This is a genomic window from Bifidobacterium myosotis, assembly GCF_002259745.1.
GTDB lineage: Bacteria > Actinomycetota > Actinomycetes > Actinomycetales > Bifidobacteriaceae > Bifidobacterium > Bifidobacterium myosotis.
On the sequence record NZ_MWWW01000025.1, the window covers coordinates 1 to 52,452 of the forward strand.

Consider the following 52,452-nt stretch of genomic DNA (forward strand, 5'->3'; position numbering starts at 1 on the left):
CCGGTTGGCAATCGGGTGTCGAGTGCAAGTGCACAAGGGAGCTTGACTGCGAGAGCGACGGCTCGAGCAGGGACGAAAGTCGGGACTAGTGATCCGGTGCCGGTGTACGGACGCGGCATCGCTCAACGGATAAAAGGTACCCCGGGGATAACAGGCTGATCATTCCCAAGAGTCCATATCGACGGGATGGTTTGGCACCTCGATGTCGGCTCGTCGCATCCTGGGGCTGGAGCAGGTCCCAAGGGTTCGGCTGTTCGCCGATTAAAGCGGCACGCGAGCTGGGTTCAGAACGTCGTGAGACAGTTTGGTCTCTATCCTCTGCGCTCGTTGGAATGCTGAGGAGGCCTGCCCATAGTACGAGAGGACCTGGGTGGACGAACCTCTGGTATGCCGGTTGTCACGCCAGTGGCACGGCCGGTTGGCTACGTTCGGGAGGGATAACCGCTGAAAGCATCTAAGCGGGAAGCCTGCTCCGAGATAAGCATTCCGTGGATCCCTCGAGATCCTGTACCCCCCATGGAGAACACGTGGTGGATAGGCCGGACGTGGAAGCCCCGCAAGGGGTGGAGCTGACCGGTACTAACGGGGGAACGGCAACACACACCCCAACCCCTAGGGTCGGGGAGCACGAACAACGTACTGCGCTTGGATTTCCGGACGGCATGGAGCATCCGGATGACCACAAGACCCAATATCGGCATTTCGCGTCCGCTATCCGGTCCCCGGACCATCACGGGAACCAATCCCCCACACCAACGCGTGTGGGACGTCTAATTGAAGATTTGCGGCGGTCATGGCCCAGGAGAGACGCCCGGCATCCATTCCGAACCCGGAAGCTAAGGCCTGGCACGGCGATGGTACTGCACCCGAGAGGATGTGGGAGAGTAGCACACCGCCGCACTACACACGTTAACAAGGGAGCCCCGATACCAACACGGTATCGGGGCTCCTCTCGTCTACCCATTCTCTCTCTCGACCGGAACACCAACCCCCGCCAGGGCCCCCAGCATTCCCACACACCCCGAAACAACAACACAACACACAAAACCACAACGACAACCCCCGGCACCAACACCAGGACACCCTTCGTTTACCCACATTTGACGGGAACCCAAACGCACGACGCCACGGGCGGCCGCACGATGACGGCAATATCAAAGCCACCACGAAAACCCCGGCACCAACCGGCACCAGAACTCCACACACTCACGCACTTGAGTCTCCACTCCGTCGTCATATCGGGACTGCCCTTTCCAGCTCCGCACCAACTCAGGGCACCTCGGATGGTTCCTTGTATGAAACACAATGGCGTGAGAATGATCGCATGAATTTCAATGAAACTATTCGTCATGCTACGATGAAGGATCTGGATGCGCTGACGGCTATTGAGGAAGCGTGCTTTCCGCCTGCCGAGGCGGCCAGTGCGTATGCATTGCGGGCTCGGCTGTCCGTGTATCCCGATTTCTTCTGGATATTGGCAGATGGGGCGACCATTATCTCGTTCATCAACGGATTCGCAACGAACCGTCCGGACCTGACGGATGACATGTACGAGGACGCTTCGTTGCATGATCCTGATGGCGAATGGCAGATGATATTCGGTGTAGACACCGATCCACGATTCCAGCATCTCGGTTATGCCAGTCGGCTGATGCGTGCGGTTATCGACGATACGCGTGCTGCCGGCCGCAGGGGACTGGTCCTCACCTGCAAGGAACGGCTCATTGGCTTCTATCAGCGGTTTGGATTTATCGACGAAGGCGTCTCCGCGTCCACTCACGGCAATGTCGTATGGCATCAGATGAGACTGACCTGCGACGCCGATTAGTATCGCGCGTCAATAAATTCGTTAACGAATTCACTACCCCCTCGGACCTGCTTCGCGGGCCAGTCCTGTAAGTATGGACGCGCTCCGTGCGTGTTCTGCTGGCTTGCCTGTCGGCTTGTACGTTGCCTACAAACAGCTCTGCTGTTTGCTTCACAGCAACATCCTAACAAGGGGAGCCAAAAATATAATCAACGAATTTCCGAGACGAACCGCTAGTATGCCGCGTCATTAATTCGTTGAATATATTTTTGGCTCCCCTTGTTAGGGGAACTGGCCCACGAAGCGGGTCTGCGGGGTAGTGAATTAATCAACGAACTTATGACGCGGCATACTAGTTTTTCGGTTCTGGATGCGCTGCGTGCGCGGTGAGTTGTCTTGGCCGTCGACTCGCACGTCACCTGCGAGTGACTCTGCCATCTGTCACGGCGAGATTCCGATGGGGAACCGAAAACTAACGAACAGCTGGCGCAAGATATCAAGCTGTCATGCGCCAGCTGAGTGCAATCAGAAATCGAAGTTGTCGGGGTCGGCGCCGTTGCGACGGCAGGTGTTCAGTGCATTGATGGCTTGCACATCATCATCGGACAGTACGAAATCGAACACGTCGAAGTTCTGACGGATGCGCTCCGCATGCGTGGACTTCGGCAGCACCACAATGCCGCGCTGGATGTGCCAGCGAATCACCACCTGTGCGGCGGACTTGCCGTACTTGGCGCCGATTTCGGCTAGCACCGGGTTGGACAGCAGGTTGCCGCCGGTACCGCCCAACGGGCTCCATGCCTCGACATCGATGTGCTTTGTGGCCAGGAAGTCAACAAGCTCCTCGTTGTCGAACTGCGGTGAGGATTCAATCTGATCGACGGCGGGCAGCACGTCGCTGTCCGCCAGCAGGTCGTCGATGTGATGCGCTTGGAAGTTGCTCACACCGATGGCCTTCGCCCGGCCGGATGCGTAGATATCCTGCATGGCGGCCCATGCCTCCTGCCAGCCGTCCACCGGCCAGTGGATGAGGTACAGGTCCACGTAGTCCACGCCGAGACGGTCCAGGCTTTCCTGGAAGGCGTCCTTGGCACGGCGGGCGCGGATATCATCGTTCCACAGTTTGGTGGTCAGGAAGATGTCGCCGCGCGGTACGCCGGAGCGACGGATGCCCTCGCCCACGGAGGTCTCGTTGCCGTAGATCATTGCGGTGTCGATATGACGGTAGCCGGCCGCCAGCGCCGCCTCTATCGCATTCACCGTGGTGTCGCCGTCCGGTGTCTGGAACACGCCCAGACCCACCTGCGGGATAACCGTGCCGTTGTTGAGCGTGATGGTCGATTGAATTGCCATGATGCCTCGCAATCCGAAAGTGGTATTCGTTCATCACCTACTCTAGAGAACGACGCCGATGAACACAGGTCGATGTCCAGGCTCGACTGACGGCTACGATGGGGAAGCGGCATGCAGGGCTCGGATGAGGGGACAGACCGATGAAGACGAAATACGCGGCCGTATTCGACGCGGGCACCACCGCGCTGAAAGGCGCCATGGTCGATGACGGCGGCAGGATCATCGCCAGCGCGAGCGAGAATCTGGATCTGCTCATTGACGGCGATGAACGGGAACAGGACCCGGGCCAATGGTGGCAGGCGTTCCGCAACGTCTCCCGGAGCATGCTGGAACAGGCGGCGGATGCGTCCGACGATCCCGGATTCGACGCATCACGCATCGCCGGTATCATCTGCAGCGGCCAGATGCAGGATGTCATCGCTCTGGACACCGATCTGAATCCGGTGCGCAACGCCATCCTGTATTCGGATGGCCGGGCACAGGAGCAGGCGTCACGTTTGGCGTCGGCGCTGGAAGGCGGCGAGCGTGAATTCCTTGATATCGTGGGCAATCGGCTTGAGGGCTGTCTGCCGCTGCCCAAACTCATGTGGCTGCGTGATCGCGCTCCCGAGGTCTTCGGGCATATCCGTCATGTGCTCATCAGCTCGAAGGACTATCTCATCGCTCGTCTGACCGGCGTCTGTGTGGGCGATGTGGCGGCATGCTCCACGGCCGGTGCCATGGATATCCGTGAAGGGCGTTGGGCTGCGGGATTATGTGCGGCGGCCGGGCTCGACAGGACATTGCTGCCGGAGCTGCATGCGCCGCAGGACCGCATCGGGGCGGTCACGCCGGAGGCCTCGGAACGTACCGGGTTCGTTGTGGGCACGCCAGTATATGCCGGCATCGGCGACGCCGGCGCCACCACGTTCGCCAGCGGGGTGAGCCGGCCCGGTCAGTACAACATCAACATAGGTACGTCCGGTTGGATCGCGACCATATCGCACGAACCGTTCACGGACAAGCCGGGCGCCGCCAACCTCGCATTCGGCGTCGGACCGGGATTCGTGAACGCCGTGCCGTTCCTCAACGCCGGGGACGTGCACCAATGGGCGACCCATGTGTTCGCCGGAGCCGACTACGAGAAGGCGCACGAGCTCGTGGAAGGGTCCGTGCCCGGCTCCCACGGCGTGCTGTGCCTGCCGTATCTGGTGGGGGAGCGGTTCCCGGTGATGAACCCGGATATCCGCGGCGCCTACGTGGGACTCTCCCCCGACACGACCAGCGCGGACATGATGCGGGCGGCGCTGGAGGGTGTGGCCTTCTCGATCCGCGAGGGGATGGGCAGCTTCGATGTCGCGCCCGTCTCGATATCGTTGATCGGGGGCGGCGCCCGCGAAAGCGCATGGTGCCAGATCCTCGCCGATGTGCTGGACCATCCGGTCGAAGTATTCGGCAACGCGGAGGTGCTGCCCGCCGTGGCGCTCGCCTCTCTGGTGTTCGGCGACGCCGATCTGGTGCACGCCATCCGTGAGAGCACGACGTATGCGCCCGACGCCGCGGCGACGCGGACCTACGAAACCGCCTACCGGCGTTTCCTGACGCTGTACCCGGCTTTGCGGACGCTGATGTGAGAGGGCTTGAGGATGAATATGACGAGTTCGAGGCATGCGCCGATGGACGAGGCATATGAACGTATGGCATCGGAACATGAGGCACGCAAGCATCGCGAGGAAGACAAGCACATGGTGCGTAGGCATATCGTCGTCACCGGCTTGGTGCAGGGCGTCGGCTTCCGGTATTTCGCCGTCATGAAGGCCCGTGACCTCGGGGTCGCCGGCTGGGTATGCAACCGGTTCGACGGTTCGGTCGAGGCCGAGGTGCAGGGCGACGAGGACGCCGTGCACGCATTCATCTGCGCACTGCGTCAGGGGCCGAGATGGGCTAGGGTGCGGGATGTGCAGGTCGAGGATATGGCATTGACCGACGAGACGCACGGCGACTTCCGCGTGCGCGGCTGACCAGGCGCCGCACGATAATCTCACGATACGGCTGAAAGTGGGCATTGCGCGAAGGTTCGTGAGCGCACGTTGCTACGATGGATAGTTATGAGCGAGAACATCATGCGAATCATTGATCTGCGCGGTAAGCACCTGACCCGCGCCGAACTGCTGGCCGCGATGCCGCGTGCCGCCATGGGAACCTCCGAGGCCACCGATCTGGTGCGTCCGATCCTCGAAGACGTCAAGGAGCGCGGTGCAGCCGCGTTGCGCGACTTCGAGGAGAAATTCGACCATGTGCGCCCCGAACACCTGCGCGTGCCCGAAGCGGCGTTCGATGAGGCGCTGGAACAGCTCGACCCCGAGGTGCGTGCCGCCATCGAGGAATCCGTGCGTCGCGCCCGCGCGGTCGCCAAGAACCAGGTGCCGAAGGACTTCCACACCGATCTGGCCCCCGGCGCTCGCGTCGCGGAGCGTTGGATTCCGATCCAGCGCGTCGGCCTGTACGTGCCCGGCGGCAAGGCCGTGTACCCAAGCTCCGTGATCATGAACGCCGTGCCCGCCCAGGCAGCCGGCGTCGAATCGCTGGCCATCGCCACTCCGCCGGCCCGTGACGACAGCAACGGTCTGCCGAACAAGACCATCCTCGCCACCTGCGCCATTCTGGGCGTCAAGGAGGTCTACGCGGTCGGCGGCGCACAGGCCATCGCCATGTTCGCCTATGGTGCCAAGGGCAGCGAACCCCAGGACGGCGAGGTGCTGTGCGATCCGGTCGACAAGATCACCGGTCCGGGCAACATCTTCGTGGCCACCGCCAAGTCGCTCGTCTCCGGATTCGTGGGCATCGACGCGGTCGCCGGCCCCACCGAAATCGGCATCATCGCCGACAAGGACGCCAACCCGAGCCTTGTGGCCGCCGACCTGATCGGTCAGGCCGAACACGACGAACTTGCCGGTTCCGTGCTGTTCACCGATTCGTCGGAATTCGCCGAGCAGGTGCAGGAGAACCTCAACTATCGCGTGCCTCGCACCGAGCATGCCGAGCGCGTCCACACGTCACTGTCCGGCACACAGTCCGCCATTGTGCTCACCGACAACCTCGATGAGTCCATCGATGCGGCCAACGCCTACGCGGCCGAGCATCTCGAAATCCAGACCGCCGACGCGGACGCCGTTGTCAAGCGCATCAAGAACGCCGGCGCCATCTTCCGCGGTCCGTACTCCCCGGTGCCGCTGGGCGACTACATGTCCGGTTCGAACCATGTGCTGCCCACCGGTGGCACCGCCCGTTTCGCCGCCGGTCTTGGCGTGCACACCTTCATGAAGCCGGTCGAAGTCATCGAATACGACGAGGAGGGCCTGAAGGAGCTCGCCGCGCGTATCAACGCCTTCGCCGTCTCCGAAGATCTGCCGGCCCACGGCGAGTGCGTACTGAGTCGTTTCGTCAAGGATCCGTACGACAAGGCCACGCTGCGCGAGCAGGAGAAGGAAGCCGGCCTGCTGTAATACAGGACGGCACCGAATCGCCGTGATGCGCCTGGCAAACAGGGGAATCCGGCGATATCCGGAATGATCGTGCAGGGGATGGCCATCACGATTCCGGCCATCCCCGTCATATGTCGTCGCACAGCCCATGCCGTCGAATGACGGCACCGCACTTGGGGGAGAGGAAAAGCAACAATGAGTGAGAACAACAGCAATGCGATCCCGGCCGATCTGCCGCTGCGCAACGATTTGATCGGCGAGGAGCCGTACGGCGCACCACAGCTTGACGTGCCGGTCTGCCTCAACGTCAACGAGAACCCGTACGCACCTGACCCCGAGGTGTGCGAAACCATCGCCAAACGCGTGCTGGAGATCGCCCCCACGCTCAACCGCTATCCCGACCGCGAGCATGTCAAGCTGCGTCAGGCGTTCAGCGACTATCTTGCCCGCGAATCCGGCACCCGACTCGACGTGGATGAGCTCTGGGGCGCGAACGGCTCCAACGAAATCATGCTCCAGCTGTTCCAGGCATTCGGCGGTCCCGGTCGTACGGCTCTGGGCGCCGACCCCACCTACTCCATGTACCCGGAGTATGCGCGGGACACGTTCACCGGGTGGAAGCTCGTCCACCGCAACGCCGACTTCACCCTCAACGTGGAGAAGACCATCGAAGCCATCCATGAGGTGAAGCCGTCGATGGTGCTGCTCACCAGTCCGAACAACCCGACCGGCACACCGTTGCCGATGGAGGACATCGAGCGTATCCTCGCCGCTTGCGAACGCGCCGAGGTGGAGGGTGCCCCCGCAGGTGTGCATCCCATCCTCGTGGTCGATGAGGCTTATGTCGAGTTCCGCAAGCCCGGCACGCCGAGCGCCGTTTCCCTGGTCAAGGACCATCCGAATCTGGCCGTCAGCCGCACGATGAGCAAGGCCTTCGCCTTCGCCGGCGCGCGTGTGGGATATCTTGCCGCCAGCAAGGGCATCATCGACTGCGTGCGTATCGTGCGCATGCCGTACCATCTCTCCGCCGTGACTCAGGCCGCGGCGCTCGCCGCCTTTGAGCACACGGACGAACAGCTGAGCCGGGTCGAGCATCTGCGCGAAACACGCGAGGCCACAGCGGCATGGCTCAAGGAACAGACCTACAAGGGCCAGCCGTTGGCCGTGGCCGAGTCGGGGTCGAACTTCCTGCTGTTCGGCGGGCATTTCGACGACCGCGATGCCATCTTCGACGAGCTGCTGAAGCGCGGTGTGCTCATCCGCGTGGTCGGCCCTGAAGGGTGGTTGCGCGTCTGCATGGGCACGGATGAGGAGATGGAACGCTTCCGCACCGCACTCATCGAATCGATGCGCGTGGTGGAGGCCCGGTAACGGACGGAAACGCATGGTGAAGCCCGCTCTCCTGTCGTGAGTCATGAGCAGCCCGCTGACGTCAGTCAGTTGCCTCTCAGACCCGCTTTGTGAGCTGGTTCCCCTTTATCAGGAGAGCCGCAAGCAGAGTCAACGAGTCACCGACGCGGGACGCCGAACCGAATTTACCGAACCGGACAATTCCGGCAGTACAACTGACACATACAGAAGACGTATTCGATGATGCGCCCTGCGAGGAAGGCCGCAATCGGCCGACTGCGGGGCGCACCGCAAGACAAGGAGCATCGTCATGGCGCGCACCGCGCACATCGTCCGCGAAACCAGCGAATCGCACATCGATCTGACCCTGGACCTCGACGGCACCGGTAAAACCGACATCGACACGTCCGTGCCGTTCTACAACCACATGATGAACGCGCTCGGCAAGCATTCGCTCATCGATTTGACCATCCACGCGCATGGCGACACCGACATCGACGTGCATCACACCGTGGAGGACACGGCCATCGTCTTCGGCGAAGCGCTGAAGCAGGCTCTGGGCGACAAACGCGGCATCCGCCGTTTCGCCGACGCCACCGTGCCACTTGACGAGGCGCTGGCCAAGGCCGTCGTCGATATCTCCGGACGCCCCTACGTGGTGTGCACCGGAGAGCCGGAAGGCTTCGAGTACTGCATGATGGGCGGCCACTTCACCGGCTCGCTGGTGCGCCATGTGATGGAATCCATCGCGCTGCACGCCGGCATCTGCCTGCACATGCAGGTGCTCGCCGGCCGTGACCCGCACCACATCGCCGAAGCCGAATTCAAGGCACTGGCCCGTGCGCTGCGTTTCGCCATCGAACCCGATCCGCGTATTCAGGGACTGATTCCCAGCACGAAAGGCAGCCTGTGATGTCGGGGAAGACGAACGGCGAACAGGATTTCGACCCGGACGAACCGCATTTCTCCGACGAGGAGCTGGAAGCGGCGCTGGCCGGGTTCGAGAAGGAATTCGCGGACGATTCCTCCAATCCGGCTGCATCGCCGGAGACCGGGCATGCGGCTGACGGGGAGGATGGCGCCGACGTCGATCGAATCGGTCAGGCTGGGCCGGCTGAGCAGACTCACCAGTCCGGTCAGATTCACCAGTCCAATCAGACCGGGCGGGATGGACAACAGGATGCCACCGGTGCCGATCAGGACGAGAAGGACGGACACCCCGCGCAGCCCGGCCAATCCGCGGATTTCGATGAGCAGGCGGCGGCGGATGCGGTGAACGAGGCCATGGCCGATGTCGTGGACCCCTCGCTCGGTTTCGACAACGAACTGGCCGGCCTGCTCGGCAACAAGGCCAAGGTGGCGCTGATCGTCACGCGTGTGGCCTCGGCGGAGCTGCTCGCCGCGTTCTGCCAGTTGTCGGACATCGCGGCCGAATGCGTCGGTTCCAATCAGGGCGCCATCGCCGTGCTGAAGAACCTGGACGGCGACGGCCCGGAAGCGGCCGCCAAGGATCTGACCACCGTGGTCTCCGGCATGGCCGTGGTGCTTGCGGTCAACCGTGCCGACAAACTCGAGGCCACGATGTATCTGCAAGGCGAGGCGGGACAGAGTTTCGCGCCGCCCGTGCTGTTCACCTCCACGCCGCGATTCGTCGAGGACATGATGCTCGGCATCGTCACCTTGGCGCAGCTCAAGACGCAGGGGTTTGAGGTGGTGGATTCCGCAGGTCTCACCCATGACGAAGCCATGCAGGTACTGGCCAACCACACCAAGCGCGGCCGTGGGGGACGCGGCACGCGCATCGAATAGACGGTCCGGGGCAACGGCGTTCGTGAACGCTCATGGACATCGTTCATAGATATGAAACGTTCATAGCAACGTGAAGGGAAGGCGGAATATGACCAAAGCGGTTGTCTTTGATTACGGATTCGGCAACGTGCGCTCCATGGTGCGTGCGCTCGCCAATCTCGGCGTGGACACCACGCTGACTTCCGATTACCGGCAGTCGCTTGAAGCCGACGGACTCGTCGTGCCGGGCGTCGGCGCATTCGCCGCATGCATGGCGGGCTTGAAGAAGGTGGATGGCGACCGGGTTGTCTACGACCGCATCCGTGCCGGCCGTCCGGTGCTCGGTGTGTGCGTGGGGGAGCAGATCATGTTCGAACATGGTCTGGAGCATGGCGACCATGCCGATGGTCTCGGTCTGATCGGCGGATCGGTCGACCTGCTCGATGCGGATGTGGTGCCGCACATGGGTTGGGACACCATCGAAGCCGATTCGGATTCCACGCTGCTCAAGGGCGTGGAGGGTGAGCGCTTCTACTTCGTGCACTCCTATGCCGCCATGGCCGTCACGGCCGCGGACACCGCGCCGTTCTCCATCGACCTGTCCGGCTATGACGAGCATGTGAGCTGGTGCCGGTACGGGCGCTCCCGTTTCGTGGCCGCATACGAGCGCGGACCGCTTTCGGCTACGCAGTTCCATCCGGAGAAGTCCGGTGATGCGGGCGCCCAGCTGCTGAGGAACTGGGTCGCCACGTTCTGACATCGCGAGATGCGAACAGCCTGCCGGTGCGGCGGGCCCAATACGAAAGGTAATGGTTATGTCATTGACTCTGCTTCCCGCCGTCGATGTGCGCGACGGCAAGGCCGTACGCCTACGCCAGGGCGAATCCGGTTCCGAGACCGACTACGGTTCGCCGTTCGACGCGGCCCGCACCTGGGTCGAGGCCGGGGCGGAATGGATACATCTGGTCGATCTCGATGCCGCATTCGGCACCGGCAACAACCGCGATCAGTTGCGCCGCATCGTCCATGAGCTGGGCGACAAGGTGAACATCGAACTGTCCGGTGGCGTGCGTGACGACGAATCGCTGGATGCGGCGCTCGAAGCCGGCGCGGCCCGTGTGAACATCGGCACCGCGGCGCTGGAGAATCCCGACTGGACCGCCTCCGTCATCGGCAAATACGGAGATCGCGTAGCCGTCGGACTTGACGTGCGTGGCCACACGCTGGCCGCACGCGGATGGACCCGCGAGGGCGGCGACCTGTTCGAGACCATGAAGTTCCTCGACTCCGTGGGTTGCTCCCGCTATGTGGTCACCGACGTGGCCAAGGACGGCATGATGTCCGGTCCGAACATCGAACTGCTTCGCGAGGTGGCCGAACGCACCGATGCCAAGGTGACCGCATCCGGCGGCATCTCCAAGTTGGACGATCTCAAGGCCATCAAGGAACTCGCCGATCTCGGCGTGGACGCGGCCATTCTCGGCAAGTCCCTCTACGCCCGCGCCTTCACGCTGCAGGAGGCCCTGGAGGTGGCGAAGTAGGCTTTTGGAAGTAGGCCTGCCCTATTCGGATGCAGTCCGAATCCGGGCCGGAATCCTACTGCATCCGGACTGATATTCATATCGAAAGACCCGTGTCGGCGGCCCTGCGCGTCATCGTTTGCAGGGCCACCGACACGGGTCTTCGCGTTTGACCCGCTGGACGGAGCCGTCACGGAGCCGCTGTGGAGCCGTAGCGAAGCAACCGCCCCCGCGAGAACCACTACGCGCAGGGCAGCTCACCGGATTTGAGCAGCCCCTTGAACACGGCGTAGTCCTCCTCGTTCTGCTCAGCATAGGATACGGCGAACGAGGCGATGGACTGGTCGAACTCGTCCGTGCCACCCATGTAGTTGGCGATGGCGATGGAATCGCCGGTTCGGGCATGCGCATGGGCCAGCGCCCATGCGCACATGCGGGCCAGATCGTTGAGCCCCGACGCATTGAGGTTGTCGATGTCGATGGACCCCTTGCCGTTCCACAGCTGCCGCACGTAGTAGTCGCGCTTGCGACCGTCCTCGGCCATGAAGCTGGACCAGCCGAGCAGCACGTCCGCCGTGGACTGGATGATCTTCTGCCCCTGCACCACGCGCTCGCCGTGCGTGGCGTACTTCGAGGCGCCACAGTAGTGCTCCAGCACGGAATACGTGGCCTCTTTCATCTGGATCATCATCGGGTCGTCCATGTCGCGTGCGATCCAGATGGACGTCCATGCGCGTTGGCCCACCGATCCGACGCCCACGACCTTGCGGGCGGCGTCCTGATAGCGCAGATGGTCGAACACCATGCGGCGGTCATCGTACAGCGAATGCCGGTAGCTTTCGAACAGCGTATCGATTCGGGCCTGCAGGGCCTCGACGTCGGCGTAGTCGTCAAGCTGGTTGATTGGCACCAGTTCCGGTGGATTCGATTTGAACCGCAGCTTGCCTCCCTCATAATGGCATAGCTTGGCCGCGGCCGCGTCATTGTCCTTGAGCAGTGCCTTCATGGCGGCCTCGCGCAGCACATGGCTGTGGGAGGAACCGTCGTTCTCGAACCGGTCCAGCGTCTCCTCCACGTCCAGATGCTCGTACCAGGCATCCAGATAGTCCATTTCGGAGAACCACTTCATCCGCGTGCGGTAGGTCTCGACGCAGTTGATCACCGCATCCCGGCGGTCGCGCTCCTTGAGCTTATTGGCCCGGCCGCAGATCTCCACGGAGACCGCCAGACGTTTGAGATCCCACTCCCAAGGGCCAATCGCCGTTTCGTCGAAATCGTTGATGTCGAACACCAGGCGGGCGGAGGGGGAGCGGAAGATACCGAAATTGCCGATATGCGCATCGCCGACGCATTGCACCGGGATGCCGGTCACGGGAGTCGTGGCCAGATCATTGGTCATGATGAGCACCGTGCCACGGTAGAAGGTGAACGGACTCACGCTCATACGCTTGTAGCGCAGCGGCACCAGCTCCGGTACGCGAATCGCCGACTGCTCCTCGAGCAGGCTGATGGCCTCGCGGCGTCCGGAACGTACCTGCCAGACGGCGTGGGCCTCGAGCGGGGCCTTGGCTCGGGCGGCGATGCCGGCCCGAGAACGGTCGCGTGGATTGGCGGCCTGCCTCCAGGAGGCGACGTCGACCGGCGGATTGGGGGACGGGGTGAGATGGTCTTCTGCTGCTTCGCTCATGGGAACCACCATAACCCAATGACGGGCCGCGAGGCGCGCAACATTCCGTGGGATGTTAACGCCGGTCGTAACACGGCTATGGAACGATAGGCGATTATGGATAAACAGCAGGAGTTTGCGCTGCGCACGGTCGAGGAACGCGACGTGCGCTTCATTCGTCTTTGGTTCACGGATGTGTTGGGAACATTGAAATCCGTGGCTATCGCTCCCGCGGAGCTGGAATCCGCATTCGAGGAGGGGCTCGGGTTCGACGGTTCCGCCATCGAGGGCATGACCCGCGTATCCGAAGACGATATGATCGTTCACCCGGACCCCTCCACCTTCCAGATTTTGCCGTGGCGCGGCGGTCCTCAAGGAACCGCACGTATGTTCTGCGACATTCTGACGCCTGATGGCGAGCCGTCGCTCGGCGATCCGCGCCATGTGCTCAAGCGCGCGCTCGCCAAGGCCAAGGAGAAGGGATTCACGTTCTACGTGCATCCCGAGATCGAGTTCTACCTGTTCGAAAGCCAGACCGACTGGTCCAAGGCACCGACCCCGATCGACGAGGGCGGCTACTTCGACCATGTGCCGCGCAGCCCCGGCATGGACTTCCGCCGCGCCACCGTGAACATGCTCGAGCAGATGGGCATCTCGGTGGAGTACTCGCACCATGAGGCGGGTCCGGGACAGAACGAGATCGATCTGCGCTACGCCGATGCCCTCACCACGGCGGACAACATCATGACCTTCCGCACGGTCGTCAAGGAGATTTCGCTGGAGCGCGGCATCCACGCCAGCTTCATGCCGAAGCCTCTGGCCGACGCCCCCGGCTCCGGCATGCACACGCACCTGAGCCTGTTCGAAGGCGATTCCAACGCCTTCTACGAGGCTGGCCAGGAGTTCAACATGTCGCTCACGGCACGCCAGTTCGCCGCCGGCATCCTGTACCATGCGGCGGAGATCTGCGCGGTGACCGACCAGTACGTCAACTCGTACAAGCGCCTGTGGGGCGGCAACGAGGCGCCGAGTTACATCTGCTGGGGCCACAACAACCGGTCCGCGCTGTTGCGCATCCCGCAGTACAAGCCCGGCAAGGGCAACTCCGCGCGCATGGAGTTCCGCGCCCTCGACCCGGTCGCCAACCCGTACCTCGCCTACTCGGTGCTGCTGGCCGCGGGCCTCGACGGCATCGACAAGCAGATGCAGCTGGGCGAACCCACCAGCGACGACGTCTGGGAGCTCACCGACGGCGAACGTCAGGCCATGGGCATCCAGCCGCTGCCGCGCTCGCTGGACGAGGCGCTCAAGATCATGGAGAAGTCCGACTTCGTGGCCGATGTGCTCGGCGAGCACGCCTTCGGCTACTTCCTGAGCAACAAGCATCAGGAGTGGGAGGAGTACAACCACCAGGTCACGCCGTACGAGCTCAAGAAGTACCTGCCCAAGCTGTAAGCGTGATCTGACGCCGTGGGGCGTCGTCCATCCGCAGGTTTCGGATGGGAATGTTGCGGTGGCTCACCGCATGGAAGTGATATGGCATCGGCCGAAAGGCCGGTGCCATATGTCGTTTGGCGGACGGGCGGCGGCATGGCGGCGTGTCACGGGCCTCGGTTGTAGGCATCGGCCAATAGCATGCAACACGAACAGGAGTACGAACAGGAGTAAAGGAGTGCTCAGAATGGCCGATATCCAGTCCGCTGCATCCACGGCATCCGCTGCATCCCAGAATGGCGGTCGTGGGGACCGGTTCTTCACCCTACCGGTCAATATCCTGATCTTCGCGAGCTTCATGCTGGGCCTGAGCGAATTCGTGGTGGTCGGCATCCTGCCGGACATCGCCTCCGGGCTCGGGGTCTCCGAGGTGACGGTCGGCAATCTGGTGGCCATCTTCGCGTTCGTCTATGCGCCATGCACGCCGCTTGGCTCGGCGCTGAGCGCACGCTTCCCGCGCTTCGCCACCTATTTGACGCTGATGGGCGTGTTCCTGCTGGGCAACATCCTGTGCGCCTTCGCCCCCAACTATCCGGTGCTTCTGGTGGCGCGTCTGCTCATCGCGTCCGTCTCCGGCACGCTGGTGGCCATCGCGATGACGTTCGCGCCGGATGTGACGCAGGACAAATACCGTACCAAGTTCATCGCGTGGGTGTTCTCGGGTTTCTCCATCGCCTCCGTGGTGGGCGTGCCCATCGGCACGTCGATTGCCAACATCTTCGGCTGGCGTTGGACCTTCCACATGATCAACGTGCTGACCGTCATCCTGCTCATCGCCATGTTCATAGTGCTGCCGCGCAACAGCCACATCATCAAGGTCGGCTTCCTCTCCCAGTTCCGTCTGTTCTTCGACCGGCGCATCCATCTGGGCGTGCTGGCCGTGGTGTTCGGTGCTGCGGCAAGCTACGTGTTCTACACCTATCTGACTCCGATCATGCGCGACGAGATCCACCTGCCGGAACGCTATGTCAGCCTCGGACTGGTGGTGTACGGCGTGGCCTGCCTCATCAGCAACCTGACCGCCGGCAAGCTCGCCGAGCACGGTAGGGGAGTGGAGCCGCTCTACCATCTGCGCTGGGTGTTCCTCGCCCACGCCGTGCTGCTCGCCTCGCTGGCCGCAGCCCACTGGATTCCCGTCTACGGCGCGGTGCTGCTGGTGGCGCTTGGTCTGCTCATGTACCAGTTCAACGCATCGTCGCAGGTGCTGTACATGGACGTGGCCGCCCAATCCCATCCGGGGTCGATGAACCTCGCATCATCGCTCAACTCGATGTCCTTCAACATCGGCATCGCCATCGGTTCCGCGGTGGGTGGCGTGGCCAACGACTCCCTTGGCCTGACTTGGCTCGGACCGGTCGGCGCCGTCTTCGCCCTGCTCGCCATGGTGGTGACCATGGCACTGCGCCCGTATGTCGGGCAGCGTCCTGAGCGGTGAGTCGGATGGTGAGCCGGATGGTGAGCCGGATGGCGTGGATGATGTGGCGCGTCCTCGTCAGGCGCGCGGCGAGCCGAACCAGCCGGAGTAGATGAGATCGAAATTGCGGTTGCCGTAGCTGGAGCAGGCGTCGCCCGTGCCGTTGCCGGCGGCCAGCGCGGCCACGTTCGGCTGGTAGGGCGTATAGATGTAGAGCAACGCCGTGGCCTTGTTCTCGATATACACCTCGCTGCCGCCACACGCCTGGTCCGGATGGTACCGGATGTAGTTGAGACTGTTCGCCCGGTAGCCGTACCGGTCCTCGTTCGCCAGATAGTAGCGGTAACGTTTCGCCGCGCCATACACCTGTCTGGCGAAACCGTCATACGCCGGATCGCAGTCGGCGGTGTCCGGGCAGTTGAGGCCCATCGCCGAACGGAGCTGGAACGCGTCCGGATCGACGGCGGTCACCAGATGCTGCTCCTTCTGCAGCACGGTGAGCAGCACCTTCTGACTGACGCCGCAGGCCGCGCCGGCACGGGCGATGATGGCCGCCGCCGACTGCCCACGCGCGCCGGTGAAATCCTCGCACAGGCCTTCACCCGATTCGCTTGCGGTATCGAACGTCATGGTGGCAAGGGAGCCGCCCTGGGCGTCAAGAAACGATTGCACCTCGGCCTCGCTCATCGCGGAACCGTTGAAGAACTGGCCGTCCGAAATGATGTTGCCGGGGTTGAACCCATAGGTCTTCGCCATCTCCAGCTGGGCCTTCTCGGCGGCGATGACCGCGCCGCGCCAACGTACGAAACGCACCGCCGCGATGACGAGCGCGACGACGGCGATGACCGTCACCGTGGGGATGAGCACCATCCTCAGTCGCGTGCGCCAGTTCGCGCGGCGCCACGCACGGGCCAGCGGACCGGCTTTACGGCGGCGACGCGATGATTTCGGTCGTGAAGTTTGTCGCCGTTTCCGCACGGTTCCGGCGTTCCCGGTACGGGTCGCGCGGGCCTTGCCTTGCCGGGAGGCCGCCGTTGACTGCTTCCGCTTTCCGGCGGACGACGAGCCGGTACCGCCTCCATGCCCGCGCCCGCTCACGCCAGCGCTTTCCTGATGCGGTTGAGCGAGACCGGCCCCTTGGTGCCGATCTCCTGCGCCCAGAGACTCACGTAGAACTCCTCGAGCATCCAGCGCGCCTGCTCCGCCTGACGCATCAGCGTTTCATGACGCGGCCCCGCCGGTTCGCCCTTGGCGTGGGCGAGGGCCTTGTCTACGAGCTGCTTGGCCTCGTCCGCCTGCCATGCCCATTTCACATCGCGGTTCTTGTCCATCTTCGCCTTGGACAGTCGGCTCAGGTCGGCCTTGAGATACCGTCCGATCGACGTGAGCTCGTCCGGGGGAGTACGCCCGATGAATCCGGGATAGACCAGCGTGGCGATATGCTCGCGAATCGACTGCAGCACCGACAGCATCGGCAGGTCGGCCTTGCCGGACGTGGCTTTGTCCACCTCGGCATAGGCCTTGAGGATACTGATGACGTCGCGCGCCACCTGATAGACAGTGTCCTCGTAGACCTCGCGCACGTCCAGCACGGCGTTGGCCAACGCCTCGTCGCTGCCGAGCGAGTCCACCTTCGGCAACAGCCGCTTGACGGCGGCCAGCTGAAGGTCCTCGACCAGGTCCTTGGTGGACTTGTACGGGGCGGAGGCCAGCATCAGCGCCTCGGCGCCCAGCCAGCGCGAGGAGATGCGTTCGGCCGGCAGCCGCAACGCATCCAACGCGCCACGCCAGAGCATCGTGGCTCGCGACTCCGTGGTGGCGCCGGCCTTGTGCAGCAGATTCGCCTGCTGCACAAGCTTTCCTTGGGCGCCGGCCTGATCGGCCTGCCTGCGCACCATCTGCCGCGCCGAGGCCTCGGCCTGCTCGGCGAACCGGCGCTGCAGCGCCTTGAGGTCCTTGGACGTGCCCAACACCTTAGTGGCGCCGCGGTCATGACGCCGTCCGCGCTGGTTGCGCCCGCCGGGCACCTGCTGTTCCACCGAGAAGGTGACCTTGAGATACGGCGACAGACGTTCGATGAGCTCCGGGCCCAGCACTTCGGGATGAATCTGCGCCCCCACGGTGGCGATGGCGGCCTTGGTGAACACATGGGCGAGATCTGGCCATCCGGTGGCGTCGCCGTTCTCGTCCGCCGGTGGCAGGTTCGGCCGCTGACGATCGCCGGAGCCGGGCAGGTCGGGGTAATGCTCGTCGATCCAATCGCGGATCGCGCGCGCGGCGTCCGGGGCGGGCACGAACTGGACGCGCAACTGCTTCGGCAACGCCTTGATCATCGCCAGGATCAGCTCGTCCAGCAGACCCGGCACATTCCATGTGAACTGTTCGGCGCTGATGCGCGACAGCGCCTTCAGCGGCACATGCACGGTCACGCCGTCGGCCGGATCGGCCGGGTCGTACACGTAGCTCAGCCTCAGGTCGATGGGCTGTCCGTCCGAACCCATCGTATGCCAGTGGTCCGGGTAGTCGTCCAGACTCACCGCATCGCTGGAGGCCAGACGCTCCACCTTCGACGGGTCGAACGTGAGCAGGTCCGGATGCGCCTCATGCTCGCCCTTCCACCATTTGGCCAGATCGGCCACGGACGTGACATCGGACGGGATCACGGCATTGTAGAAGTCGAACAGATCCTCGTCGGACACGGTGTCCGCAAGCTGTCGGGTGCGGCTCGCGTCGTCGGCGGCGTCCTCGAGGATATCCCGGTTGGCGCCGACGAAGTCGTCATAGCTGAACCGTTGCTGGATATCGCCCTCGACCAGACCCTGGCGGATGAGGAAATCACGCGCCTCGAGCGGGTTGATGCGCCCCCACTGCACGGTACGGTCCTGCACGATCGGCAGACCGTAGAGCAGCACGCGGGCCGTGGCCACGGCCGAGCCGCGCGAGCCGGACCAGTGCGGCTCGGCGTATGTGGTGCGCGTGAGCTGGCCGGCCAGCGGTTCGGCCCACGCCGGATCGATGGCCGCCGAATACCGGGCCCACAGACGGGAGGTCTCCACGAGCTCCGTGCTCATCACCCACGAAGGCGTCTTCTTGGCCACGGCCGAGGCCGGGAACAACGCGAAATGCGTGCCGCGCGCACCCTGATACTCGTTCTTCGACTGCTTCTGGGCTCGCTTCAGGGCGCGGGCGCGTGCCGCACCGGACAGGCCGGCGAAATCGGAGGCCTTGGGTTCGCGCACCACCTGCATGCCCATCATCGACAGCAGGCCCGCGAGCATCGACTTGTGGATGCCGTCCGCATCCCACGAGCAGCACAGCGAATGCGCCGCCTGCTGGTTCAACGGCAGCTGGCGCACCTCCAGCCCCGGACGGGTGGAGGGCAGGGGGTCTCCGACGTTGAACTTGAGCTCCTTGCACATCTGGCGCAGCTGGGAGACCAGATCCTTCCACTGGCGCATCCTGAGCCAGCTGAAATACTCGGTCTTGCAGATGCGCCTGAGCGCGGTGTTGCTCGGATCGCCGTCGGCCTGGAACACGCGGTCCCAGATGTTGAGCGCGGTCAGGTAGTCGCTGGTCTCGTCCGCATAGCGGTTGTGGATGCGATCGGCCTCGTCGCGCTTGTCGTCGGGACGTTCGCGCGGGTCCTGCAGGCTCAGGAAGGAGACCACGACCAGCACGGCCGCCAGCGTGTTGGGGGAGGCGGTGCGCGCCGCCTCGACCACCATGCGTCCCAGACGCACGTCGATCGGGATGCGCGCCAGCTGCCGTCCGATATGGGTGAGCGTCACCTCGCCGCGTTTGCGGCCGATGGCCTTGAGCTCGGTGAGCTCGTTGAAGCCGTCCGAGACGGCCTTCATGTCCGGCGGGTCGATGAAACCGAAGTCGGTGACGTCCTCGGCGGTGCGGGCCACGCCCACCGACAGCATGTGGAGGACCACCGCGCCCAGCGAGGTCCTCAGGATTTCCGGCTCGGTGAAGCGCGGACGGGTCTCGTAGTCCTCACGCGAATACAGGCGGATCGCGATGCCGTCGGCCACACGGCCGCATCGGCCGGACCTCTGGTCGGCGCTGGCCTGGCTGATTGGCTCGATGGGAAGCCTCTGGACCTTCGCGGTCTTCGAATAGCGGGAGATGCGGGCGGTGCCCGGGTCGACCACATATCGGATGCCCGGCACGGTCAGCGACGTCTCGGCCACGTTCGTGGCGATGACGATGCGCTGGTGCACATGCGACTCGAACACCTTGTGCTGGTCCGCGGCGGACAGTCGCGCGAACAGCGGCATGATCTCGATGGCGTCCGGCCGGCGCATGTCCTCCGCCCGCGGACCGTAATGGTGGCGCAGCGCAGCCTCGAACTCGTGGATGTCGCGCTCGCCGGAGGCGAAGACCAGAATGTCGCGCGGGCCGCGCTCGTGCGAGGAGTGGATGACGAGTTCGGCGCAGGCGCGGGCCACGGCGGTGGGCATGTCCGTGATGCCGTCGTCGGCGTAATCGGCGTTGTCCCGGCCACGACGCGGCCGGTCGGTGTCCGATTCGGCGATGGCGTTGGCCAGCTCCTCGTAGTCGGCGTCGCCGGGCCGGGCGCCCACGGCGAACCCCGGCACCTCGCGCATGAGCGCCGGTGCGGTGCCCAGCGGCTCGTACACCACTTGGACGGGGAACGTGCGGCCGGACACCTCGATCACCGGCACCTTCTCGTGCAGCGCGTGCTCGAAATGCTCCTTGAACTTCACCGAATCGATGGTCGCGGAGGTGATGACGAGCTTCAGATCGCGGCGCTTGGGCAGCAGGGCCGTCAGATAACCGAGGAGGAAGTCGATGTTGAGGCTGCGCTCGTGGGCCTCGTCGATGATGATCGTGTCGTATTTGGACAGCGTGGGGTCGCGCTGGATCTGGGCCAGCAGGATGCCGTCGGTGACCACCCTCAGGCGGGTATTCGGCGAGCTTTCGTCGGTGAACCGCACCTGATAGCCCACCTCGTCGCCGAGGCGCACGCCCATTTCGGCGGCGATGCGTTCGGCCACCGTGCGGGCCGCGATGCGCCTCGGCTGGGTGTGCACAATCTGACGGCCGTGCGTGCCGCGGCCGAGCTCGAGCAGGATCTTCGGCAGCTGCGTGGTCTTTCCGGAGCCGGTCTGGCCCGAAACGATGACCACCTGCGAGTGTTGTACCGCGTCGGCTATCTCATGGCGCGCGGCGGAAACCGGAAGTTCAGAGGGATACTCAAATTTCATGACGGATTTCTATGATACGGAAGCCCTTGGAGCTCGCGTATTTGCCCACCGTGAAGTCGTCGCCCAACGCCTCGTCCAACCAGGGGATCAGTGAATCGGAGCCGAGATTGCGTTGCACCACGAGATACGCCGCTCCGCCCTTCCTGAGCCTCGGCAGCCAGGTCATGAGCAGCGTGTGCAGCGCCTCCTTGCCGATGCGGATGGGCGGGTTCGACCAGATCGTGTCGAAGGTGAGATCCCCGGGCATCGTGGAGGCGAAGGCCGGCTGCGCGTCGTCTGGCAGGGGCGCGCCGGATTCGTCCGTTAGCGCCGTGCGGATATTGGCGCGGCCGTTGGCCTGGGCGTTCGCATGGGTCAGGTCGAGCGCCCGCTCGTTGACGTCCACGGCCCACACCGTGGCCTCCGGCGACTCGAAGGACAGGGCCAGGGCCACGGGCCCCCATCCGCATCCCAGATCCAGGAACTCGCCCGTCAGCGGCGGCTCCGGGGCTTGCCTGAGCAGTACGGATGTGCCCAGATCCACGCGGTTGGCGGAGAACACGCCGTTCGAGACCTGCACATCCGCCTCATGGCCGCGCAGCGTCACATGCATCGTGCGGCGGACGTCCTTGGACGAGGGGTCGGCGGAGAAATACTGTTCTGCCATGTCTGCTCCTATTCCGCGGGGTTCGCCGCGTGTGGTTCGTCGTTTCCTGCATGCCTGCGCCGGCATGTCACCTCACCTGATGATAATAAAGTGCCATAGATGAATCGTGAACCTTCGACCCGACCGAGGCGCCCTTGACCGACCGCAACCAGCGTAATCAGTACACCGACATCAATCCCACCGAACCCGACGCCGCGTTGTCCGGCGTATTGGCCGATCAGTCCGAGGTGCTGCTCGATGACGGGCGGCGCGCCGACGGCTGGCATGAGGATGCCAATCAGGAATGGGAGGAGCGCGAGGCCCGTAACGAGCTCAAGCATGTGGCGGGCCTCGGCGAGCTCCAGGACGTCACCGAGGTCGAATACCGCAAGGTGCGCCTCGAACGCGTGGTGCTGGTGGGGGTGTGGTCCTCGGCCGAGACGACGCAGGCCAAGGCGGAGGAGTCTCTCAGGGAGCTTGCGGCGCTCGCCGAAACCGCCGGCGCCGTGGTGTGCGACGGCTTGCTGCAGCATCGCCTCAAGCCGGATGCGGCCACCTACGTGGGTTCCGGCAAGGCGCGCGAGATCGCGGACATCGTGGCGCGGGAGGAGGCCGACACCATCATCGTGGACGACGATCTGGCACCTTCGCAGCGCCGTGCCTTGGAGGACACGGCCAAGGTGAAGGTGGTGGACCGCACCGCCGTGATCCTCGACATCTTCGCCCAGCATGCCACCTCGCGCGAGGGCAAGGCTCAGGTGGAGCTCGCGCAGCTCGAATACATGCTGCCCCGTCTGCGCGGTTGGGGTGGGTCGCTGTCCCGTCAGGCAGGCGGACGCGCGGCCGGCGCGGATGCGGGCATCGGCTCCCGTGGCCCCGGTGAGACCAAGATCGAGATGGATCGTCGCGTGATCCGCACGCGCATCGCCCGTCTGCGCCGGCAGATCCGTGAGATGGCCCCCGCTCGCGAGATCAAACGTGGTTCGCGCCGTAGGTTCGGCCTTCCCACGGTCGCGGTGGTGGGGTATACGAACGCGGGCAAATCGTCGCTGACCAACCGGCTGACCGGTTCGCGAGAGCTGGTCGAGAACGCGCTGTTCGCCACGCTGGACACGGCCGTGCGGCGAGCCAGGACGCGCGACGGGCGCCTCTATGCCTATGTCGATACGGTCGGTTTCGTGCGGCGCCTGCCCACCCAGTTGATCGAGGCGTTCAAGTCCACGCTGGAGGAGGTGGCCGAGGCGGACGTGATTCTGCATGTGGTGGACGGGTCGCATCCCGATCCCTTCTCGCAGATCAGCGCCGTCAACGATGTGCTTGCGGACATCGAGGGAACCGCCTCGATTCCACGCGTGCTGGTCTTCAACAAGGCCGATCAGGTGGACCGGGCCACACGTGAGCGACTGGCCTCGCTGGAGCCCGAGGCCCATATCGTCTCCGCGTTCAGCGGTGAGGGGTTGGACGGGCTGCGCGACGCCGTGGAGTCGCTGCTGCCGGTGCCGCATGTGCACGTCAACGCGCTGCTGCCGTACACGGCCGGCTCGCTGCTGTCCCGCGTGCGCGAATACGGCATGGTGACCAAGGTGGAGTACCGTGACGACGGCGTGATGCTCGAGGCCGACGTCGATTCGCATCTGGCGGCGCAGGTGGTCGAGCGGTCCATCGGATAGCGGTCGGCGGCGATGAGACGGCCGGAGACGGTTGATCGGTGGCGGTTGGTCGGTAGGGGTTGGTCGATGGGGCGCATACGATCCCGGTTGCGGGAGTCACGCGATTGTCTGCGGTCGTCGGAGCATTGGAGGAACATTCGGTGTGAACGTTTCCTCTGCGGGCAGGCCTGTTGCGGGGGTGGAAAGTGAGGTAAATCACACTTTATGTGTGAGCGCTAACAATCCTTATGGAATATGGGTTTTGGGCATAAAAAGCGGTCTATCCGGCATGTGGAAACGTCTCGCTGGGCTTATAAAGTGAAGTCGTAATCGATCAGGCCTGCCACTTATGCAGACCGCCTTTGAAGAGAGGTTTACCTATCATGGCGGAAACTACCGTTAAGCCCACGAAGCTTGCTATTATCGGTGCCGGTGCCGTTGGTTCCACCCTTGCTTTCGCTGCCGCCCAGCGTGGCATCGCCCGCGAGATCGTGCTCGAGGACATCGCCAAGGAGCGCGTGGAGGCCGAGGTGCTTGATATGCAGCACGGCTCCAGCTTCTACCCGACCGTTTCCATCGACGGCTCCGACGATCCCGAGATCTGCCGCGACGCCGACATGATCGTCATCACCGCCGGCCCGCGTCAGAAGCCGGGTCAGTCCCGTCTGGAGCTCGTCGGCGCCACGGTGAAGATCCTGCAGGCCATCATTCCAGGCCTCGTCAAGGTTGCTCCGAACGCCATCTACATGCTGATCACCAACCCGGTTGATATCGCCACCCACGTTGCCCAGAAGATCTCCGGCCTGCCCGAGAACCAGGTCTTCGGCTCCGGCACCAACCTCGACTCCGCCCGTCTGCGCTTCCTGATCGCGCAGCAGACCGGCGTCAACGTCAAGAACGTTCACGCCTACATCGCCGGCGAGCACGGTGATTCCGAGGTCCCGCTGTGGGCTTCCGCCACCATCGGTGGCGTTCCGATGTGCGACTGGACCCCGCTGCCGGGCCACGAGCCGCTGGATGCCGCCAAGCGCGAGGAAATCCACCAGGAAGTCAAGAACGCCGCCTACAAGATCATTAACGGTAAGGGCGCCACCAACTACGCCATCGGCATGTCCGGCGTGGACATCGTCGAGGCCGTCCTGCACGACACCAACCGCATCCTGCCGGTGTCCTCCATGCTCAAGGACTTCCACGGCATCTCCGACATCTGCATGTCCGTGCCGACCCTGCTCAACCGTACCGGCGTCAACACCGCCATCAACACCCCGGTCTCCGACAAGGAGCTCGCCGCTCTGAAGCGCTCCGCCGAGACGCTGAAGGAAACCGCCGCCAAGTTCGGCTTCTGATGAAGCCGTCGTCACGCATGGCGTTGACTGCGTGACGGTTCGTTCCTCATTGATGGTGAGGGCCTCGATTTCGATGATCGACGCCCTCACCATTTTTGTTAAGTCCTGTTCAATCGACTGGTGCAGACGAGGCGAGTCTGGTGAGTTGGCTTCCCTGAGGGGCCAACTCACCCAGAACTTACGCTGATGAATCCAAGTCAATTCTGGTGTAACAGAGCCTTGTTATACAGGCGACGAGGCCGTCACCACTGGCGGACGATATGACCTGCGTCGTGACCGTTCGTGGTGCGCATGAGCCGTCGTCGTGCGCGTTCAGCGGATGCGTTTGGCGGATGTGCCCGGTTGGATGTGTTCAGCGGATGTGCTCAGTGGGCGTGTTCGGCGGCAGTGGGCTGATGCATCTCGGCGTCGGAAGGGGAACGATACCCTTCCGGTTCGAGTTGGAAGGTGGTGTGGGGCACCGAGACGGGGAAGTGTTCGCGCAGGCAGTCCTGGAGCTGTTCGAGAATTGTCGAAGCCTGTTCCATGGTCAGACCCTTGTCCACGACGATATGCGCCATGAGAATCGGCATGCCGGTGGACACCGTGCTGGCATGCAGGTCATGCACCGCGACCACATGGGGCACGCTTTCGAGATGAGCCCGCACGGCGTCCAGATCAAGACCTTTCGGTGTCTCCTCAAGCAGCACACGAACCGCGTTGTGCAGCAGCTTGATGGCGCGGGGAATCATCAGCAATGCAATGACCGCGCCGGCGACCGCATCGAATCCACTCCACCCGGTGGACAGCATCACCAGAGCCGAGGTCACCACCGCAACCGAGCCGAGCGCGTCGTTCATGACCTCCAAAAACGCCGCCTTCATATTCATGTTGTCCTCGCGCTGCGAGGCAAGGATGAAGATTGAGATGACGTTCGCCGCAAGTCCTAGTATGCCGACGAACAGCAGCAGGTTCACGTCCTCGACGTCGTTCGCGGACCCGCCGAACAGACGCATGCCGGCTTCGACCAAGGCGTAGATGCCGACAATCATCAGTACGAGCGCCCCTACCGCCGCGGTCAGCACCTCAAGTCGCGCCCAGCCCCAGGTTCGTGTGTTGCTTGGCTTGCGGCGCATGAGTATGGCGGTAATCGTCGAGGCGATCAGCACCGACATGTCGGTGAGCATGTGACCGGCATCGACCAGCAGCGCCAGAGATCCGGTGAGGAAGGACGCCGCCACTTCGACCAGAAACACCGTTCCCGTCACCGATAACGTGGCCATGAGCCTGCGCTGATGGGCGCGCGGGTCGTTGGCTGCTGCTGGGGTTGCATGGGTATGGGACATCGTGTATTGCGATCCTTTCCGGTTTTCAGTTGAAACCGCTTCTCAATACCATTCGCGGTATGGTCCGGATACGACGAAACCCCGGCTTGCGGCCGGGGTTTCCGTTCTTTCGGCACTATAGCACGAGATGACGTTCGCGTGCTGCTCGTGTGACCTAGTGCATTACAGTTTACGCAGCGAGTTACAGTTTGCGCAGCACGGTGACGACCTTGCCCATGATGGTGGCGTGCGTGCCGTCGATTGGGGAATACGCCGGGTTGTGCGGCATCAGCCAGACATGGCCGTTGTCTTTGCGGAACGTCTTGACGGTGGCCTCGTCATCCAGCAGGGCGGCGACGATGTCGCCGTTGACCGCGGACTGCTGTTCGCGCACCACCACATAATCACCGTCGCAGATGGCGGCGTCGACCATGGAATCGCCATGGACCTCCAGCATGAACAGTTTGCCGGTGCCGGTCAGCCGCTCCGGCAAACGCATGACATCCTCCACATGCTGTTCGGCGGTGATGGGCACTCCGGCGGCGATGCGGCCCACCAGTGGTATGTCCTGCGACTGGGTGATGGATGCACTGGGGAACTGGTATATCGCAGCGGTGATTTCATCGTCCTGTTCGCGTGAATCCGCCGTTGTGCCTGCACTGCGTGGCGGCGTGACGGCGGCATCGCCGACGACCACCTCGATGGCGCGGCCCTTATTGGCGTTCATGCGAATGAACCCCTTCTCCTCCAGTGCCTGAAGCTGATGCTTGACCGAGGAGGGGCTCTTGAGCCCAGCCGCTTCGCCGATCTCCCGGAATGACGGCGCGAACCCCTGTTCTGCGATATGCGTGCGGATCGCATCCAACACCTTGCGTTGGCGGTCGGTCAACGACGATTCGTCCGGCTGCTTGGGGGAGAAGGGGATGGTGCTCACGTCTGGTTCCTTTCACTCTGTATCCAGCATACCGGCTTGTTCACAAAAAATCAAACATCTGTTCGAGTGTCGTGGTTGACGATTTCGAACACATGTGCCACTATAAGAACAGATGTTCGATAGAACGTTCGTTCGAGAAGGGGCTGATATGACCAATTCGGTAGTCGCTGGCGGTGCCGTTGGATTGCATGTGGATGAGAAGCGCCCATCGCGGCGTGTGCATGGGTTGTCACGAGGCGTGCACGAGCTGTCACAGAGGACGCATAGACCGTCGCGAGGTGGTCGAGGAATCGCGGTGCTGCTGGCGTTTGTGTTGTCGTTGATCGGTGCCGGTATTGGAACCGCGCAGATGGCGCAATCGCAAGGTGGTCCCGTTGAGGTAACCAGCTACATCGTGAAGCCAGGGGATACCTTGTGGTCGTATGCGTCCCACATCACCCCACCCGGTGAGGATGTGTCCCAGACCGTGGATGAACTCATCAGTCTGAATCATCTTGATTCAGGCTCATTGCGTGTGGGGCAGCGAATCGTCGTACCGGTTGAGGAAGTCGTCGGTTGATGGATTATCGTCTGATGAGTTTGTCGCCTGTTGGGATCGTCCGATCAGCGGTGGCGGACGACTGTCGCAATCGTGGTGATGGCGGTTGCCGTGACGTAGGCCTTATCGCCGGCGGTGATGGCGAAACCGCCGTATATGATGCTTTTCCGCCCGGTCACGTTATTGTGGAGAGTATGCATTGTCCTTTTTGCCAAAATCCAGACACCAAGGTAATCGATACCCGTATCAGCGATGATGGTCATTCCATCCGTCGCCGTCGTGTATGCCCGGTGTGCAACAGACGATTCACCACCGTGGAGACGAGCATGCTGCTGGTCACCAAGCGATCCGGCGGTGTGGAACCGTTCAGCCGGGACAAGGTGATCACCGGCGTGCGCAAGGCATGTCAAGGCAGGCCCGTCAAGGAGGAGGACCTGAAGAAACTTGGGCAGAAGGTGGAGGAGGACCTGCGCTCCCGTGGCTTGGCCGAAGTGAGTTCGGATGAGGTCGGCAAGGCCATTCTCAAGCCATTGCGTGATTTGGATGAGGTGGCGTATCTGCGTTTCGCCAGTGTGTACCAGAACTTCTCGGGTCTGGAGGATTTTCAGAAGGCCATCGACGCGCTTCGCGAGTTGGCCAATTAAGTCGGCCAACTAATAAGTCGGCCAACTAAGGGTGTGGGCGGCGAGCCGCAGGAATCGCAGCTTGCCGCCCACACCCTTATCGAAATCATTCGACTAGCGAGATCATTCGGCGGCATCGCCCGAAGGCAACCCGTCAGCTGATGACGCGCATGCGGATGGTGCCCTCGATGTTGCGCAATGCGTCCAACGTGGTTTCGCTGGGCTGCTGCGCCACATCGGTGACCACATAGCCGAGCTCGCCTTCAGTCGCCAGGGACTGGAAGGAGATGTTGATGTTCTCCTCGCCGAGCACGCGGTTCACACGAGCCAGAACGCCGGGCAGATTGTCATGGAGGTGTGCGATGCGGCAGACGCCCTTGCATTCGCCCAGATTGATCTGCGGCAGATTCACGGACAGCGAGGTGGAACCCTTGAACCAGTAGTCCTCGAGGCGCTGCGACACGAAGTGGCCGATGGACTCCTGGGCCTCCAGGGTGGAGCCACCGATATGCGGGGTGAGAATCATGTTGTCCTCATCCGCCAGCGGGGTGATGAACGGGTCGCCGCTCTTCTTCGGCTCGACGGGGAACACGTCCACGGCGGCGCCGGAGAGATGGCCGGAGTCGAGATGACGCTTCAGAGCATCGAGATCCGCCACGAATCCGCGGGACAGATTGATGAAGATGGCGTCCTGCTTCATGTGGGCGAACTGGTCCTCGCCGAAGAAACCGGTGTTGGACTTGCGGCCGTCCACATGCAGCGTCACCACGTCGGATTGCTCCAGCAGCTCATTCAGTGTGTCGCAGCGCTGCGCGTTGCCCAGTGCCAGCTTCTCCTCGATGTCATAGAACACCACATGCATGCCCAGAGCCTCGGCCAGCACGGAAAGCTGGGAGCCGATGTTGCCATAGCCGATGATGCCGAGCGTCTTGCCGCGGACCTCGTGCGAGCCGGATGCGGACTTGTCCCAGACGCCGTGCTTGATGTGGTGGGTGTGGGCCGGCACGCGGCGAAGCAGGCAGATGATGTCGCAAATTACCAGTTCAACGACGGAACGCGTGTTGGAGTAGGGGGCGTTGAACACGGCGATGCCGCGCTTGCCGGCATGCGTGAGATCCACCTGATTGGTGCCGATGCAGAAGCATCCCACGGCGGTCAGGTTCGGCCGCGCGTCAAGCACGCGGGCCGTAACGCTGGTCTTCGAGCGGACGCCGACCAGATCGACGCCATCCAGCGCGTCGATGAGTTCGTCCTCACTCAACGCGCCCTTCATGGTCTCGACCTCGAACCCACTGTTGCGCAGCGAAGCGGCCGCATCGGGATGAATGTTTTCCAGTAACAATGCTTTGGGCATATTCCCACCTTAGATGTTCAGGGACTTCTCGTCCTCGTTTGTCCGAACTATAACCAGACGCTGGGTGGGCCTGGTCATGGCCACATACAGATCCGACGCCGCCACGGGCCGGCTTGGCGCATTGTCGGCGATGCGCCCGGGCTCGACCACCACCACGGCGTCGAACTCCAGACCCTTGACCGTTTCCGTGCCGCAGACACTCACCTGTTCGTCCCACTGGGGCTGATCGTGCAGCCGCTGGTATTCGGCGGGGTCGAGCAGGCTGGAGAGACGTCGGTCGACGGCGGCGCGCACCGGGGCGATTAGGTCGTCGGGGCAGATGATCGCGATGCGACCGGTGCCGTCGGACGATACGAACTGGTTGGCCAGTTGCACCGCCTGGTTGGCGACCATGGAGAGGAGCGCCTTGCCGTCGTCCACGACGTGACGGGCGACAGAATCGTGCACGCTGCGCACCGCGTTGACGGTAGAGATGTACAGTCCCTCGCCCTGGGCGAAGCCGGAGGCGAGCTCCGAAACCTCCTTGGGGTTGCGGTAGTTGATGGTCAGTTCGTTGAGATCCCAGTGCGAGGCTCCGAAGAGACGGTTCATGGTCTTGTCCCATCGGCGTGAACCGCCGAGGGCCGAGGTCTGCGCCACATCGCCCACGATGGTGAACGACCGTGAGGGGCAACGGCGGATGAGCATGCGCCAGTCCATGGCGGTCAGCTCCTGCGCCTCGTCGACCACAATGTGGCCGTACGTCCATTCGCGGTCCGCGGCGGCGCGCTGGGAGGTGAGTTCACTGTCGTCGCCGTTCATTTGGTCGAGCAGCATCTGGCTGGAGACGATGCCCTGACCGAGCCCGGTGGCGGCCAGCGTATCCTTCGCATACTGCTCCTCGGCGGCCCTGCGGGCGTCGGCGGCGGACTTCTTGGCCACCAGCTTGGGATCGGGGCCGAGCAGGTCCATGGCCTCGTCCAACAGGGGGATGTCGGATCGGGTCAGCGGCGAGCCCTTGGGGCGGGCCAGCGCGGCCACGTCCTCGTCCGAAAGCCAGCCGGCCAGCGACTTGAGCCGCTCCGGATGGGCGAACAGCTGGTCGATGAGCCAAGGGCCGGTCATCGGCAGCCAGCACAGGTTCAGGGTCTTACGCACCTGCTCGTTCATGCGCAGCAGCGACATCGTGCGGTTGAGCTCCGCTTGGTCCGGCGTGTAGTCGAGCTGCTCGGCATAGCGGGCCTGCATGTTCGACAGCATGGAGCGGATGAAGGTCTCGCGGGCCTTGTTGTGCGGCTGGCGGGTGCGCTTGGCATCGGCCTGCGCCTGCTCGATGTCGGCGGGGAGCATCGGCACCTGGATGCCGCTGATGGTCACTGTGGGCAGGTTGGAAGGCACGCGGACACGGGCGGCGATGGCGTTGGCCACCACCTGAGCCATGCGGCGGTCGCCCTTGAGCTTGGCGGCTTGCGGGGAGTCGAAGCCGGTGGCGGTGATTCCGGGGACCAGATCCCCGATGGTGCGCGAGACCACGCCGGTCTCGCCCAAGGAGGGCAGCACCTGATCGATGTAGTGCAGGAACGTGGAGCTCGGTCCCACCACCAGCACGCCGGAACGCTCCAGCGTGCGACGATGTGTGTACAGCAGATAGGCGGCGCGATGCAGTGCCACGGCGGTCTTGCCGGTGCCGGGGCCGCCCTGCACCACCACCGCGCGGTTCATGTCGGAGCGGATGATGCGGTCCTGCTCGGCCTGGATGGTAGCCACAATGTCCGTCATCTTGCCGGTGCGGCGCGAGCTCAGCGAGGCCAGCAGCGCGCCCTCTCCGGTCAGCGTGCCGGCGGAGGACGCCTTGCCTACCTGATCGGAGTGCACGTCGAGCACTTCGTCCTCGACGCCCACCACCTCGCGGAAGCTGAGGGTGATGTGGCGACGCATGACGATGTCGCCGTGGTTGGATGGCGTCGCCTCGTAGAACGGGCGGGCGGCCTCGGCGCGCCAGTCGGTCAGGATGGGCTCGTGGTCGGTGCTGGACAGGCCGATGCGGCCGATGTAGTGCCTTCTGCCGTCCTTGGCGTCGAGACGGCCGAACACCAAACGGTCCTCCACGCTGCGCAATTGGGTGAGACGGTTCTCGTACATGGTGGCGAAGGAATCCCGCTCGCTGCGTTGGGTGGGCGAACCATGGGAGCCCGCCGCCCGGACGGTGTCCAGACGCTGCCACATCTCGGCGCGCAGATCGTCCAACCGTCCGTAAGCCCGGTCCACCGCCTGTTGTTCCTCATGCAGTTGCGAGGCGTAGCTTGACATGCTTCTCTTCGATTCCAATCCGTGGGGTCAAAACTTCAAGGCATTCAAATTTACCGCAGACCCCATACGTCGGTCGGCGTTCGGGGGAGAGCGTGGGTGAAGTTCAGGTGAATTCCGGCCATGCTCAGCATGGTTGGTTCGCGGTTGGGCCGCAGTCGGTTCACGGTTGAGCCGCGGTCGGTTCGCGATCGGTCTGTGGTTGGTCTGTGATCGGCCCGTGGCCGGTCCGCGCTTGACCTGTGATTGGCTCGCCCTCCGACACGCTAATCCATGTGATTTACCCGAAAAGGTGAGCAAATCGTGCACGGGTGGGGAAAAATGGGGAAGTGTGGGGTAGAGTGGTGAGGCGTTGGGTGTCCCATACCCTTCAGGAGCGGCAAAGGAGGTGGAACCATGGTCGACGAGCGGCCGGCACAGGACGCCGAGTCCAAGGCCGAGGGTTCCGCGCTGTCCGACCTGATGGGAGGTCTGCCGCCGCTCCTGCTGGGCACCTACACCCCCAAGATCGACGCGAAGGGCCGTATGGCCCTGCCCGCCAAATTTCGCCCCCAACTGGGCCAGGGTCTGGTGATGGCCCGCGGTCAGGAGCGGTGCATCTATCTGCTGCCGTTCGATGAGTTCCGCCGCATCGCCGCGCAGATCCAGCGCACCTCGGTGGGCAACAAGGCGGCCCGCGAATACCTGCGTGTGTTCCTGTCCGGCGCCGTGGACCAGGAGCCGGACAAGCAGGGCCGTGTGCTGGTGCCGCAGATGCTGCGCGACTACGCCCATCTCGGCTCCGAAGTGGTGGTGATCGGCGTGGGCACGCGCGCCGAGCTGTGGAACAAGGATGCGTGGGAGTCCTATCTGGCCGAGAAGGAAGAGGGCTACGCCGATATTGCCGATGATGTGTTGCCGGAGGTTGAGTTCTGATGATTGATGTGACCGCCATACACCAGCCGGTGCTGCTGGCCGACTGCGTTGCGCTGATGGCGCCGGCGTTGGACCACGAGGGCGCCATCGCCGTGGACTGCACGCTGGGTCTCGCCGGCCACTCCACGGCGTTCCTCAAGGCTGCCCCCAAGGCACGGCTCATCGGCATCGACCGGGACGGCGAGGCGCTGGGCCTGGCCACCGAGCGCATGCGGCAGGAGGGTCTTGCCGATCGTTTCACCCCCGTGCACGCCGCCTTCGACCAGCTCGACGAGGTGCTTGCGGACAGGGGCATCGCGCGTGTGGATGCCGTATTCATGGATCTGGGCCTTTCCAGTCTGCAGATCGACGAGACGGACCGTGGTTTCTCGTATTCGCATGACGCCCCGTTGGATATGCGCATGGACGTGAGCCAGCCGCTCACCGCGGAACGCATCCTCGCCACCTATGACGCCCAGGAACTGACGCGCATATTCAAGGAGTACGGGGAGGAGCGTTTCTCCCGCCAGATCGCCCGCGAGATCGTGGCCCGCCGCGTCCGCGAGCCCTTCACCACCACCGCGCAGCTCAATGCGCTGGTCGACGAAGTGGTGCCCCAGGCGCACCGTCCGGCGGGCAATCCCGCCAAGCGCGTCTTCCAGGCGCTGCGCATCGAGGTCAATGGCGAACTGGACAAGCTCGCCTCCACGCTGCCGCAGGCCGCGAACCGCCTTGCCGTGGGCGGCCGTCTGGTGGTGGAGTCCTACCATTCCTTGGAAGACAAGACCGTCAAATCGTTCATGGCGCAAGGTCTCAGAATCGACGCCCCGGCCGATCTGCCCATCGTGCCGCCCGACGCGCAGCCGTTCTTCAAGGAACTGACCCGTGGCGCCGTCAAGGCGGATGAACAGGAGATCGCGTCCAACCCGAGGTCCGCGTCCGTACGTCTCCGGGCCGTAGAGCTCAGCCGCGAGATCCCCGACCGTTGGCGTGCCCGTTTTGTCGAGGACGCCGAGAACCCGAACCCGAGTAGGGGTTCCCATACGGACGACAAAGGCACTTCGCGCTCCGGTCGAAACGCACGCCATGACGGCCGCGACACCGGCCGCACGGCACGCGGCGACCGGGCGAACCGCCGGATCGGCCGCGCGGATCGCAACAGCCACGACAACCGCGGCGGCCGCAACGACCGCGCAAGGAGGGACTGATGGCAGCAACCGCACGCAGCGTCCGGTCCAACGCAGCACCCTCATCCAACCGGCCGGAATCCAAGCCGGCCACGTCGTCGCGCCCCGAACTGCGCCTGATTTCGAACCAGCGGACGCAGACGCAGGGCAACGTGGTCGGCCGGGTCATCGAATGGACCCGCACCCGCAGCGCGCCGCTCGTCCACGTCGTCATCGCCGTGGCTTTCCTGATGGGCACGCTGTTCGGCGCGCTCATGCTCCGCACCCAGATGGTGCAAAACTCGTTCGAGGCCGCGCAGATCGAGGCGCACATCAGCGTGCTGGAGCAGGACGTCGAGGACGATCAGGCCAAGCTCGACCAGCTCGTCGCCACCCTGCCGGACAAGGCCAGCGACATGGGCATGGTCCCGCAGCAAGGATCCGTGTCCATCGACCTCAACGGATACCAACCCAGCAGTTCCAGTACTACCGAAAGCGGGAAGTAAGTGAAGACCATCCAGCGCATCGTTCGGTTCGCCAAGGTGAAGACCTTCGCGTTCAAGTGCATCGCCGTGGGCGCGGCGCTCGCCCTGGTGGCCACGGCGTGCCTGGCGCAGCTCGCCTCCACCCAGCTCATCGGCGGGCGCCAGACCGCGCAGGCCGCCACGGCCAGCCGCACGCTCACCGTCACGCTTACGGCCAAGCGCGGCCGCATCCTCGACGCGAACGGCACCGTGCTCGCCCAAAGCGTGGAACGGTACACCATCGTGGCCAATCCGGAGGCCGCCCAGGAATTCACGCCGATCACCTGCAACGACACCACCCGCGACTACTGCCATGAAATCGACGGCAAGCCCGTGGGCGCCACCGGCGCCGCGGCCGTGGGACGACTGCTGGCGAAGGCCCTTGACATGAACGCGATGGAACTGGGCGCCAAGATGTCCGGCACCGGCCAGTACGTGATCCTTAAGAAGGACGTCACCCCGCAGGTCAAGCGCAGCATCGCGGCGCTCAACCTTGGCGGCATCGTCTGGGGCGAGCTCAGCAGCGAACGCCTCTACGCGGACGGCGACGTCATGGGCGCCCTGCTCGGCGGCGTCAACGCCGAGGGCGTGGGCGTGGCCGGCATCGAGCAGATGGAGAACGAGGCGCTGACCGGCACCGACGGGCACCAGACCTACCAGCGCGGCAACGGCGGCGAGGAGATCCCCGGCACGATGACCGAATCCGTGGCGGCCAAGGATGGCGAGGACGTGACCCTCACCATCGACCGCGACGTGCAGTGGTACGTCAAGAAGGTCCTCAAGGACGCCAAGTCCAAGTACGGCGCCACTTGGGCCATCGCCGTGGTGCAGGACGTCAGCAGCGGCGAGATCCTGGCGCTCGCCGACAGCGACGAGGTGAAGGCCGGCAGCGACGAGGCCAAGATGAGCGTCTCGCGCGCCGTCTCCGAGACGTTCGAGCCCGGTTCGGTGGGCAAGGTCATCTCCATGTCCGGCTACCTGCAGACCGGACTGCACAAGATGACCGACCAGCTCACGGTGCCCGACCACACCACCCAGAACGGCCAGACCTTCAAGGACTCCTTCGAACACGGCTCCGAGCGCTGGACGCTGGCAGGCATCCTGCAGAACTCCTCGAACGTGGGCATGGTGCTTGCCGGACTCAACTACACCGACGAGCAGCGCTACGAGTACCTCACCAAGTTCGGCATCGGCCAGGCCACCGGACTCCACCTGCCCGGCGAGTCGACCGGCGTGCTCACCAGCCCATCCTCATGGGATCTGCGCACGCGCAACACGGTGCTGTTCGGCCAGGGCTACACCGTCAACGCCCTGCAGCTCAACAACGTGGTGGCCACCATCGCCAACAAGGGCGTCAAGCAGCAGCAGTCGATCATCAAATCGACCTCGTCCACGGCCGGCTCGTCCGACGCGACGGCCCAGGGCAAGGCCACGCGCGTGGTCGATGAGAAGGTCGCCGCCGACATGATGAACGGCATGGAATCCGTGGCCGAAGGCTACAGCAAGTTCGTCAAGGTCGACGGCTACCGCATGGCCGCCAAGTCCGGCACCGCCGAGGTGCAGGGCGCGGACGGCAAGCTCTCCTCGATCATCTCCGACTATTCGGTGGTGATTCCCGCCGACAACCCGCGCTATGCGGTCACCGTGGTGCTCAAGGACCCGAACGGCGTCTTCGGCGGTCTGACCGCCGGCCCGGTCTCCGCTCAGATCTGTGAGTTCCTTATGCAGAAATACGAGGTGCCTGTCTCATCCCCGCGTAAAGATGCTATTCCGGTCACGTGGTGATATAGGCGATCGCAGGAGGAAGGCGGAACGTCCATGAGTGCAGTGAGCGAATCCATCACCCAGCGGATGACCCTGGGTCTGCTCGCCCGACGGTATGGTCTCGAGATCGACCCCCCGTTCGCCGTCAACGTGACGATCACGTCGCTGAGCGACACGATCGACACCGTGATTCCCGGGTCCCTGTTCATCTGCGGGGCCGCGCAGGGCGCCGATCTGCCGCGTGCGGCCCAGTCCGGCGCCTATGCGGCGCTCGTGCCGTCGGCTCTGAAGGGGCAGTGCCCGGATGCGGGCATCCCGCTGCTCTACGGCGATCTCGACGACCGCATGATGGGCACGCTGGCGGCCGGATTCGCCGGTTCGCCCTCGAGCACGATGGCCGTGTTCGTGGTGGCCGGCGACGACGAGGACGTGATCGATGCCGACGCGCATCATCTCGCCGATTTCCTGCATATGCTCGGCAATCCGGTGGCCCTGGTCAGCGCATCCGGCTCCACGTCGATGACCCGCACCCTGAATCTCAGCTACCCGCTCGGCATCCTCGACATGCAGCGTGTGCTCGCCGTGTGCGCGGAGGACGGCGTGGCCGCGGTGATCATCGCCATGAATCCCTCGACCCTCAAGCCGCACGCCCTCGAATCCGTGAACGTGGACGTGCTCGGCGCCCAGCGTTCCGCATCCGGGCCCGATCTGGCCGAACTCCGGGACCGCTACGCGTTCGTGGCGGACGGCGATCTGGCGCTGACCCGCCCCACACGGGAATCGGACGATCTGGCCGCGGATTCGCCGGCGGCCTCCAGCATGTCGCGTCTGCGCCATATGTCGCTCGCCATCGCGATGGTGTTGGCGGCCGGGGTGCGCAGAAACAACGTGCGCAGCGCGTTGCGCGTGGCCAGCAACCTGACATGACGGGCCCGCCCCAAGGCCCAATGACTTACATCCATGGGATACCACGGAAGACAAAGGAGCAGATGACACTATGGTGCCGATGAGCGTGGAGGAGATCGCGCAGGCCGTTTCCGGCCGACTGGTGGAGGACGGGGCACCCGGGCGGCTCGGGGCGTCACCGGCTCCGGCCACCAACACCGTCAGCGACTCGCGCCAGGCCGGCGTGGGCTCGGTGTTCGTGGCGATCAGGGGAGAGCGGGTGGACGGCCATGACTTCGTGCCCGCCGTGGCGGCGCAGGGAGCCGTGACGGCGATCGTGGACCATGAGATCGCCGATGCCGGACTGCCGCAGATCGTCGTGGACGACACCGTGGCGGCCCTCGGCGAGCTGGCACGCCACAACATCGCCCGGCGACGCGAATTGCCCGGCGACTTCGACCTGATCGGCCTGACCGGTTCGGTGGGCAAGACCACCACCAAGGACCTGCTGTCGTCGCTGTTGGCCACGCTCGGCCCGACCGTGGCCCCCGTCGGCTCCTTCAACAACGAGATCGGTCTGCCGCTGACCGCGCTCAAGGTGGGGGCGGACACGCGCTTCTTCGTGGCGGAGATGGGTGCCAACCATGTGGGCGAAATCGCGCGGTTGACCCGCATCGCCCCGCCCGACACCGCCATCGTGCTCAAGGTCGGCGTCGCCCATCTCGGCGAATTCGGCTCGCGCGAACGCATCGCGCAGGCCAAGAGCGAAATCGTCCAGGGGCTCGTGCCGGGCGGTCTGGCGGTGCTCAACGCGGACGACGACCATGTGACGCCGATGGCCGAGATCGCGCCCGGCGACGTGCTCTGGTTCGGCGAGGGCCGCAGCCGCGACAACGAGGTGTTCGCCATGGACATCGCTGCCGACCATGCGGATCATGCCGAATTCACGCTTATCGCCGCCGACGGCGACCGTGTGGACGTCCATCTGGGCATCCCCGGCCTGCACAACGTGATGAACGCGCTGGCAGCCTCCGCCGTGGCCATGCACTACGGCATGACCCCGGAGGCCGTCGCCTCGACGCTCGCCGCGCAGCACGTCATCAGCCCCCATCGCATGGCGCTGAGCGAGGTGAGCCGCGAAGGGGCGTCCTTCACACTCATCGACGACTCCTTCAACGCCAACCCGGACTCCATGAAGGCCGGTCTTGACGGCCTCAAGGCATGGCAGCCGGCGGACGGCGCGCACGCCCCGTTCCGTGTGGCCCTGCTGGGCGCGATGCTCGAACTCGGCCCGGCCGAGACCGAACTGCACGCCTCGATCGGCGAGTACGCGGCCGAACAGGGGCTTGACGCCATCATCGCCGTGGGATCGGCCACCGACGCGCATCTGGACGCGCTGGCCGGCGCGCTGGCCGGCGGTGCGAGCGGGGCCGACGAGGCCCGCGACGCGCACGCTCCGCTCGTGGAGCATGTGCACGACGTCGATGCGGCCGAACGGCTGGTGCTGGAACTGGCGGCGCATCATCCTGATACGGTGGTGCTGCTCAAGGGCTCGCACGTCTCCGGACTGAGCGCATTGGCCGAACGCTGGGCGAGGAACTGACCCGGCCGCACACAGGGACGGAACCGAAGAGACAAGGGAAGATTCACCGTGATTGCTCTGATCATTGGAATGCTGACGTCGCTGATCATCACACTGGTCGGCACGCCGATGCTGATTCGGCTGGTGCACCGCCTGCACTATGGCCAGTACATCCGCCAAGACGGACCGCAGTCACATCTGGTCAAGCGCGGCACCCCGACGCTCGGCGGCGTGGTCATCAACTTCGCCATCCTGCTCGGCTGGGGCGCCTCCGCACTCTACCGGTACCTGCGCTCGGGCGACGTTCCCTCGTGGTCCGCGGTGCTGGTGCTATTCGCCATGTTTTCGATGGGCGTGCTCGGTTTCATCGACGACTTCGCCAAGGTGCGCAAGAAGCAGAACGAGGGCCTGACGGTGGGCGGCAAGTTCATCGGCCAGTTCATCTTCGCCACCATCTACGCGGTGCTGGCGCTCATCATCCCCACCAAATCGGGCCTGCCCAGCGCCCAGCCCGGCATGAGCTTCATCGAGAAGCCGTTCTTCAGCTTCGATTTCGCCGGACGTGCCGTGGCCATCATCCTCTTCGTCATCTGGGTGAACTTCCTGATGACCGCGTGGACCAACGCCGTGAACCTGACCGACGGCCTGGACGGTCTGGCAGCCGGCTCCTCGATGATCTCCTTCACCGGCTTCGGCATCATCGCCTTCTGGGAGAGCTACCACATCAAGGGCGGCGACCACGGCGGCTATTCCTACGCCGTGTCCGACCCGCTCGACCTGACCATCATCGCCGTGTGCGCGGCCGTGGCCTGCTTCGGTTTCCTGTGGTACAACTCGAACCCCGCGTCCATCTTCATGGGAGACACCGGCTCGCTCGCGCTGGGCGGCCTGTTCGCGGCGCTGTCCATCGCCACGCACACCGAGTTCCTGGCCGTGATCATGGGCGGGCTGTATGTGATGGAGGCCCTGAGCGACGTGATCCAGGTGGGGTACTTCAAGATGACGCACAAGCGCGTGTTCAAGATGGCCCCCATCCACCATCATTTCGAACTGCTGGGATGGACCGAGACCAAGGTGGTGGTCCGGTTCTGGATGATCGAGCTGATCTTCGTGCTCATCGCGCTGACCATCTTCTACGGCGACTGGGTGACCAGATCCGGCCTGCTGTTCAGCTAGCGGAAAGGTAACGGAAACGTGGGCGGCCTATGCTCGCCCACGTCGGCATCCGGGCCGGGCGCCGCCGCATGCCGTACATGTCGGGCGCACGGTCGGCGTCGGCGGTCAGGGGTCGGCGATCGGGAATCGCCTGCGGGCCTTTGACCAGACTTCTAGGGAGGAACAATGCAAATCGAAGATAAGACGGTGGTGGTCGCGGGACTGGGCGTGTCCGGTACCTCGCTGGCCGAGGTGCTGCGCGAGCGCGGCGCCCATGTGATCGGTGTGGACGAGCGCAAGCCCGAGGCCGACCTCCATTCGTTCGATGACGTGGACTGGGACCGCGTGGACTATGTGATGTCCTCGCCCGTGTTCAATCCCCGCACGCCGTTCATCCTCGAGGCCCAGCGCCGAGGCATCCCCGTGATGAGCGAGGTCGAATTCGCGTGGCGGCTGCGCGTGGACAACGAACGCACCGGCAGTCCCGCGCCGTGGATCGGCATCACCGGCACCAACGGCAAGACCTCGACCACCGAGATGACCTCCGAGATGCTCAAGGCCTGCGGCATGGACGCGCCCACCGCCGGCAACATCGCCTCCGGCGACATGTCCATGAGCCTGTCGCGCTGCGCCGTCAACCCGAAGCATGACGTGCTGTGCGTGGAGCTGAGCTCCTTCCAGCTGCACTTCACCGATTCGCTCGAGTTGGATTGCGCCGCGATCACCAACATCGCCGACGACCATTTGGACTGGCACGGCGGCCGCGAGAACTACGCGGCGGACAAGTCCAAGGTGTTCCGGGGCGCCAAGCGCGCCATCGTCTACAATGCGCAGGACGCCAAGGTGAGCGCCCTGGCCGAGGCCGCGCACACCGCCGAGGGATGCCGCAGGATCGGATTCACCCTCGAGGAGCCCAAGGCCGGGCAGATCGGCATCAAGGACGGCTGGATCGTGGACATGAGCGGCGTGGCCGGCGCAAGCGCGGGGGAGGAGATCCGCATCGCCCCCATCACCGACTTCACGCATCTCATGGAGCCCGACGGCACCCTGTACCCGCATCTCGTGGCCGATGCGCTGACCGCGCTCGCCCTCGTGCTGGGCTTCGGCGCGGACCTCAACACCGCGCTCGGCGCGTTGAAGGCGTTCAAACCGGGCGGCCATCGCATCGAGACGGTCGCCGAGGCCAAGCTGGCCGACGGCGTGGTGCGCTTCGTGGACGATTCCAAGGCCACCAACGGCCATGCGGCCCATGCGTCGCTCTCCAGCTTCCCCGCGAAATCCGTGGTGTGGATCGCCGGCGGTCTGGCCAAGGGCAGCCGCTTCGAGGATCTAGTCAGGGACCAGGCCCACACCATCAAGGCCGCGGTCATCATCGGCAAGGACCAGCAGCCGATGATCGACGCCTTCGCCAGCGAAGCGCCCGACATCCCGGTCACCGTCATCGATCCGGCCGACAACGACACCGTCATGGACCGCGCGGTCGAAGCCTGCGGCTCGTATGCCGCCGGTGGCGATGTGGTGCTGATGGCCCCGGCATGCGCGTCCATGGACCAGTTCAAGTCCTATGCGGACCGTGGCAACCGGTTCGCGGCGGCGGCCCGCACCTGGAGCGAGGTGCATGGCCTCCACTGATTCCCGTTCCCGCGCGCGCAACATGCGCCGAGCCGCAGGAGAGCCGGCCCTGGTCATCAACGACTACACCGGTTGGCGCAGCCTGCTCAATCCGTTGTGGTGCTACCACGGCTTCCGCATGGCCGTGGTGGGACTGACCGTGTTCGGCCTGATCATGGTCTTCTCCAGCTCCACGGTCACGATGACCTCGCAGGGCAAGTCGCCGTTCGTCCAGCTCATCAGCCAGGGCGGCTTCTGCGTGATCGGCCTGATGCTGGGGTTCGCGGCCATGATGATGCCGGTACGGTTCTGGAGGACGACGGGCATGGGATTCGTGGTCGCCGCCCTGATCATGCAGGCGCTGACCTTCACGCCCCTCGGCCTCGACGTCTACGGCAACAAAGGCTGGCTCAATCTGGGCTTCACCACCATCCAGCCAGCGGAATTCATGAAATTCGCGATGTGCGTCTGGCTGCCCGCCTCGCTGCACGCCTGTAGCAGGCTGTACCGCAAGGAGGGCATCAAGGCATACCGGTTCCCGATGCTGGTGTATGGGCTTGGTCTGTTGCTGGTGATTGGAGGCAAGGACCTCGGCACCGCGATGATCCTCATCTTCATCGGTGGCGTGGCGTTTCTGGTCGCGGGATTCCCCGGCAAGTGGATGGCGGCCGGTGCGGGAATCGCCGTGGCGCTGGTCATCGTGCTGGCGGTGACCAGCCCGAACCGTATGCGACGTATCCTCGCCACGTACGGCGATTGCTCCGCCGCCGATGCGCAGACCGTGTGCTATCAGTCCATGCACGCCAAATACGCCATCGCCTCCGGAGGCTTGCTCGGTCTGGGCATCGGCAACTCGCGTGAGAAATGGAACTATCTGCCTGCGGCCCACAACGACTTCATCTTCGCCATCATCGGCGAGGAGACCGGATTCGTGGGATCGGCCATCGTCATCCTGTTCTTCGTGATTCTCGGCTGGTGCATGATCGCCATCGCCCTGCAGGTGCCGGACCGGTACGTATCCATGACGCTCATGTGCGTGACCATCTGGCTCGTCGGCCAGGCGCTGGTCAACATCGGCGTGGTGGTCGGCGTGTTCCCCGTGCTTGGCGTGCCCATGCCGTTCGTCTCGGCCGGCGGCTCGTCGATGATCATGTGTCTGTCCGCGGCCGGACTGGTTGTGGGGCTTATGCGCTCGCAGCCGCAGATCAAACAGGCCAGACAGACCGCGTAGAGTACACTCGGTAACCATGACTGAAGGCACATTGGAAGGCGCATATCATATCGTGTTGGCCGGCGGCGGCACCGCAGGCCATGTCAACCCGTTGCTCGCCGTGGCTGGTGCCATCCGCGAGCTCGAACCCACCGCACAGGTGAGCGTGATCGGCACCGCCGTCGGATTGGAGAAGGATCTCGTCCCGGCCGCCGGACTTGAACTCGACACCATCGAGAAGGTGCCGTTTCCGCGCAGACCGAACCTGTACATGCTGAAATTCCCGTTCAAATGGAAGCGCGAGACCGCCAAGGTGCGTGCCATCCTCGAGCGGCGGAAAGCTGAGGTCGTGGTCGGCTTCGGCGGATACGCCTCCGCGCCCGCCTATGCCACGGCGCATCGGATGGGCATCCCGATCGCCATCCATGAGCAGAACGCCCGCGCCGGCATGGCCAACAAGCTTGGTGCGCGATGGGCGGAATTCATCGGCACCGTATATGAGGGCACCGGTCTCAAGCCTCGCGAGGGTGCGACCGTCGAACGCGTCGGTCTCCCGTTGCGTCCGGCCATCGCCGAGCTGGCCCGTCGTATCGGCGAGGACCGCGCCGCCGTCCGCCGCGAGTCGGCCGCACGGCTGGGGGTCGATCCGAACCGTCCGCTCGTGCTGGTCACCGGAGGATCGTTGGGCGCCCAAAGCCTCAATCGTGCGGTCGCATCCTCGGCGGCCGGGCTGTTGGCCCATGCCCAGGTGATTCACCTGACCGGCCGAGGCAAGATCGACGAGGTCCGCGGCCTCGTCTCCCGGTCGGCGGGCGACGGCGTGCTCACCGGACTCGGCCCCGAATCCGCCGGACAGGGGGACTACCATGCCGCCGAGTACCTCGAACGCATCGATCTGGCTTTCGCCTGCGCCGATCTGGTGATCTGCCGCGCCGGCGCCGGTTCGGTTTCCGAGCTGGCGGCGCTGGGACTGCCCGCGATCTACGTGCCGCTGCCCATCGGCAACGGCGAGCAGCGCTTCAACGCCGAGCCTGTGGTGCAGGCGGGTGGCGGTCTGCTGGTGGCCGACCGTGACCTGACCCCCGCATGGGTCGCCGAGCATGTGCCGGCATTGCTGGCCGACCCCGAGCGCCTCGCCTCCTTCGGTCGCAAGGCCTGGGAGTACGGCATCCGCGATGCGGCGCGAATCATGGCGCGCCATGTGCTCGACCTTGCCGCACGGCGCAGGGCGCGTGGCTGAACCTTGCCTCACGAATCCCGCAGAACGAATCCCGCAGATAGGTAAGACTCCTAAGATATGTTCCGGAACACCCGTTAAGGAGCGGAAATTGACTCAACAGCAATCCGAGCGATCCATCGTGCTCGACCCCACCCATGCCGCCTTCGGCACTGACACGGTTCCCGCGGATCTCGGTCGCACCCACTTCATCGGCATCGGCGGCGCCGGCATGAGCGTGCTGGCGGAGATGCTCCACGCCCAGGGCGTGGCCGTGGACGGGTCCGACCGTGAACGCAGCAGCAAAACCGACCGGCTCACCGCCCTCGGCATCCCCGTTGAATTCGGTCAACGGGCCGATAACGTGGCCGGTGCGGAAACCGTCGTCTATTCCAGCGCCATCAAACCGGACAATCCCGAAATCGTCGCGGCGGCGTCGGCCGGCGTGCGCATCGTCCATCGCAGCGACATCCTGGCGCTGCTGATGAACGGCAAACGGGCCGTCACTGTGGCCGGCGCGCACGGCAAGACCACGACCAGCTCCATGCTGGCCCACATCCTGGTGCATGCCGGCGTCGATCCGAGCTATGCGATCGGCGGCTCCATCCAAGGCCCCGACGGCACCACGCTGGACGGCGGCCATGCGGGGCGCGGGCCGGTGCTGGTCGCCGAGGCGGATGAATCCGACGGCAGCTTCGCCAAGTATCATCCGACCATCGCCATTATCACCAATACCGAGGCTGACCATCTCGACCATTACGGCGACGAGGCCCACTATCAGACCGCGTTCGTGGACCATGCGGGCCACGCCACAGACCACGTCATCATCTGCGCCGACGATCCCGACAATCGAGGCGTGATCGCCGCGATGCCGGATGCCGTGCGCTCCCGCGTGATCGCCTACGGCACCACCTCCGCCAGCGACCTCGCCGATCTGGACGTCTCGTCGATCGCCGCATACGTGCGCATCGCCTCCGAAGCCGAGTCCGCGGGCAGCGGCAGCGAACGGTTCACGCTCGAACTGCCGGGCGCGATCACCGGGGCAACGGTCGCCGGAGGAGCGGATGTCTCGCTTGACGTGGCGCTCAAGGTCCCCGGCGTGCACAATGCGCGCAATGCCGCCGCGGCCATCACCGCCGCCGTCCTGCTGGGCGTCGCCCCGGATGCGGCTGCGCAGGCCATCGCCGGATTCCTGGGCGCGTCGCGTCGTTTCCAGGTGCGCGGCACGGTCAAGCAGGTCACCGTCGTGGACGATTACGCCCATCACCCCACCGAAATCGCGGCACTGCTCGATGCGGCCCGCCGTCGTTACCCCGAGTCGGTCATCCGTGTGATCTTCCAGCCGCACCTGTTCTCCCGCACCCGGTTCTTCGCACGCGAGTTCGCCGAGGCGCTGGCCAAGGCCGATGACGTGATCGTCACCGGCGTCTTCCCCGCCCGCGAAAAGCAGGAGGACTTCCCCGGCGTGGGCCCCGAGACCATCGTGGATGCCGCGGCAGGACTCAAGGACCAGGCCGCAGGTACGTGGATTCAGGCCGTGGGGGATATGAATCTGGCCGCGCGCATGATGGCGATGCGCGCCCATCACGGCGACGTGGTGTTCACTGTGGGCGCCGGCGACATCACCGAGATGGATCAGGTGCTGCTCGCCGCGCTCGAGGCCCATCGCGAAAGTTGCGAGTGATGGCCGGACGCACGGTACGCTCGTCCGGAAGCGAGGAGGGCGAAGGCGGGCCCAACCGGGACTTCCGCACGTCCGGTTCCGCTGGTTTTGCTGGTTCCGCCGGTTCCGTGCGGTCCGCCGGGTCTCGTCATTCGGGTGATGCCGAGTCCTCGCGTGGCGCGGAACGCGGACGCAAAGCGCGCGGCGTCGCATCGCACGTCTCCGGCAGGACCACTGCGTCCAAGAGGGATGCCGATCAGTCTGTCCGGTCCACGCGCTCTGCGGGCGGACGGGCCGAACACCCGGGGATTTCTCGGATTGAACGGTCCGGGGCGGGGCAATCCGTGGGTGGACATTCCATGGGCGGGCGGAACGCGAGTGGACGAACTGTAGGTGGACGGGCCAAAGCGGGACAATCCAAGGTCCTGCGCTCCGAGCCCGCACGCTCCGAATCCGCGCAATTCAAAGCCGCTCAGGTCCGAGGCGGGCGCTCCTCCCAAGTCGCCCGATCCTCCGGTTCCTCCCGATCATCCCAATCGTCACGGATTTCACAGCCAGACCGTTCGCCCAGATTCTCCCGACCGGCGGAACAGGTGGAGCAGCAGTCGTCCGACGTGACCGTCGCCAAAGGCCGGCAGGGCGCATTCGTGGATGCGCGCCGGTTGCATAGCGAGGATTATGTGGCGGAGACGTTGCGACAGACCGCCGGTACGCTGGGCGTCGCCGCACGGCCGAAGGTGGTGGACTTCACTGAGCGCGCCAAGGAGCGCAAACGCGCCAGCGCGCGCGTGATCGCCGTGCGTGTGGCCGTGGTGGCCGGTGTCGTTGCCGTGGTCACGGGGCTGGTCTGGTTGCTGTTTTTCTCGACGGTGTTCCGTCTGGAATCGGCGGCCATCAGCGTGACCGGTGCGAATGAATGGGTCAGCGAACAGACCATCCATGACATCGCGGACAAGCAGGCGGGCAAGTCGTTGTTCCTGGTGTCCACGCGTGACGTGGCCGATCAGTTGCAGGACATTCCCGGCGTGTCCGAAGCCAAGGTCACCAAGAGGTTCCCCAAGGCCATGAACGTGGCGGTCACCGCGCAACGGCCTGCCGCGATGCTCAAAAGCGGGGAGACGCTGACTGCGGTTGACGCCGAGGGGCGCGTGCTCAATTCGGTATCCTCCCAGAATGTGGACGGCATCCCGGTCATTGAGGTCAAGGACGCGCAGGCGAGCCTTGAAAACCGGTCCGTCAAGGAGGCACTGACCATTCTGGGCGCGCTGCCTGAATCGATGCGCCAGCAGATCACCAAGGTCACTGCGGAGACCCAGGATTCGGTGACCACCACGCTGGACGACGGCGAACGGGTGATTGTGTGGGGTGATTCCTCGCAGCTCAAGCTCAAGATGGCCGTCGTGGACAAGATCATCAACGACCCCAAGGTGATCGGTGACAAACATCAGGTGGATGTGTCCGCGCCGCTCAAGCCGATCATCAAGTGATGGCTGGCTGAAGGCCGGGGGAGTGCCGGCGGGCTGTTTGCGTGCAAGATCCTAAGTTCGCTGTGCGCGAATGACGCTAGGGAACCACGGGGACGGGTTGCATGTCCGGGGAATCGGGTGTATGTTGAAATATCCGGTTGCAAAACCGGAATGCTTGATAATTCAAGATTGGGGATGATCGGTTTCGACGGTGACCTGTTCGTCGCAGGGAAGCGTGCCGAGAACGCCGGGTCCGCTCGTGGATGACCCCGGCAAAAGAATAAGTGCTAAATCTAACCGCACTGAGTTCGCTCTCGCTGCCTGAGCTTCGCGCCAGGATTAACCAGTGAGCAGCCGCTCCGTTCACTCCTCCTCGTCTTTGGGAGGATGCTGAGCGTCGTTAAGAAGACTTGCTGACGTAGCTGAGCCTCAGGGCTACGTCGGGACTTGTACTGCGGATATGCTCGCCATCGGTTGTCTGCGACATAGATGGGGGCAGAAAAACTGCCGCACGGCCAGCAGACTACGCACGTAGAAGACTGTGGGTTCGGTCATCGGACCGGGGTTCAATTCCCCGCATCTCCACTTTTGCGAAGGCAGAAGAAAAGCCGCTTTCCCTTACGGCAGTAGGGGAGAGCGGCTTTTCTGTTGGCTCTGTTAAACCAGAATTGACATGAACCAGTCAGCTCGGGTTTTGACTGTGTTGATTTCCCGAGGAAAACAACACAGCTGGCTTACCTCGTATGTCAAAGTTGGTTTAACGGAGTCTTTCTGTTATTCGCTGATTTCATTGTTATTCACACGTTTTCCTGAAACGTGGGCAAAACGTGGGCAAAAACAGGTCCCTGGCTGCCTCTGTGTCTGTGTCTGTGTCTGACAACCCTGTGTCTGGCATCTGACCTCCGGCTTTTCTGTTTCGGTTCCTGGATCTCCCCTGTCTGGCATCTGACAGACCCCTGAAAAAGTGTGCCCAAAATGTGCCCAAAAACAAAGTCCGGAAACGATGTGTACTGCTTCAATGTTTGTTCAACACGTTGAGGTGGTGCCGACTTGCTAAAACACAACGGTGTCGCGACATGTCTCCGCAGCCGTTTCCGGACCTCGTTTTCTCAGGAGAAGGGGTATGCGTGCGAAACGGCGCGCGACTGTACTGTATTGCTTCAATGTTTGTTCGGCAGGTTGAGTGGTGTCCCTCTACTGCCGCAATGCGGGAACCACCCTTTTCTGTATTTTAGTAAGTTGACGTCTGCGTTGCGGAAACACCGTTCAGCCCGCCGAACAAACATTGGAGCAATACACCTTCCTGGGGTATGCATGTTGTGCGCAACTTGTTATGGTCGAGGAATGCCGGTGTTGTTCCTGCCAGTGCAGGCATATTGTGCCTTGTGATTCTTGATGCAGATATATTGTGCTTACGTACGGTTGAAATCCGGCCACATAAAGGTACAAAAGCCCTGCAGCGAATATAACTATGCTCGTTTTACCTGCGATGCTTGCCCTAGCGCGACATGAAATGCCCGCAATATGCAGCGGTTTGGTTCCGAGACAGTCTCCGAGGCTGGTGTGAGGTCTGTAGGTGAATACTTTTTACCTGCAACGGTGCTTGATCACATGGGTTTATGAAGTAGCAGCAGGCGTTTTGTGCATATATGGGCAATCGAGTGTCCTGCGCCAGAGGTTCGTTGATTATATTGTGGTCTTCCCCTGGCAGGGGAGTTGGCCTGCGAAGCGGGACTGAGGGGTAGCGAATTCGTCAACGTTGTTTGACGCAGGATATTTGCTTGGCGCGGTATTGTTCTGGGCATATCGCTACCAGTTATTCTGGGCATGTATGTGTCATGAACGTAGTTCTGGGCATGTGACCACCATGAAAGCGTCTAAAATCGGGTCTTTATGGTGGTCATATGCCCAGAATAGGGGGATGGAAGCCAATCCATGGCACGTATATGCCCAGAATTACTCAGAATCGCAGGAACGATTTGTGGCTGCTTGTTTTTGTTATACTTATGCCGATTTCAATCTAATCGAAATGCTTATTTGGATATGCAGCAACAATGACGCGCTGCATGGTAGTAACTGCATGGAGGGGAGATCGAAGAATGAGTAGGGCAAAGAAGATGCTTGCTGCTGTGATGGTACTGATGCTGTTGAGTTCGTTGTCGGCCTGTGGAGGGATTCTTCGTAAAGGGGAAACTGCGCAGGAAAAGGCTGAAACGCAAAAGGAGATTGAGGATGCTGTTAGAAAGTCCGGTATCCATGGTTTACCTGATGGGTTGAAAGGCTCATGCGTTGGAGATAATCCGAATCTGTCCAGCGTTTCTTTGGAAACAACTGGTCAATACCTTTCTGTGGAAATACCAACTCCGCTTATGACGGCCAATGAATCTTTAACATACTCGATTATGTTCTCAGATAACATGTATAACCGGTCCACGCAGGTTGGTTTCAAGAAGGTATTTGCTACTGGCGATTACGTGCGTTTTGTCTATGATATGAGTGGTTCAACTGGGCAGAAAACATATCCCGGTGACTTTGCTACTGATTTCTCTGCAGAAAAGTTCTCGACGAGAATTCCGGATTCGGCCATTAAAGGCAGCGAAGGTGTGAAATGGGTGGCATATCTATCGGTTGACGGCAACGATGTCGCAACTTGTCCGGCGGATGGCAATAGCGCCACGCTGCAATAGATGAAGCCAGTATATTGTCTCGCATGCTGTTGCAGGAGCCAACAGACATGATATGGATTGAGAGCCTGTTTCCTGATAGCTGTGTGCGAAACGTTCCTGAACGATGACTAGGTAGGGTGATGTGTCAACATTTCAATAGGGCGTCGGATTACCTGTAATGGTAGGGGCGTCGGAGGTGTGCTATCCATTTGACATCATGTATCCTGTAGGGCGCTGACCCTTTGTGGGCTAACGCCGATTATGGTAGCGACATCGCGTACTGTTAGTCCTTCATTGCGTAATGCGGCCACGGTACTGCGTGCAAGCTTGGACGCCTCTTCCTGCGCATGGCGTGCAGCGGCGCGTTTGGCGAACAGGTCGTCCACCATCTGTTGCGTAGCTTCGTCGAGCTGGGGGTCGAGGGTGATGACTCCTACTTGCGCATCAAGCATGTCGGCAGCGCCACGCACCTGTCCTGCGACTTGGTCGAGGCGGCGGGCTTGGGCGAACAGTCCGGGGATCTCGGGGACTTCCACGGCCCACCAGCCGTCGGAGCGACGGCAAATGGCGGTCACGTCCTTGGTGTCGCTCATTTCATGTTCCTTTCGGTGTAGCTCAGGATGCTATTAGCGGTAAGTTCGTTGACTTCGCCGTGTCTGTGGGCACGTGGTCTTGACTTCGCCGACGGTGACATTGCTGTGGTTGTCGTATTTCTCTCAGATGCCATCGAAACTGCTGCCCTTGGCGAAGCGATGAATCCGCTTCTCGAGGTCTCTACGTTTCACATCTGTAGTCTATGTCTATTTACTTGGACAAGTCAATGGTTATAGACTGAGATGGCATGGGTCTGCTGGGCAGTGGAATGCATCCCTTGTTGTAGGAGAAGTGGTTTTCTGGGCATATCGCTACCAGTTATTCTGGGCATGTACGTGTCATGAACGTAGTTCTGGGCATATCAGCACCATGAAGGTGCCTGAAACCGGGTCCTCAAGGTACCGATATGCCCAGAACGGGTAATGAAGGTAGGCTCATGGTACTGTATGCCCAGAACCGTGAATGGGGAGCCGGTTCATGATACGGATATGCCCAGAATAGGAGATAGAGGCATGAATATCCATGGCATCGGGGATGACGGGCCAGAGAGGAAACCCAGAATACGATGATGCCGCCCTCGGTGTGAGAGCGGCATCATCGGTTGGTTATCGATCCCGGTTGGTTATCGATCCCGGTTGGTCATTGATCCCGGTTGGTCATTGATCCCGGTTGGTCATTGATCCCGGTTGGTCATTGATCCCGGTTGGTCATCAGCCTGTCATCGGTCAATCCTCAATCACTGGGCGAGTGCGAAAATCGCCGAGGAATCGAGGAAAGAGAAGAGAGCGGATGAGAGGGAAGTGACAGAGGGAAGGGAAAGGAATGGCCTCAGGCCTTCTTGCCTTCGAGCACCTTGTAGGCGAAGCCCATGACCAGCACGTACAGGCAGCCGACGGCCATCACGAGGATGCCACCGAACTGGCCGGCCGCGTCGGCGGCCACACCCATGATCGGCGGGAAGATGGCGCCACCGATCAGACCCATGAGCATGAGGCCGGAGATCTCGTTCTGACGATCCGGACGGTACATCAGGGCGTGGGACAGGAACAGGGAGAACACGTTGGAGTTACCGAAGCCGACGAGAGCGACGGCGATCCAGAACAGCCAGACCGGCGGGTTGCTCTGCACGAGGGCGAAGACTGCGAAGCACACGGCGGACAGGGTCATGATGATGCCGCAGATGCGCAGGCCGACCTTGTTGCTGATTTTCTGCAGCACGATGCCGCCGGTGAAGCAGCCGATCATACGGGCGATGAAGTAGACCATGGTGGCGGTGGCGGCGATTTCGGTGAACTGGTCGCCGGTGTGCTCGGTCAGGATGCGCGGGGCCTGGGCGTTGATGCCGACGTCCACACCCACGTGGGCCACGATGCCGAGGAAGCACAGGAAGACGATGGCGTCGGAGAACAGCAGCTTGAAGCAGCGGCCGATGGTGGTGGTGCCGGCATCGGGGGCGGGCTCGTCGATCTTGTCAAGGGCGAGCAGTACGTAGCCGATGATGCCGATGACGAAGTAGATCACGAACAGGATCCACCACATGTTGAGCTTGGTGGCGCCCCAGATGGCGATGTACGGGGCGAACAGGGAGGCGAAGGCCTTGACGAACTGGCCGGTGGTCAGGGTGGAGGCGAGCTTGTCGCCCTTGACGAACACGGTCAGCAGCGGGTTCAGGGATACCTGCATCAGCGTGTTGCCAATGCCAAGGAACGCGAAGGAGATAACGATGAGGACTAGGCGCGGGGTGCCGGACAGCGCCACATAGGCGATGATCGGCAGGGCCATGGCCACCAGGGTGACGAGGATGGACCACAGGACGGTCTTGCGGCGACCGATCTTGTTCATCAGCATGCCGGTGGGCACGGAGAAGATCAGGAACCAGAAGAACACCATCGTGGTGAACAGGTTCGCGGTGCCGTCGGCAAGGGCGAACTCACCCTTGACGTAGTTCGTCGCGGTGCCGACCAGGTCGACGAAGCCCATGACGAAGAAGGCGAACATCACCGGCAGGATCTTGGCGAATCCAGCGTTACCAGCGTTACCGGTCTTGGTAGTTTCGTTGCTCATTATGAATCCCTTTTTCTTACTGCAATGAGGCAATGAATGTTGGATGGATTATCGCTCGATCAGTGTTGATCAGCATTTAATTATGAAGGTGTTCCATACGAAGCGATCCGCGTGGAACGGTCCGTGCCCGGAGCATGGCTCACGCCGGGATTGCCGTAAACGGTGAAGAGACCGGAGCGTCATTGCCCCGGTGTGAGCCAGCCCCAGAACGGGAGGAAAGGAAGGGGCGTGCGGTCTGGCGAC

General features: G+C 63.2%; 40 protein-coding genes, 2 rRNA genes and 1 other RNA gene. 31 read left to right on the forward strand and 12 right to left on the reverse strand.

The window, feature by feature from the left end:
• The 3 genes from BMYO_RS09340 to BMYO_RS09350 all read left to right on the forward strand — a co-directional run.
• Positions 1-603, forward strand: a 23S ribosomal RNA gene (locus tag BMYO_RS09340); the annotation flags it as partial.
• A 180-nt stretch (positions 604-783) separates the two neighbouring features.
• Positions 784-901: ribosomal RNA gene (gene rrf, locus BMYO_RS09345) — 5S ribosomal RNA — on the forward strand.
• A 423-nt stretch (positions 902-1,324) separates the two neighbouring features.
• Positions 1,325-1,828 carry a GNAT family N-acetyltransferase gene (locus tag BMYO_RS09350; RefSeq protein WP_094668204.1) on the forward strand — a complete coding sequence of 168 codons (504 nt, stop codon included), beginning with the start codon at positions 1,325-1,327 and terminating at the stop codon, positions 1,826-1,828.
• Positions 1,829-2,332: 504 nt separating this feature from the next.
• On the opposite strand, the gene BMYO_RS09355 is transcribed toward BMYO_RS09350, so the two are convergent.
• Positions 2,333-3,160: an aldo/keto reductase gene (locus BMYO_RS09355; protein ID WP_094668205.1), complete on the reverse strand. Its 828-nt coding sequence runs from the start codon at positions 3,158-3,160 to the stop codon at positions 2,333-2,335.
• Positions 3,161-3,300: 140 nt separating this feature from the next.
• Here BMYO_RS09355 and BMYO_RS09360 point away from each other — a divergent pair, with 140 nt between their 5' ends.
• The 8 genes from BMYO_RS09360 to priA all read left to right on the forward strand — a co-directional run bounded on the left by BMYO_RS09360 (position 3,301) and on the right by priA (position 11,303).
• Entirely contained in the window at positions 3,301-4,773 is a 1,473-nt protein-coding gene (locus BMYO_RS09360) for a xylulokinase (RefSeq protein WP_094668206.1), read from the forward strand.
• A gap of 18 nt (positions 4,774-4,791) precedes the next feature.
• The gene (locus tag BMYO_RS09365; RefSeq protein WP_420807307.1) at positions 4,792-5,160 is read left to right on the forward strand and encodes an acylphosphatase; all 369 of its coding nucleotides are present in this window, start codon (positions 4,792-4,794) and stop codon (positions 5,158-5,160) included.
• A gap of 87 nt (positions 5,161-5,247) precedes the next feature.
• Positions 5,248-6,645 carry a histidinol dehydrogenase gene (gene hisD, locus BMYO_RS09370; protein WP_169834128.1) on the forward strand — a complete coding sequence of 466 codons (1,398 nt, stop codon included), beginning with the start codon at positions 5,248-5,250 and terminating at the stop codon, positions 6,643-6,645.
• Positions 6,646-6,819: 174 nt separating this feature from the next.
• Entirely contained in the window at positions 6,820-7,995 is a 1,176-nt protein-coding gene (locus BMYO_RS09375) for a histidinol-phosphate transaminase (RefSeq protein ID WP_094668207.1), read from the forward strand.
• Between the two features lie 289 nt (positions 7,996-8,284).
• The gene (hisB, locus tag BMYO_RS09380; RefSeq protein ID WP_094668208.1) at positions 8,285-8,887 is read left to right on the forward strand and encodes an imidazoleglycerol-phosphate dehydratase HisB; all 603 of its coding nucleotides are present in this window, start codon (positions 8,285-8,287) and stop codon (positions 8,885-8,887) included.
• On the forward strand, positions 8,887-9,783 hold the full coding sequence (locus BMYO_RS09385; protein WP_094668209.1) for a hypothetical protein: 897 nt from the start codon (positions 8,887-8,889) through the stop codon (positions 9,781-9,783). The genes hisB and BMYO_RS09385 overlap by 1 nt, the downstream gene beginning before the upstream one ends.
• 88 nt (positions 9,784-9,871) lie before the next feature.
• The gene (hisH, locus tag BMYO_RS09390) at positions 9,872-10,519 is read left to right on the forward strand and encodes an imidazole glycerol phosphate synthase subunit HisH (protein ID WP_094668210.1); all 648 of its coding nucleotides are present in this window, start codon (positions 9,872-9,874) and stop codon (positions 10,517-10,519) included.
• Between the two features lie 58 nt (positions 10,520-10,577).
• Positions 10,578-11,303, forward strand: coding sequence for a bifunctional 1-(5-phosphoribosyl)-5-((5-phosphoribosylamino)methylideneamino)imidazole-4-carboxamide isomerase/phosphoribosylanthranilate isomerase PriA (gene priA / locus BMYO_RS09395; protein WP_094668211.1), 726 nt, complete (start codon positions 10,578-10,580; stop codon positions 11,301-11,303).
• A 220-nt stretch (positions 11,304-11,523) separates the two neighbouring features.
• On the opposite strand, the gene BMYO_RS09400 is transcribed toward priA, so the two are convergent.
• A complete protein-coding gene (locus BMYO_RS09400) occupies positions 11,524-12,969 on the reverse strand; it encodes a DUF2252 domain-containing protein (RefSeq protein WP_094668239.1) in 1,446 nt (481 codons plus the stop codon).
• Positions 12,970-13,065: 96 nt separating this feature from the next.
• Here BMYO_RS09400 and glnA point away from each other — a divergent pair, with 96 nt between their 5' ends.
• Positions 13,066-14,403 carry a type I glutamate--ammonia ligase gene (gene glnA / locus BMYO_RS09405; RefSeq protein ID WP_094668212.1) on the forward strand — a complete coding sequence of 446 codons (1,338 nt, stop codon included), beginning with the start codon at positions 13,066-13,068 and terminating at the stop codon, positions 14,401-14,403.
• A 226-nt stretch (positions 14,404-14,629) separates the two neighbouring features.
• Entirely contained in the window at positions 14,630-15,877 is a 1,248-nt protein-coding gene (locus BMYO_RS09410) for an MFS transporter (protein WP_094668213.1), read from the forward strand.
• 57 nt (positions 15,878-15,934) lie between these two features.
• Here BMYO_RS09410 and BMYO_RS09415 read toward each other — a convergent pair whose 3' ends face one another.
• The 3 genes from BMYO_RS09415 to BMYO_RS09425 all read right to left on the reverse strand — a co-directional run bounded on the left by BMYO_RS09415 (position 15,935) and on the right by BMYO_RS09425 (position 21,736).
• Positions 15,935-16,726: a hemagglutinin gene (locus tag BMYO_RS09415; RefSeq protein WP_094668214.1), complete on the reverse strand. Its 792-nt coding sequence runs from the start codon at positions 16,724-16,726 to the stop codon at positions 15,935-15,937.
• A 224-nt stretch (positions 16,727-16,950) separates the two neighbouring features.
• Positions 16,951-21,090 (reverse strand): DUF3418 domain-containing protein, encoded by a 4,140-nt coding sequence (locus tag BMYO_RS09420; RefSeq protein ID WP_094668215.1) that lies wholly within the window; start codon positions 21,088-21,090, stop codon positions 16,951-16,953.
• Positions 21,080-21,736, reverse strand: coding sequence for a class I SAM-dependent methyltransferase (locus BMYO_RS09425; RefSeq protein ID WP_094668216.1), 657 nt, complete (start codon positions 21,734-21,736; stop codon positions 21,080-21,082). The genes BMYO_RS09420 and BMYO_RS09425 overlap by 11 nt, the downstream gene beginning before the upstream one ends.
• Positions 21,737-21,906: 170 nt before the next feature.
• On the opposite strand from BMYO_RS09425, the gene hflX reads away from it, so the two are divergent.
• On the forward strand, positions 21,907-23,385 hold the full coding sequence (hflX, locus tag BMYO_RS09430; protein ID WP_094668240.1) for a GTPase HflX: 1,479 nt from the start codon (positions 21,907-21,909) through the stop codon (positions 23,383-23,385).
• A 362-nt stretch (positions 23,386-23,747) separates the two neighbouring features.
• Positions 23,748-24,710: an L-lactate dehydrogenase gene (locus tag BMYO_RS09435; RefSeq protein WP_094668217.1), complete on the forward strand. Its 963-nt coding sequence runs from the start codon at positions 23,748-23,750 to the stop codon at positions 24,708-24,710.
• A gap of 365 nt (positions 24,711-25,075) precedes the next feature.
• Here BMYO_RS09435 and BMYO_RS09440 read toward each other — a convergent pair whose 3' ends face one another.
• Positions 25,076-26,035, reverse strand: a complete 960-nt coding sequence (locus BMYO_RS09440; protein ID WP_094668218.1) for a cation diffusion facilitator family transporter — start codon at positions 26,033-26,035, stop codon at positions 25,076-25,078.
• Positions 26,036-26,216: 181 nt separating this feature from the next.
• Entirely contained in the window at positions 26,217-26,948 is a 732-nt protein-coding gene (gene lexA / locus BMYO_RS09445; protein ID WP_094668219.1) for a transcriptional repressor LexA, read from the reverse strand.
• Positions 26,949-27,096: 148 nt separating this feature from the next.
• On the opposite strand from lexA, the gene BMYO_RS09450 reads away from it, so the two are divergent.
• The gene (locus tag BMYO_RS09450; RefSeq protein WP_094668220.1) at positions 27,097-27,507 is read left to right on the forward strand and encodes a LysM peptidoglycan-binding domain-containing protein; all 411 of its coding nucleotides are present in this window, start codon (positions 27,097-27,099) and stop codon (positions 27,505-27,507) included.
• A 44-nt stretch (positions 27,508-27,551) separates the two neighbouring features.
• Here the strand turns inward: BMYO_RS09450 and BMYO_RS11805 are convergent, their stop codons facing one another.
• A complete protein-coding gene (locus tag BMYO_RS11805) occupies positions 27,552-27,749 on the reverse strand; it encodes a hypothetical protein (RefSeq protein ID WP_169834127.1) in 198 nt (65 codons plus the stop codon).
• Here BMYO_RS11805 and nrdR point away from each other — a divergent pair.
• The gene (gene nrdR, locus BMYO_RS09455) at positions 27,681-28,130 is read left to right on the forward strand and encodes a transcriptional regulator NrdR (protein WP_094668221.1); all 450 of its coding nucleotides are present in this window, start codon (positions 27,681-27,683) and stop codon (positions 28,128-28,130) included. The genes BMYO_RS11805 and nrdR overlap by 69 nt on opposite strands.
• Positions 28,131-28,263: 133 nt before the next feature.
• Here nrdR and serA read toward each other — a convergent pair whose 3' ends face one another.
• A complete protein-coding gene (serA, locus tag BMYO_RS09460) occupies positions 28,264-29,463 on the reverse strand; it encodes a phosphoglycerate dehydrogenase (protein WP_094668222.1) in 1,200 nt (399 codons plus the stop codon).
• A 9-nt stretch (positions 29,464-29,472) separates the two neighbouring features.
• Positions 29,473-31,752 (reverse strand): HelD family protein, encoded by a 2,280-nt coding sequence (locus BMYO_RS09465; RefSeq protein WP_094668223.1) that lies wholly within the window; start codon positions 31,750-31,752, stop codon positions 29,473-29,475.
• Between the two features lie 393 nt (positions 31,753-32,145).
• Between BMYO_RS09465 and mraZ the strand changes: the two genes are divergently transcribed.
• The 14 genes from mraZ to BMYO_RS11565 all read left to right on the forward strand — a co-directional run bounded on the left by mraZ (position 32,146) and on the right by BMYO_RS11565 (position 49,572).
• Positions 32,146-32,664 carry a division/cell wall cluster transcriptional repressor MraZ gene (gene mraZ, locus BMYO_RS09470; protein WP_094668224.1) on the forward strand — a complete coding sequence of 173 codons (519 nt, stop codon included), beginning with the start codon at positions 32,146-32,148 and terminating at the stop codon, positions 32,662-32,664.
• A complete protein-coding gene (gene rsmH, locus BMYO_RS09475; protein WP_094668225.1) occupies positions 32,664-33,851 on the forward strand; it encodes a 16S rRNA (cytosine(1402)-N(4))-methyltransferase RsmH in 1,188 nt (395 codons plus the stop codon). The genes mraZ and rsmH overlap by 1 nt, the downstream gene beginning before the upstream one ends.
• The gene (ftsL, locus tag BMYO_RS09480) at positions 33,851-34,315 is read left to right on the forward strand and encodes a cell division protein FtsL (protein WP_169834129.1); all 465 of its coding nucleotides are present in this window, start codon (positions 33,851-33,853) and stop codon (positions 34,313-34,315) included. Before rsmH ends, ftsL begins: the two co-directional genes overlap by 1 nt.
• A complete protein-coding gene (locus BMYO_RS09485) occupies positions 34,316-36,118 on the forward strand; it encodes a peptidoglycan D,D-transpeptidase FtsI family protein (protein WP_094668226.1) in 1,803 nt (600 codons plus the stop codon). It begins immediately after the preceding gene.
• Positions 36,119-36,151: 33 nt separating this feature from the next.
• Positions 36,152-37,024, forward strand: a complete 873-nt coding sequence (locus tag BMYO_RS09490) for a hypothetical protein (protein WP_094668227.1) — start codon at positions 36,152-36,154, stop codon at positions 37,022-37,024.
• A 70-nt stretch (positions 37,025-37,094) separates the two neighbouring features.
• A complete protein-coding gene (locus tag BMYO_RS09495) occupies positions 37,095-38,585 on the forward strand; it encodes a UDP-N-acetylmuramoyl-tripeptide--D-alanyl-D-alanine ligase (protein WP_094668228.1) in 1,491 nt (496 codons plus the stop codon).
• Between the two features lie 48 nt (positions 38,586-38,633).
• Complete coding sequence (gene mraY, locus BMYO_RS09500; protein WP_094668229.1) at positions 38,634-39,740, forward strand: phospho-N-acetylmuramoyl-pentapeptide-transferase; 1,107 nt, start codon at positions 38,634-38,636, stop codon at positions 39,738-39,740.
• Between the two features lie 165 nt (positions 39,741-39,905).
• Complete coding sequence (gene murD, locus BMYO_RS09505) at positions 39,906-41,351, forward strand: UDP-N-acetylmuramoyl-L-alanine--D-glutamate ligase (protein ID WP_094668230.1); 1,446 nt, start codon at positions 39,906-39,908, stop codon at positions 41,349-41,351.
• Positions 41,338-42,561: a putative lipid II flippase FtsW gene (gene ftsW / locus BMYO_RS09510; protein ID WP_094668231.1), complete on the forward strand. Its 1,224-nt coding sequence runs from the start codon at positions 41,338-41,340 to the stop codon at positions 42,559-42,561. Before murD ends, ftsW begins: the two co-directional genes overlap by 14 nt.
• 16 nt (positions 42,562-42,577) lie before the next feature.
• Complete coding sequence (locus BMYO_RS09515; RefSeq protein WP_094668232.1) at positions 42,578-43,780, forward strand: UDP-N-acetylglucosamine--N-acetylmuramyl-(pentapeptide) pyrophosphoryl-undecaprenol N-acetylglucosamine transferase; 1,203 nt, start codon at positions 42,578-42,580, stop codon at positions 43,778-43,780.
• Between the two features lie 88 nt (positions 43,781-43,868).
• On the forward strand, positions 43,869-45,440 hold the full coding sequence (gene murC, locus BMYO_RS09520) for a UDP-N-acetylmuramate--L-alanine ligase (protein ID WP_267889626.1): 1,572 nt from the start codon (positions 43,869-43,871) through the stop codon (positions 45,438-45,440).
• Positions 45,441-45,778: 338 nt separating this feature from the next.
• On the forward strand, positions 45,779-46,906 hold the full coding sequence (locus BMYO_RS12225; RefSeq protein ID WP_420807308.1) for a cell division protein FtsQ/DivIB: 1,128 nt from the start codon (positions 45,779-45,781) through the stop codon (positions 46,904-46,906).
• Positions 46,907-47,076: 170 nt separating this feature from the next.
• Positions 47,077-47,473: a transfer-messenger RNA gene (ssrA, locus tag BMYO_RS09530) on the forward strand.
• A 1,511-nt stretch (positions 47,474-48,984) separates the two neighbouring features.
• On the forward strand, positions 48,985-49,572 hold the full coding sequence (locus tag BMYO_RS11565) for an LptM family lipoprotein (RefSeq protein ID WP_143249161.1): 588 nt from the start codon (positions 48,985-48,987) through the stop codon (positions 49,570-49,572).
• A gap of 194 nt (positions 49,573-49,766) precedes the next feature.
• On the opposite strand, the gene BMYO_RS09535 is transcribed toward BMYO_RS11565, so the two are convergent.
• The gene (locus BMYO_RS09535; RefSeq protein WP_094668235.1) at positions 49,767-50,144 is read right to left on the reverse strand and encodes a helix-turn-helix domain-containing protein; all 378 of its coding nucleotides are present in this window, start codon (positions 50,142-50,144) and stop codon (positions 49,767-49,769) included.
• An 829-nt stretch (positions 50,145-50,973) separates the two neighbouring features.
• Complete coding sequence (locus tag BMYO_RS09540; RefSeq protein WP_094668236.1) at positions 50,974-52,209, reverse strand: MFS transporter; 1,236 nt, start codon at positions 52,207-52,209, stop codon at positions 50,974-50,976.
• Between the last annotated feature and the right edge of the window lie 243 nt (positions 52,210-52,452).

Excerpts from the sequence above, each read along its gene's own strand:
- priA (WP_094668211.1), top strand. The coding sequence starts at position 10,578 with ATGTCATTGACTCTGCTTCCCGCCGTCGATGTGCGCGACGGCAAGGCC.
- hisB (WP_094668208.1), top strand. The coding sequence starts at position 8,285 with ATGGCGCGCACCGCGCACATCGTCCGCGAAACCAGCGAATCGCACATC.
- BMYO_RS09440 (WP_094668218.1), bottom strand. The coding sequence starts at position 26,035 with ATGTCCCATACCCATGCAACCCCAGCAGCAGCCAACGACCCGCGCGCC.
- BMYO_RS09465 (WP_094668223.1), bottom strand. The coding sequence starts at position 31,752 with ATGTCAAGCTACGCCTCGCAACTGCATGAGGAACAACAGGCGGTGGAC.
- ftsL (WP_169834129.1), top strand. The coding sequence starts at position 33,851 with ATGGCAGCAACCGCACGCAGCGTCCGGTCCAACGCAGCACCCTCATCC.
- BMYO_RS09365 (WP_420807307.1), top strand. The coding sequence starts at position 4,792 with ATGACGAGTTCGAGGCATGCGCCGATGGACGAGGCATATGAACGTATG.
- glnA (WP_094668212.1), top strand. The coding sequence starts at position 13,066 with ATGGATAAACAGCAGGAGTTTGCGCTGCGCACGGTCGAGGAACGCGAC.
- BMYO_RS09450 (WP_094668220.1), top strand. The coding sequence starts at position 27,097 with ATGACCAATTCGGTAGTCGCTGGCGGTGCCGTTGGATTGCATGTGGAT.
- BMYO_RS09360 (WP_094668206.1), top strand. The coding sequence starts at position 3,301 with ATGAAGACGAAATACGCGGCCGTATTCGACGCGGGCACCACCGCGCTG.
- BMYO_RS09410 (WP_094668213.1), top strand. The coding sequence starts at position 14,630 with ATGGCCGATATCCAGTCCGCTGCATCCACGGCATCCGCTGCATCCCAG.
- BMYO_RS11565 (WP_143249161.1), top strand. The coding sequence starts at position 48,985 with ATGAGTAGGGCAAAGAAGATGCTTGCTGCTGTGATGGTACTGATGCTG.
- BMYO_RS09425 (WP_094668216.1), bottom strand. The coding sequence starts at position 21,736 with ATGGCAGAACAGTATTTCTCCGCCGACCCCTCGTCCAAGGACGTCCGC.
- BMYO_RS09490 (WP_094668227.1), top strand. The coding sequence starts at position 36,152 with ATGAGTGCAGTGAGCGAATCCATCACCCAGCGGATGACCCTGGGTCTG.
- BMYO_RS09535 (WP_094668235.1), bottom strand. The coding sequence starts at position 50,144 with ATGAGCGACACCAAGGACGTGACCGCCATTTGCCGTCGCTCCGACGGC.
- BMYO_RS09350 (WP_094668204.1), top strand. The coding sequence starts at position 1,325 with ATGAATTTCAATGAAACTATTCGTCATGCTACGATGAAGGATCTGGAT.
- hisH (WP_094668210.1), top strand. The coding sequence starts at position 9,872 with ATGACCAAAGCGGTTGTCTTTGATTACGGATTCGGCAACGTGCGCTCC.
- BMYO_RS09495 (WP_094668228.1), top strand. The coding sequence starts at position 37,095 with ATGGTGCCGATGAGCGTGGAGGAGATCGCGCAGGCCGTTTCCGGCCGA.
- mraZ (WP_094668224.1), top strand. The coding sequence starts at position 32,146 with ATGGTCGACGAGCGGCCGGCACAGGACGCCGAGTCCAAGGCCGAGGGT.
- BMYO_RS09540 (WP_094668236.1), bottom strand. The coding sequence starts at position 52,209 with ATGAGCAACGAAACTACCAAGACCGGTAACGCTGGTAACGCTGGATTC.
- murD (WP_094668230.1), top strand. The coding sequence starts at position 39,906 with ATGCAAATCGAAGATAAGACGGTGGTGGTCGCGGGACTGGGCGTGTCC.
- serA (WP_094668222.1), bottom strand. The coding sequence starts at position 29,463 with ATGCCCAAAGCATTGTTACTGGAAAACATTCATCCCGATGCGGCCGCT.
- BMYO_RS09400 (WP_094668239.1), bottom strand. The coding sequence starts at position 12,969 with ATGAGCGAAGCAGCAGAAGACCATCTCACCCCGTCCCCCAATCCGCCG.
- BMYO_RS09385 (WP_094668209.1), top strand. The coding sequence starts at position 8,887 with ATGTCGGGGAAGACGAACGGCGAACAGGATTTCGACCCGGACGAACCG.
- BMYO_RS09515 (WP_094668232.1), top strand. The coding sequence starts at position 42,578 with ATGACTGAAGGCACATTGGAAGGCGCATATCATATCGTGTTGGCCGGC.
- BMYO_RS12225 (WP_420807308.1), top strand. The coding sequence starts at position 45,779 with ATGGGCGGGCGGAACGCGAGTGGACGAACTGTAGGTGGACGGGCCAAA.
- nrdR (WP_094668221.1), top strand. The coding sequence starts at position 27,681 with ATGCATTGTCCTTTTTGCCAAAATCCAGACACCAAGGTAATCGATACC.
- BMYO_RS09420 (WP_094668215.1), bottom strand. The coding sequence starts at position 21,090 with ATGAAATTTGAGTATCCCTCTGAACTTCCGGTTTCCGCCGCGCGCCAT.
- ftsW (WP_094668231.1), top strand. The coding sequence starts at position 41,338 with ATGGCCTCCACTGATTCCCGTTCCCGCGCGCGCAACATGCGCCGAGCC.
- rsmH (WP_094668225.1), top strand. The coding sequence starts at position 32,664 with ATGATTGATGTGACCGCCATACACCAGCCGGTGCTGCTGGCCGACTGC.
- BMYO_RS09355 (WP_094668205.1), bottom strand. The coding sequence starts at position 3,160 with ATGGCAATTCAATCGACCATCACGCTCAACAACGGCACGGTTATCCCG.
- hisD (WP_169834128.1), top strand. The coding sequence starts at position 5,248 with ATGAGCGAGAACATCATGCGAATCATTGATCTGCGCGGTAAGCACCTG.
- BMYO_RS09415 (WP_094668214.1), bottom strand. The coding sequence starts at position 16,726 with ATGGTGCTCATCCCCACGGTGACGGTCATCGCCGTCGTCGCGCTCGTC.
- BMYO_RS09375 (WP_094668207.1), top strand. The coding sequence starts at position 6,820 with ATGAGTGAGAACAACAGCAATGCGATCCCGGCCGATCTGCCGCTGCGC.
- BMYO_RS11805 (WP_169834127.1), bottom strand. The coding sequence starts at position 27,749 with ATGACCATCATCGCTGATACGGGTATCGATTACCTTGGTGTCTGGATT.
- BMYO_RS09435 (WP_094668217.1), top strand. The coding sequence starts at position 23,748 with ATGGCGGAAACTACCGTTAAGCCCACGAAGCTTGCTATTATCGGTGCC.